The following is a 44567-nucleotide window of genomic DNA, read 5'->3' on the forward strand; positions in this document are numbered from 1 at the left end:
TATATAGTCTTTTTGTATGAAAATAATTTTTATTCAAATAATTGTTTATTTTATTATTTTAAAATGTTTTTATAATTAAATAATTAAAATATTATTATTTTTTTTGTTGAAAAAATAATATAACGATAAAGTTTTGAACAAAAGAGAAGTGATAATTCTTTTTAGTTAAGGATATTAAAATCTAATTGAAAGAATAAAAATTCTTTTGTATAAAATTTGAATTAAAATAGGAATAAATAGGAAATGTTTGTTTGCATTGAAAAAAGCTAATAATTACATGTGATTTTAATCATGTTAACAAATTTTAATATTAGATTTGGGCTAGGTAAATTTGTCCCAGAAAGTATTAAAATTTTTTTTAAAATGAAAAAAGTATTATTAGCTGGTGCAATTGCACTTTTTGGATTGTCTAATGCACAGATTGCAAAAGGAACAACTTATGTTTCTGGAACTGTATCATATTCTTCAGAGCAAGATAATAATGATAACACAAAAGAGAATAAGCTAAGCTTAGTGCCAACTGTTGGATATTTTGTTGGAACTAATTTAGCAGTAGGTTTAGGCGTTGGATATAATTCAGATATGAATAAAACTGAGCTTACTAATGGATACAATAAATTTACAAAGTCTGCATTTGTAGTGGAGCCTTTCGTAAGAAAATATTGGACATTGAGCGAAAAATTATATATCTTCGGACAACTTTCAGTTCCAATGCAGTTTGGAAATGTTAAAGGTGAAACTTCTACAAACAATGTAACTACTTCACAGAAAACTAACTTCAACTCTTTCGGAGTTTCTGTAAAACCAGGTCTTGATTATTTCTTAAACAAAAACTGGACAATTGAAGCTACAATTGGTGATTTTGGATATAACAATTCAAAATATGATGGTTCTAAAAGCGTAGACAATTATAAGTTTGGACTTAACTTAGCTTCTGTAGGATTAGGAGTTAAATATGTTTTTACTAAATAAAAACAATATATTTAAATAATATATAAAGAAGGCTATCTAATTAGATAGCCTCTTTTTTTGCAAATACTGTCTGATCCTAAACATGGCTTACACAAAACAGCAATGTTATGGAAGAGTTTATTATTATAATTGAATATATACAAAGGGTTGTTTTTTATACCTATATAAAATAAAAGACCCAATTCAAAGCTGAATTGGATCTTTTATTTTATATTTTGTTGAGATTAAAAAATTATTTCCCAAACATTCCGCCCATTCCTGGCATATTTGGCATTTTACTCATCATCTGCATCATTTGTTTTCCTTGAGGTCCTTGCATCATTTTCATCATTTTTCCCATTTGATCAAATTGCTTCATTAATTGATTAACATCTTCAATCTTTCTTCCGGCACCCTTGGCAATTCTTTGTTTTCTTTGAGTATTGATTATAGATGGCCTTCTTCTTTCGTCAGGTGTCATAGAATAAATAATAGCTTCAATATGCTTGAAAGCATCATCACTAATTTCTACATCTTTAATGGCTTTTCCAACTCCTGGAATCATCCCCATTAAGTCTTTCATATTACCCATTTTTTTAATTTGATTAATTTGCTTTAAGAAATCATCAAATCCAAATTCGTTTTTTGCAATTTTTTTATGAAGTTTTTTTGCTTCTTCTTCATCAAATTGCTCTTGGGCTCTTTCTACTAACGAAACAACATCACCCATCCCTAAGATTCTGTCTGCCATTCTTTCAGGGTAGAAGAGGTCCAAAGCTTCCATTTTCTCCCCTGTAGAAATAAACTTAATAGGTTTCTCAACTACAGAACGAATGGTTAAAGCAGCACCCCCTCGTGTATCACCATCCAATTTTGTAAGAACAACCCCATCAAAATTTAAAACATCATTAAATGCTTTTGCAGTATTAACAGCATCCTGACCTGTCATAGAATCTACCACAAATAAGGTTTCTTGAGGCTTGATAAAATAATGAACAGATTTAATCTCATCCATCATTTGTTGATCTATCGCCAAACGACCCGCGGTGTCAACTATTACAACATCATGGTTATTTTGTTTTGCAAAATTAATGGCGTTCTCTGCAATGGTAGAAGGGTTTGTAACTCCTTCTTCAGTATAAACAGGAACTCCAATTTGTCCCCCTAAAACTTTTAGCTGATCAATAGCTGCTGGACGGTAAATATCACATGCCACCAATAAAGGGGACTTATTTTTTTTAGTTTTTAAATAATTAGCAAGTTTTCCGGAGAATGTTGTTTTACCAGATCCCTGAAGACCTGCAATAAGAATTACAGATGGTTTCCCTGAAAGATTAATTCCTTCCTGAGATCCTCCCATTAAATCTACTAATTCATCGTGAACAATTTTGGTCATCAATTGTCCTGGAGTAAGAGACGTAAGAACGTTTTGCCCTAAGGCTTTATCTTGAACTCTTTTAGTAAGATCTTTTGCTACTTTATAATTAACATCAGCATCTACCAATGCCCTGCGTATTTCTTTTACCGTTTCTGCAACATTGATTTCTGTGATCTTTCCTCTTCCGGAAATATTATGAAGAGCTTTGTCTAATTTATCCTGTAAACTATTAAACATATCTATTGTAAATTATATAGGTTTGCAAAAATAAGGATTTTTTACTAATATATATTATATATAGGGTTGAGATTTGTTTTGTTTAAAAAATTATAATTTTATTTTTGCAGCATGAATTTCAGAGATATTTTCGTTATTGTATTTTTAATTACCCTATTAAATTGCACAGTATATATTATATTTAAAAAGTATTTTTATGGAAAACCTGATGCTGGGATGAAGTTTTTAGCTGTTAATATTCTGAAAGATATTATTTGGTTAATCATTTCTCTCTCAATTATTGATAAAACAAAGGATGGTTTTCTCTCTTTGGTGATCTGCTTTGTAGTGGCTTCTTTTCTTATATATTTACCTGTAATCAAACTCATTAACAAATCTTGATTTTATTGATGATAAAAATCAATTTTTAATATTGGTAATTTTTAATAAAATCGATATATTTGCACACGATTAAAAAAGAGATATGAACAGAAAAATTTCTTCATTATTTTTCGCATTTTTATTTATGTTTATTAGTAATCTAGCTATTGCTCAACATGAATCAGAAGGTGAAAAGTTAGCTGAAAAAGTAGAGCACAAAGAAGCGGAGAACAGCTTTAATGCTACCGAGATGATCATGGAACACATCGGTGATTCTAATGAATGGCATTTATGGACTACAAAAGATAATAATGGTGAAGAACACCATGTTTCTATCCCTTTACCTGTAATTATTAAAGATAATTTAGGTTGGCATACTTTTCTTTCAAGTAGTATAGCTCATGGACATGAACATGATGGATATACGTTAGAACATGGACAAGTAGTTTCTACAACGGGAGTAAAGAAAGCCGCTTTGTTTTCAATAATAAGTGGGGAACAAAAGTCAAATGAAGTTTTTTTCGATCTTTCAATTACTAAAAACACGGCTTCCATGTTTTTATCAGTTATTTTTATGATGATTGTCTTTATTGGAATGGCAAGAAGTTATAAAAATTCTCAACTTCCAACAGGAATTGGAAAAGTAATGGAGCCTGTAATCGTATTTATTAGAGATGAAGTGGCAATACCTAATATAGGGTCTGTTAAGTATAAAAGATATATGCCTTATTTATTAACTGCATTCTTTTTTATATGGTTTAATAACCTTTTTGGATTAGTTCCATTTTTCCCTGGAGGAGCAAACCTTACAGGTAATATTGCTATTACAGCGGTTTTAGCGATCATTACTTTATTGATTACATTATTTAGTGCTAATAAAGATTATTGGAAGCATATCTTTATGCCACCAGTTCCAATTTTATTATATCCTATTATGGTTCCAATTGAGATCATTGGAGTTTTTACAAAACCTTTCGCTTTGATGATGCGACTTTTTGCTAACGTGACGGCAGGACACATTATGATCTTAGCTATTATATCTTTGATCTTTATTTTTAAATCTCCATTTTTAGGATTTGCATCTGTACCGTTAGCTCTATTCGTTTCAGTATTGGAATTATTAGTGGCGGCGCTACAAGCATATATTTTTACTGTATTATCCGCATTATTTATAGGTATTGCGGTAGCAGAGCACGAACATGGTCATGAAGAGCATGCTCATTAATTAAAAATGAACAAATAATTTTAACTAAATATTTATTTTATTATGGATTTATCAACTGGAGCAGGATTAGTTTACGTAGGTATCGGTTTAGCAGTACTAGGAGTAGGTCTTGGTATTGGTAAAATCGGAGGACACGCAATGGATGCTATTGCTAGACAACCTGAGCAAGCAGGTAAGATTCAAGGAGCAATGCTTATTGCTGCTGGTCTTATTGAAGGTGCTGGTCTTATTGCAATCATCTTTGGTGCTTTCATCAAGTAATCATCCTCAAAAAAACATTCTTAGCAGTAACGCGGTTGGCTTAGCTGCTAAGAATTTTACAAACAATCCATAAAAATTAAACCTTAAAAAAGAATTTACAGATATGGGAATTATTGAACCTGGAATTGGACTTTTATTTTGGATGACCCTTACATTTGTTATCCTATTATTTCTTCTATCAAAATTTGCTTGGAAACCAATCGTAAATGCAGTTAATGATAGAGAAACCTCTATTGTTGATGCTTTAAACCAAGCTAAATTGGCTAAAAAAGAGATGGAAGATCTTAAAGCTGATAACGAAAGAATTATTCGTGAGGCTAAAATGGAAAGAGATGCTATTCTTAAAGAAGCTAGAGAAATTAAAGATAGAATCGTTGGGGATGCTAAAGATATTGCTAAAAATGAAGCAGATAAGTTGATCGAAGCAGCAAAACAAACCATAGAATCTGAGAAAAACGCTGCTATGGCAGATATTAAAACTCAAATTGGTGCTTTATCTGTAAATATTGCTGAATCTATCTTAAAACAAAGATTGGATAATAATGAAGCGCAAAATGAATTAGTTCAAAATTATTTAAATCAATCTAATCTTAACTAAGAATGCTTACATCAAAAGTAGCTAAAAGATACGCACAAGGTTTGCTTGATTTCACAAACGAATCAGGGCAAACTGCTACTGTATTTTCTGAGATGAAAGATGTGGTAAAACTGATGTCTGAATCTAAAGAGTTAAACAGGTTTTTCCTCACACCTTATATTGACACTAAAAAGAAAATTGAGGTAGCAAACGAAATATTTAAAGGATTATCCGTTTCTTCTCAAAATTTGATTCGATTAGTAATCAAGCAAGGACGTGAAAATCAATTGAAAAATATTGCACAAGAATATATTAATAAGGTAGAAGATATTAATGGGGTTCAGAGGATAACACTTACGTTGGCTACAGAACTTTCAAGAGATAATATCAATCAGATTCTAAGATCTACTCATTTGGTAAATGTGAACTCTAATTTTGACTTAAAAGTTAATATCAATTCAGATATTTTGGGAGGGTACATCCTAAGAGTTGGTGATCAACAAGTAGATGCATCTGTAAAAACTAAACTTAATCAAGTTAAAAAAGATTTTCAATTAAATTAAGAAAAACAACCATACAATGGCAGAAATAAATCCGGCAGAAGTATCTGCGATCTTAAAACAACAATTGGCCAACTTCGACACTCAATCAAATGTTGAAGAAGTAGGTACAGTTTTAACCATCGGTGATGGTATTGCTCGTGTATACGGGTTAGAAAATGTACAATATGGAGAGTTGGTGAAGTTTTCTAGTGATGTAGAAGGTATTGTACTTAACCTTGAAGAAGACAACGTAGGGGTTGCTTTACTAGGAGAAAGTAAATTAGTAAAAGAAGGAGATACAGTAAGAAGAACAAACCGAATTTCATCTATTAAAGTAGGAGAAGGGATGTTAGGTAGAGTAGTGGACACTCTTGGTAATCCTATCGATGGTAAAGGTCCTATTGCTGGGGATTTATACGAAATGCCATTGGAAAGAAAAGCTCCTGGAGTTATCTTCAGACAACCGGTAACTGAACCATTACAGTCTGGTATTGTTGCGATTGATGCGATGATTCCTGTTGGAAGAGGTCAGAGAGAGCTTATTATTGGTGATAGACAAACAGGTAAAACTACTGTTGCGATAGATACGATCATCAATCAGAAAGAATTTTTTGATGCAGGGAAGCCTGTATATTGTATATATGTTGCAATTGGTCAAAAAGCGTCTACTGTAGCACAAATTGTTAAAACACTTTCTGATAAAGGAGCTTTAGCATATACTGTAATCGTTGCTGCTAATGCATCAGATCCAGTTCCAATGCAAGTATATTCTGCTATGGCAGGAGCTTCTATTGGTGAGTTCTTTAGAGATACAGGGAGACCCGCTCTAATCGTTTATGATGATTTATCTAAACAAGCTGTTGCGTACCGTGAACTTTCTCTTTTATTGAGAAGGCCACCAGGTCGTGAGGCTTATCCTGGAGACGTATTCTATCTTCACTCAAGATTATTAGAAAGAGCAGCGAAAGTTATTGCTGATGATAATATAGCAAGTCAAATGAATGATTTACCGGAATCTTTAAAACCAATTGTAAAAGGTGGGGGATCATTGACAGCACTTCCAATTATTGAAACTCAAGCTGGTGACGTTTCTGCATATATTCCAACGAACGTAATCTCTATTACAGATGGGCAGATTTTCTTGGAATCTGATCTATTCAACTCAGGGGTTCGTCCTGCGATCAACGTAGGTATCTCTGTATCTAGAGTAGGAGGTAATGCACAGATCAAGTCAATGAAAAAAGTTTCTGGTACTCTTAAACTAGATCAGGCTCAATATAAAGAATTAGAAGCGTTTGCTAAATTTGGATCAGATCTTGATGCTTCTACTTTAGCGGTAATCTCTAAAGGAGAAAGAAATGTTGAGATCCTTAAGCAACCGGTTAATGCTCCACTTCCTGTCGACAGTCAGGTAGCAATCGTATATGCTGGAACAGAAAACTTAATGAGAAACGTTCCTATTAGAAAAATTAAAGAATTCCAACACGAATATATAGAGTTCCTAAGATCTAAGCATCCTGACACAATGGCCGCTATTAAAGCTGGGAAAATTGATGATTCTATCACAAGTGTTCTTAAGCAGGCTGCTAACGACTTAGCTTCAAAATATAATTAAAAAATTCAATGTTTAAGGTTTAGAATACATCGTTTTAGACCTTAAACTTTAGACCTTAAACCTTGAACCAAAATTAATGGCAAACTTAAAAGAAATACGAAGCAGAATTAGTTCAATATCATCTACGATGCAAATTACACGTGCTATGAAAATGGTTTCCGCAGCGAAACTAAAAAAAGCACAGGATGCTATTGTGATGTTAAGACCTTATTCTGAGAAATTACAAGAACTGATACAGAATGTAAATTCTAGCTCAGATCCTGATCAGATTTCTATTTATGCTCAAAAAAGAGAGGTAAAAAGAATTCTTTTTATCGCTGTTACTTCAAACAGAGGTTTGGCAGGTGCTTTTAACTCTTCCATTGTAAAGGAACTCAATATTCAGTTTCAGAATAATTCTAAATATGAAATTGAAGTACTTTCAATAGGTAAAAAGGCATATGATGCAATAAGAAAGAGTCGAAAAGTGTATGCTAATGAAAGTGGTGTTTATGATAATTTGAACTTTGAGGTTGTTGCTAATGTGGTAGAAGGGGTAATGAGTAGCTTCAGAGACGGTAAATTTGATGAAGTTTATTTGATCTATAATAAATTTGTCAATGCAGCGACTCAAGAAGTAACTACAGAGCAGCTTCTTCCTATATTAATGCCTGAAACTACAGAACCTCAGACCGAAACAGATTATATTTTTGAACCCAATAGAGAAGAAATCTTGGATAACTTAATCCCTAAGTCTATTAAAACGCAGGTATTTAAAGCAATCCTTGATTCAGTAGCATCTGAACATGGAGCTAGAATGACAGCAATGCACAAAGCAACTGACAATGCACAGGCTCTAAAAAATGATTTGGTAATTTTCTATAATAAAGCAAGACAGGCTGCTATTACAAACGAAATTTTAGAGATCGTTTCTGGAGCAGAAGCTTTAAAAAATTCTTAACAAATTATATTTTAACAAAATATTAAAAGCATCGAGCATTTCGATGCTTTTTTTGTTATCTTTATTTTACATATCTTTGTAGAAATAAATTTTATATAATCTCTAAATGGATTCGGACATAGTCAGGCTTTTGTTAGCCTTATTTCTTGTATTACTAAATGGTTTTTTCGTAGCCGCAGAATTTTCAATTGTTAAAGTTCGTTATTCACAAATCCAATTAAAAGCTGCAGAAGGCAATTCTATGGCAAAGCAAGCAGAGCATATTATCAAACATTTAGATGAATATCTCTCCGCGACACAATTAGGGATTACCTTAGCTTCTCTAGCTTTAGGATGGGTTGGAGAAAGTGCTCTTCATCATGTTGTAGAAAATATTTTTAAATCACTTAACATTAATCTTAGTGATGCTTCAATAACCTCGGTGTCAGTAGTAATAAGTTTTGTACTAATCACGATTATGCATATTGTATTTGGAGAGTTAATTCCTAAATCAATAGCGATTAGAAAATCAGAAGCAACGACTATGGCAACAGCTGTTCCATTAAGAGTTTTTTATACCATATTCAAACCATTTATATGGTTAATGAATTATATGTCAAACGCTTTTCTAAGAATAGTTAATATTCATCCTGCTTCTGAACAAGAAATTCATTCTACCGAAGAACTTCAGCTTTTGGTAAAACAAAGTGCTGATAGTGGAGAAATTGAAGAAGAAAATTATGAAATTATTAAAAACGCATTTGATTTCACTGATCATTCAGCAAAGCAAATCATGGTTCCTCGACAGAACATTACATCGATCGATTTTGAGGAAGAAATTAATGTGATTATTAATAAAATAATGGAAAGCGGATATTCCCGTATTCCTGTATATGTAAATTCAATAGATAATGTTATTGGGATTTTTTATACCAAAGAAATTATAAGAGAGTATGTAAAAAGAAAAGGAGAGCTTAATCATGATGATTTAAAAGATCTAATGAGAGGTGCTTTCTTTGTGGTAGGGAGTAAGAAAATATCTGATTTATTAAAAGTTTTTCAGCAAAAAAAACAACATATTGCGATTGTAATTGATGAATTTGGTGGAACAGAAGGGATTATTACTTTAGAAGATATATTAGAAGAATTGGTGGGAGAAATTCAGGATGAAGAGGATGATGAAGATAAAGTGGTGGATAAAATAGGAGAGAATATTTATTGGGTACAAGCTACACAACCTCTAGATGAAATCAATGAATTTTTGCCTAAAAAATTGCCTCTTTCAGAAGAAAGTGAATATAATACATTAGCAGGTCTTATCCTTCATGAATTGGAAGATATACCGGAGGAAAATCAGGAATTCGAGTTAGAAAATTATCACTTTAAGATTTTGAAAATGAATAATAAAAGTGTAGAACTGGTAGAAATGGTATATGAACAGTCTAATAATGTTAATGATCTAGCAGATAAGCTAGGAGAAGTTTAAAATACTTACGTATGATCGAATTTAATGATATAAGAGATTATGAAAATCCAAAACGACAATATGAAGAAGAAGTTCTTGTTTTGGAGGATACAGATGATATTTATAAGTTAATCCTACATAATGATGATATTCACACCTTTGATTATGTAATTGATTGTCTAATTGAAGTTTGCAAACATACATTGGAACAGGCTGAACAATGTACGATTTTGGTACATTACAAAGGAAAGTGTACAGTGAAAACAGGATCAATGGATATCTTGAAACCTATGCATGAAAAACTGCTTTCAAGGGAATTAACAAGTGAAATAGTATAAAAACTCCGGTAATTTACCGGAGTTTTTCTTTCCTGAAACTTTACCTATTTATTATTTTATTTGCATTAAAGTAAAATAGTATATTTGTAGAAATTATTAAAGAAACTACGAAGAATGCTTGTAATAGGAATTGCGGGAGGAACGGGATCCGGTAAAACTACGGTTGTTGATAAAGTACTTCAACAACTTGACATCGAAGGAATGAATATACTTTCTCAGGATAATTATTATCATGATAATCAAAATCTAACTTTATCCGAAAGAGAAGCTTTAAATTATGATCATCCAAAGTCTATAGATTTTGATTTACTTATTAAACATGTAAAAGCGTTAAAAAATAATGAGTCTATTGAACAGCCGATTTATAGCTTTGTTACTCATTCCAGAACAGGAGACCATGTTACTATAGAACCTAAAAACGTATTGGTAGTAGAGGGAATCTTAGTTCTTACGAATAAAGATTTATTGAAAGAATTTGATTTGAAAGTTTTTGTTCATGCAGATTCGGACGAAAGATTGATTAGAAGAATTAAAAGAGATACACAGGAAAGGGGGAGAGATCTGAACGAAGTTTTACATCGTTATCAGACCACTTTAAAACCTATGCATCAGGAATTTATTGAGCCTTCAAAAAATGAAGCGGATCTTATAATCCCTAATATGAGGCAAAATTCCGTGGCGATTGATTTTTTAACTACTGTGATTAAAAACTCATTGAGAAAACATTAAAATGCCTGCAAAAAAATTAATTAAAGATATCCAACCGAAATCTGAAAGGGTAAAATTTATTCAAAAGTATATAGTGAATAAGTATACAATTACTATCTGTTTATTTTTGGTTTGGATGGTTTTTTTTGATAAAACTTCATTTTTGGTTATTCACGAGCTTAATGGAGAGATAAGTAAATATGAGGACCAGTTGGAATATTATAAAGCTGAATATGAAAAAAATGATCGGTTTTATAAAAAGTTAATGAATAACAAATCTGAAAAGGAAAAATACGCAAGAGAAAATTATTTTATGAAGAAGCCGGATGAAGAAATTTTCATATTGGTTGTAGATAGTACAAATAGTGCTAAAAAATAATGAAATTCATTTTCAACAACTCATATAACTAATCTAAAGCTAATGCGAAATACAGAGACACTTTTAAACTGGGAAAAATTAGTAAAAAAACAACTCAAAACAGAAGACGATATTTACTCAATTCTTAAAAAAAATAATTTAGAAGGAATTGATGTAAAACCCTTTTATGACTCGATTCATAAAGCATTGATAAATTTACCCAAAGTGGAAGAAAGTACTCATTTGGTTTCTCATTACGATCCAAGTTTAGAAGAAGATGTATTTGCATTTATTTTAGACCATAATGTAGAGGATTTAGAACAAAAAACAATCTTTATCAATAATAAAGATCTTGCAGGTCACATAAGTCCGGAAGAAAATGACAATTACTTTTCATTAATTGATGTGTTTGATGAAAATGAAGGAAGTATTGACGATCAATTAGCTAAAGAATTATTAGCAAAAGATTTTAAAAGAAATATTTGTGTAGATATTTCTCTTCACCAAAATGCAGGAGCTGCAATCTATCAACAATTAGGAATTGCGTTGGCAAAAACAAAAGAGCTTGTTGAAGTATACGGTTCTGATATTTTAAATAAAATTATTTTCAGAATGGCTATTGGTGGAAATTATTTTTTTGAAATAGCTAAAATCAGGGCTTTTAAGCTTATTTTCAACCAACTTTCTAAAGAGTATGGACTAGATGATATTCCTTATATTTTTTCTGAAACTTCGCTGAGGAATAAAGCTGTTTCTGATCACGAAAATAATCTGATTCGTTCTACTTTAGAAATTGCAGCGGCTATGATAGGCGGATCTGATGCTGTTTTTAGTAATAATTATCTTATAGGTAAAAAAGGCACAAAAAATTCTGAAGAAATTTCTTTCAAGCAACAAATTGTATTAGCTTATGAAAGCATTCTTAATGTATTTGAAGATGCTTCCAATGGCAGTTATTATATTGAAGATATTACCCAACAGATAGCCGAAAAATCTTGGGCATTCTTTGTAGAAATAGAAGAGAAAGGAGGTTATCTACAACTTTTAAAGGAGGGAAGTATGCAGAGGAAAATTTATGATCATGCAATTGAGGAACAAAAATGGGTTCAAGAAGGAAAAATAAAGTTGATTGGCGTTAATTTATATCCGAAATTAGACATTACAATGTCAATTGATGATTTATATAATGAAAAAGAAATAAAAGCTGTTCGTTGGGCAGAAATGTTTGAGTAATGAAAGAAAAATTAATTGATTTATTCGAGTATACATTTACGTTTAATCTTGAGATGATCAAAATTATTTCCGAGAATAAGTCTCAGGTAGATGATAGGACAATCAATTTAATTAATCATACACTTAATGCTCAACAGATTTGGAATTCTAGAATTTTAAATGAGAAAGCTTTTGATGTGTGGCAAATAAATCTTTTTGAAAACTTAGTTGAAATTAATCATCGTAATTATATTAAAAGTATTGAAATTTTAAATAATCATGATTTAGAGAAAAAGATTGAATATCAAAATTCTAGAGGTGAAAAGTTTGAAAATACCATCTTTGAAATGCTTTTTCATGTAATTAATCATTCAACATATCATAGAGGCCAAATCAATTCATACCTGAAACAAAGTGGCATTACCCCAATAGTAACAGATTATATCTTTTATAAAAGATAATTTTTAAGTATTGAATAAAAATATTCTAACTCAAGAAGTTCAACAATATATCAATGCGAATCTAAATGCAGATTTACATTCTTTATTGTTAAAAAAATCTCCATTTAATGATGTTTCCATACAGGAAATTGTACAACAAATTAAAGGCAAGAAAGTAGCATCGAAAAAGTTTCCCTTTTTATTGAAAGAAGGAATTGTTTTTCCAGCTCAGCTTAATTTAGAACAATCCTCATCAGAAATAACCGCTATTTATAAATCTAATATGGTAAAAGGAGAAAGCTTTATTGATCTTACAAGTGGGTTGGGAATTGATGCTTATTATTTGTCACGAAACTTTAGTAAAGTTACTCTTGTCGAACAAAATATTGATCTTTTAGAAATTGTTGAAAATAATTGGAATATACTAGGAAAAGAAGCAAGGTTTGTTCATCAAAAGCTAGAAGATTTTTTAGATCAAAATAAAGATACTTTTGATACCATTTATCTCGATCCTGCGAGAAGAGATCACCATAAGAATAAAGTTTTTCTTTTAGAAGATTTATCTCCTAATATATTAGAAATTGAAGAGAAATTGCTTTCTTTTTCTAATGAGGTAATCATAAAACTTTCCCCATTAATTGATTTGAAATATCTTGTTTCTGCTTTGCCCCGTATTTTTAGAATAGATATTGTGGCTTTAAAAAATGAAGTAAAGGAAATCCTTATATTTTTATCTAAAAATAAGGTAAAAGAAATTGTTTGTCATTGTGTTAATTTAGAAAGTGGAGAACCTATTTTCACATTTAATGTTGGAGATGAAGAAAGTGTTCTCAAAGAATATTTTGAGCCTGAACAATTTATCTATATTCCTAATAATTCCATATTAAAGGCCGGAACTTTTAATCTCATTTCAGAAAAATTTGGATTAAAAAAATTACATCCTAATACCCATCTTTATACATCTATGCATAAGATTGAAGATTTTCCGGGAAGAGTTTTGAAAACTCAAATTATTGAATCTAAGCAAATTAAAAAAAATAGCCAGTATAATATTATTTCAAAAAATTATCCTTTAAAACCAGAGGAGATAAAAAAGAAATATGGTTTAAAAGATGGAGGAGAGAGATATCTTATTTTTACACAATCCAAAAAAGGAAAAATAATATTAAAATCAATATAAAACTGTTGCCGAAAAAATTATGATTTCTTAATTTTGGGCAATCAAAAATTTAAACATGAGAAAGTTAATTATATGTTTAGCTGTTGCCTCGCTAGTGGTAAGTTGTAAAAAAATACAAGCAGGAGGTAGTAAAAATAATATTAAATTAGAAGAAGGAGTGGAAAGATATTCTGACGATCCGCAAGGGGTTGAGGGACACGGTCACGAAGCAACAATGGAACATACAGAGGAAGCATCTCCTGATAAGAAAGAGACTATGGCTCCAAAAGCTGATAGTACAGCTGCTGCAAAACCAACCGATACACAAAAGCCAAAAGCTGAGCACTAATTATCGGAATATAATATAAAAAATGTCCTGGAGAATGCAGGACATTTTTTATGCAAGTTATTTATAATCAATACGTAATTATCCCTTAGGAAAAACATAATTTTTGTTTGTTCCTGCTAGGCATTTTTTTTACTTTTAGCAAAACAAAATTTACAATGCAAGAGACATTAAATTACATTAACGAAAACAAACAACGTTTCGTAGATGAATTATTTGAGTTACTGAGAATTCCTTCTATTTCTGCTGATCCTGCTTACAAAGACGAAGTACTAAAATGTGCAGATGTTTGTGCAGAGCATCTTAAAAACGCAGGTGCTGATAATGTGGAAGTTTGTAAAACGAAAGGATACCCTATTGTTTTTGGTGAGAAAATGGTAGACACAAATTTGCCCACAGTTCTTGTGTATGGACACTATGATGTTCAACCTGCCGATCCATTAGATTTATGGAAAAAACCTCCTTTTGAACCTTATATTGAGAAAACTGAACTGCATCCTGAAGGAGCTATCTTTGCAAGAGGTTCCGCAGACGATAAAGGACAATTTTTCATGCATTTAAAAGCATTTGAAGCCATGATGAAGACGAATACTCTTCCATGTAATGTTAAATTTATTTTAGAGGGAGAAGAAGAAGTAGGTTCGGTAAGTTTAGGGGACTTTGTTAATGAAAATAAAGAAAAATTATCTTGCGATTGTATTTTAATTTCCGACACCCATATTTATAGCAATGAACAGCCTACTGTTACAACGGGATTAAGAGGATTAAGTTATGTAGAAGTGGAAGTGGAAGGTCCCAACAGAGATTTACATTCCGGACTTTATGGTGGTGCTGTTCCTAATCCTATTCATGTACTTTCTAGAATGATTGCCAAATTAATTAATGAAGACGGTTATATTACGATAGATGGATTTTATGATAATGTTGATATTGTTTCTGAGGCAGATCGAGCAGAAATGAATAAACTAAAAGATAATCCTGAAGAATTTAAAAAATCTATTGGATTGAATGGTGTAGAAGGAGAGAAAGGATATACAACACTGGAGAGAACATCTATTCGCCCTACTTTAGACTGTAATGGAATTTGGGGAGGATATACAGGTGAAGGAGCAAAAACAGTAATTCCTTCTAAAGCTTTTGCTAAGATTTCAATGCGTTTGGTACCTTATCAGACTCCTGAAGAAATTACCGAAAAGTTCACAAAATATTTTGAAAAAATCGCTCCCGCAAATGTTAAAATAAAAGTAACTCCACATCATGGAGGAATGCCTTATGTATTGCCGACTGAAACAAAAGAATTTTTAGCAGCTAAGCAAGCCATGGAAACAGCGTTTGGAAAAGAGGTATTGCCTTATAGAGGAGGAGGAAGTATTCCGATTACCTCTATGTTTGAAAAGGTATTAGGTGCTAAATCTGTGTTGATGGGCTTCGGTCTTGATTCTGATGCTATTCATTCACCAAATGAACATTACGGACTATTTAATTTTTATAAAGGAATTGAAAGTATTCCACTATTCTTTGAAAATTATACAAAATAGTAATATAATACTAAAAATAAGAAGTTTTAAAACTGATAAATCTTAATGATAAATAAAACGCTTCAATTGAAGCGTTTTATTTATTTTTATAGGACAAAATTAATGGAATGTTAAAAAATAAAGTAGCTTATATAACAGGAGGAACAAAAGGAATAGGTTTTGGAATTACAAAAGTATTACTTGAAAATGGTATTTCGGTTGCATTTTCAGGAAGAAGAAAAGACGATGTTGAAAAAGCTGAACAGGAACTTAAACAGTATTCTGAAAATGTTTTAGGTATTGTTTCAGATGTGAGAAGCCTTGATAATGAATATAGCGCAATACAACATACAGTTGAAAAGTTTGGACGGTTGGATTTTGTTATTGCCAATGCAGGATTAGGTATTTTTAAGCCGGTGGATGAGCTCAGTGCAGAAGATTGGAATGATATGATTGAAACAAACTTAACCGGTGTTTTTTATACTTTAAAAGCTTCTGTAGAGGAACTTAAGAAAACCGAAGGATATTATATTACCATTTCTAGTTTGGCGGGAGCCAATTTCTTTGAAAAAGGGGCAGGATATAATGCATCAAAATTTGGAGTCGTAGGATTTACTCAAGCAGCTATGATTGATTTAAGAAAGTATAATATTAAATCTACCGTGATCATGCCAGGCTCGGTCGCAACGCACTTTAATGGAAATATTCCATCAGAAAAGGACAATTGGAAGATCCAACCTGAAGATATGGGAAACTTAGTAGTGGATATTTTGAAAATTAATCCTAGAGTTTTACCTAGTAAAATAGAATTTCGAGCAACAAAACCAGGTATTTAGAGGCTTCTAATGCATTGAATAATAAATTAATAAGTATTATGCATGCATAATATATTTTTTATCTATATTAGCGAAATTAATTAAATCAAAATCTCTTCTTAAAATTTTCATAGTTTTAGATGCGAAAGAGAGAATAAAATAGTACACATGAAAATATTAGTTTGTATCAGTAGTGTTCCGGATACTACTTCCAAAATTAACTTTACGGCAGATAAATCTGCTTTCGACAAGAATGGCATTCAGTGGGTAATCAATCCTTTAGATGAATTTGCATTAACAAAGGCTGTTAAATTGCAGGAGTCTCAAGGTGCGACTGTTACTGTAATTAATGTAGGGGATGTAGCTACGGAACCCGTAATTAGAAAAGCGTTGGCAATTGGTGCAAATGATGCAGTAAGAGTAAATATGGATCCAAAAGATAGTTATTCTACGGCTAAAGAAATTGCTGCTGTTGCTCAAAACGGGGGATATGATTTGATTCTTTGTGGTAAAGAATCAATTGACTATAACGGAGGTTCTGTGCCGGGAATGGTGGCTCAGTTGTTGAACCAACCTTTTGTAAATGCTTCTGTAGGATTAGAGGTAAACGGAAGTGAGGCTACTGCTATAAGAGAAATTGAAGGAGGAAAAGAAACAATTTCTGTGAAGTTACCTGCGGTAATTGCTGGTCAGAAAGGGTTAGTAGACGAAAAAGAGCTTATCATTCCGAATATGAGAGGAATTATGTCTGCAAGAACAAAACCTCTGCAGGTAGTAGAATCAGCATCTTCCGAAGTGAAAGTACAAGGAGTTTCTTATGACAGTGTTCCTCCAAGAGCTGCTGTGAAACTAGTTTCTGCAGATAATTTAGATGAATTGGTAAGATTACTTCATGAAGAAGCGAAAGTGATCTAAAATACTTCAAGGGTTAAAAACTTATTTTTAGAAGATATTTCTATATTTTAGTTTCAATCCTAAACCTTTTAACAATAATTTTAAAATTAAAAAAATGGCAGTATTCGTATACGCAGAAAATATAAATGGAGTTTACAAAAAAGCAGGATTTGAAGCTGTTTCTTATGCTAAAGCTGTTGCAGATCAAGCTGGAGATACCGTTACGGCAATTTCTGTAAACCCTACTGATTCTTCAGATTTATTGTACAAATATGGAGCATCAAATGTGATTAATATCAAAGATGAAGGACTTAAAAGTTTTTCAGCTAAGGCATTTGCTCAGGCAATTAATGAGGTAATGGATGGAAATATTATTGTTTTCCCTCATACTACAGATGCTTCTTCTATTGCTCCAATGTTGGCAGTAATGAAAAACTATTCTTTAATTACTAATGTTTTAGCTGCTCCAGAAGGAATTTCTCCTTTACAAGTTAAAAGAAAAGCTTTTTCCGGAAAAGGATTTATGCATGCTAAAGCTGAAGGAAATGGTGTTATATTAACTGTTTCTCAAAATGCATTTGGGGTTAAAGAGAATGCAGTATCAGGTTCAGAAGATGTTAAAAATCTTTCGATAGCTAATGAAGATACTAAAGTAATTTCTCATGAGCAAAGCTCAGGTAAATTAGATCTTAAAGAAGCAGAAGTAGTAGTATCAGCAGGTAGAGGAATGAAAGGTCCTGAAAACTGGGGAATGGTAGAAGAATTAGCCAATGTTTTAGGAGCTGCTACAGCTTGCTCTAAGCCAGTTTCAGATATAGGATGGAGACCACATACTGAGCACGTAGGACAGACAGGGAAAGCAATTTCTCCCAACTTATATGTTGCAGTAGGTATTTCAGGAGCAATTCAGCATTTAGCAGGGGTAAACTCATCTAAAACAATCGTTGTAATTAATAATGACCCTGAAGCTCCTTTCTTCAAATCAGCTGATTATGGAGTAGTCGGAGATGCTTTTCAGATTATTCCTGCATTAACAGAGAAAATTAAAGCTTTAAAAGGATAAAGCAATAGATTATGAATACTCAATTCTCGTTTGGATACTAATTTATGTAAATAAATATTTGATACAGAGTAAATTGGTAATTGAGCATTCACAATTTTTCACATATAATTATAAAGCTCGGCACTTCCGAGCTTTTATTTTTGTCGAAAAGTAAAATTAACTATTAAAAATTAATCTATCTTTGTAGCTATGGACTATAAGCAGCTAATTATTCGCGGAATATCGTATAGCCAGACACAGTCAGGGGCATACGCATTATTATTGGAACATGAAGAATCACACATAAAGTTACCTGTTGTTATTGGCAATTTTGAAGCTCAATCTATTTCTCTTGGTTTGGAGAAGGATATCCATCCACCAAGGCCTCTCACACACGATCTATTTACCAAATTTATAGTTTCTACTAATTATGAACTCGTCTCTGTAATTATTTATCAAATTGTAGATGGAGTTTTCTTTTCAAATATCAACTTTAAAAATAAGGCGAATGAAGAGGAGCTTATCCTGGATGCAAGAACTTCTGATGCAGTAGCAATGGCAGTAAGGTTTGATGCTCCCATTTTTACGACTCAACAAGTTTTGAATGAAGCAGGAATTCTTTTAGAGCTTGAAGATGTGGCAAAAGAAGAAGAATCTTTTTCAGAAACAGCTCCAACTGGAGAAAATTTAAAGTCTATTGAAATGGAGGAACTTCAAAAATTACTAGATGAAGCTGTAAAAGAAGAGGATTATGATACCGCTTTAGAAATTCAAGAAGAAATAAAAAGGAGGAAAAAAAAAATTGATTAATAGAGATATTTAATAACTATGAATTTAAAATTACGCCTTACCATACTTAGTTTTCTACAATTCTTTGTTTGGGGGGCATGGCTAATTACAATGGCCAATTTTTGGTTTGGAACAAAACATTGGGATGGAACTCAATTTGGAGCCGTTTTTGGAACAATGGGTATAGCTTCTATTTTTATGCCCACTATTACAGGAATTATTGCCGATCGATGGGTAAATGCTGAGCGAATTTTCTCATTACTACATATTCTTTATGGGATAATCCTTTTTATTCTTCCGCATAGCGCAGATCCCAATTCTTTCTTTACTACTATGCTTCTTGCTATGTGTTGTTATATGCCGACTATAGCCTTGGCTAATTCTATATCTTATACTATTCTAAAAAATAGTGATCTAGATGTGGTGAAAGATTTTCCTCCTATCCGAGTATGGGGAACAATTGGTTTTATTGTAGCGATGTGGATTACCAATCTAACAGGGAGTAAAGCAACAGAAGGTCAATTTTATATAGGCGGAGCAGTGGCTATATGTTTGGGGATTTATGCATTGACTTTACCTAAATGCCCACCTCAAAAATTAATAAATAAAAATGCTCCACTTACAGAACAATTGGGTTTAAATGCTTTTAAACTATTTGGAAGTTATAAAATGGCTTTGTTTTTTTTGTTTTCAATGCTTTTGGGGGCAGCATTACAATTAACTAACGCTTATGGAGATGTATTCTTAAGTGAATTTGAACATTTTCCTAAATATGCAAATTCTTTTGTAGTGCAGCGATCAACAATTATAATGTCTATTTCCCAAGTTTCGGAAACTTTATTTATTTTAGCAATCCCATTCTTTCTAAAAAAGTTTGGTATTAAGAAAGTAATGCTCATGTCAATGATTGCATGGGTATTAAGATTTGGATTCTTTGCATATGGTGTTCCTGATGGGTTTGGTTTATCTTTGATCATCCTTTCGTGTATTGTGTATGGGATGGCCTTTGATTTTTTCAATATTTCCGGGTCACTTTTTGTAGAGACAACAACAGATAAAAAAATTCGTTCTTCGGCACAAGGTCTATTCATGATGATGACAAATGGTTTCGGAGCAGTTTTCGGTAGCTATATTGCGGGTTGGGCAATAGATAAATTTTTTACACACAAATTTATAAAGGCGTCAGATTTGTCTGCTTATTTAGAAACATCAACTAATGATCCTGCATTTTTAGAAGTTCTTAAAAAAGGGTTTAATTCAGCAATAAATGCAGATGGAACATTATCCTCAATAGTTATGGTAAAAGATTGGCATCAGATATGGTTGTCCTTTGCTGCTTATGCATTGATTCTTGCTATTCTTTTTGCAATTCTGTTTAAGCACAAACATAATCCTGAAGAAGTTTCTTCTATAAAACATTAATCTATTTATCGATTTTTATATTTTCAAATGCATTTTTTTATAAAAGTGCATTTTTTATATCCGATACTTTTGACGTCTTTCATTCATCGGAAAAAGAATATTTTATGTGCTTTTTAACTCAAATATCCTATATAAGAACAGATTAAGGAGGAAAATAAGTTTTAAAAGAATGGACCGTGTTTTTTAAGTAAGCAAATAATTTTAATTTTTGTTATTGAAATAGTAATTTTATTGTTAAATTTTTAATGTAAATAGAGTGTATGAGCTCAAAATGTGTTTTTAATACGGCATGTTTTTAAATCTGATTTTTTTTGTATTTTGGTACTTTAAGAAATATGAGAAATATTCAGCTATTAGGATTATTATTGGTTGTGATTGGTAGTTTTTTACCATTGGTACACATTCCTATTATAGGAAACTGGAATTATTGGAAATTAGATCATAATTTGGCTATTATGTGTTGGGCTTTTTCAGTAGGTGCATTGTTTGGAATCGTCAATAGAAATGTAACACTCTCGAAAATCTGTGCTGTATTATTGATCTTTTTATTCCTTTTTACTTTAGTTGCTATAAAAGTTCAATCTTTACAATATTTTAGTTTTTTACCATTCCAGTCATGGAAAGAAACTTTTGTAGGCATAGTGAAATTAAAATGGGGTTGGGCTATTGAGTTCTTAGGAGCAATTTTAATTTTTTTTTCTCCCAAAAAAAGAAAATTGAAATATCATAATAGATCATTTTCTTAAAGATGATAGAATAATTAAAATATATAAAATAAAATATACAACATGAAAGAAGTTTTCATCGTTTCCGCAGTAAGAACTCCAATGGGAAGTTTTATGGGAAGTTTATCGACAGTTCCAGCTACAAAGTTGGGAGCAGTTGCAGTAAAAGGAGCATTGGATAAAATTAATCTTGACCCTAAAGAGGTTCAAGAAATTTATATGGGAAACGTTTTGCAAGCAGGTGAGGGGCAGGCTCCTGCGCGTCAGGTGGCTTTGGGCGCAGGTCTTTCAATTGAAACTCCCTCTACTACTATAAATAAAGTTTGTGCTTCGGGAATGAAAGCTGTAACAATGGCAGCACAGGCTATTAAGGCAGGTGATGCTGATATCATAGTAGCAGGTGGAATGGAAAATATGTCATTGGTTCCTCATTATTATAATGCAAGAGTAGCTACAAAACTTGGAGATATAAAGATGAATGATGGAATGATGTTGGATGGTCTTACGGATGTATATAATAAAGTTCATATGGGTGTGTGTGCCGAAAAGTGTGCAACAGACTATAATATATCTAGAGAAGAACAGGATAATTTTGCTATTGAATCATATAAAAGATCAGCAAATGCTTGGAAAGAAGGGAAGTTTAATAATGAAGTGGTACCAGTTGAAATTCCTCAAAGAAAAGGAGATCCTATCATTTTTGCTGAAGATGAAGAATATAAAGCCGTGAATTTTGACAGAATTGGTAGCCTTCCGACTGTATTTAAAAAAGAGCAGGGAACGGTAACAGCAGCGAATGCCTCTACATTAAATGACGGTGCTTCAGCGTTAATTCTTGTTTCTAAAGAAAAAATGGAAGAGCTAGGACTTACTCCTTTAGCTAAAATTATCTCTTATGCAGATGCTGCGCATGAGCCTGAAAACTTTACGACGGCTCCGGCAAAGGCGTTACCAATTGCCCTTAAAAAAGCAGGTATGGAATTATCAGCGATAGATTTTTTCGAATTTAATGAAGCATTTTCGGTGGTAGGTTTAGCGAATAATAAGATTTTAGGGTTAGATGCATCTAAAGTTAATGTAAATGGAGGAGCAGTGGCGCTAGGACATCCACTAGGAAGCTCTGGTTCAAGAATCATTGTAACCTTACTGAATATTTTAAAACAAAACAAAGCAAAATATGGAGCAGCTGCTATATGTAATGGCGGCGGTGGAGCTTCTGCTATTATTATTGAAAATATATAAGCTCTAATATTCTTATAGAGAATATTTTACCATTAAGAAATCGATAATTTTTTTAAAAAATCTATTCATTTCTTAATGGTTTTTTTATTTTTGCGATACTAATTTTATTTATAATGTCTGAAACTGAGAAACAACAGCCTAAAAACATCAAAAATAATCCCAAGATTATGAAAGCTTGGGCCGTATATGATTGGGCAAATTCTGTATATTCTTTAGTAATAACATCTACTATTTTTCCTATTTATTATTCTATTCTTACGACTATGTACGAGAAGAAAGAATATGTACCTGAGACAAAACAATGGATTGATGTGCCTGTACGATATATGATTAAGATTTTTGGAAAAGAATATCAGCCTGATGCGGTGTATGGATATTCTTTAACTATATCCTTTTTTATTGTCGTTTTATTATCTCCATTTTTATCTTCATTAGCGGATACTATTGGAAATAAAAAATCATTTTTACAATTTTTCTGTTACCTTGGAGCAACTTCTTGTATGGGGTTAGCTATGTTTACAGGCATGCATAATGTTTTCTTGGGACTTCTCTTCAGTATTATGGCTAGTGTGGGTTTCTGGGGAAGTTTGGTATTCTACAACTCATTTTTGCCGGATATTGCCAGCCAAGATAAACAAGATGCCCTCTCTGCCAAAGGATATGTATATGGTTATATAGGTTCAGTTATTTTAGTGATTATATGCCTGTTATTAATTCAAGTTTTTGCAAAAGGTGAAAAACAGCAGCTTTTGTTTACGAGAATAAGCTTTTTATTAACAGGAGCATGGTGGTTTGGATTTTCTCAATATACATTTAAACATTTACCACAATTTGGAGATGTGAGAGAAGAGCTTCCTAAAGAACTCGTATTATTAAACTATAAAAATATTTTTAAGAAGCATGAAGAGCAAGGTGGTTTTTTTGAAGTGTTAAAAGATAATATCAATTTCTATAAAGATATTGCAAAAGAAAGCTTTAAAGAATTATTTAAAGTGGGAAGTTATCTTTTTAAAGACAAAAATCTGAAATTTTTTCTTTCAAGTTTTTTCTTTTATAGTGTGGGAATGCAAACCATTTTTCTAATGGCTACTTTATTTGGAAAGAGTGAGATTAATCTGGCTCAGGATAAATTGATAGGAACGCTTTTAGTGATTCAAATTGAGGCGATTATTGGAGCTATAATATTCTCTCGACTTTCTAAAAGAATAGGAAATAAGAATGTAATTTCTATAGCAATCCTATTATGGATAGTGGCTTGTCTTTGGGCTTACTTTTTGAATAAAGAGAATCCTACTGTAGAATATCAATTTTATGGAGTTGCTGCAGTGGTCGGATTAGTAATGGGAGGATTACAAGCTATGTCTAGATCTACTTATTCCAAATTACTTCCGGAAGGCTCTATGGAGAACACTACCTATTTTAGTTTTTATGATGTATTAGAAAAGATAGCCATTATCATAGGGACGTTTATTTTTGCAACATTAATTGAACGTTTCAATAATATGCGTATTGCTGCACTTTCGATGACATTGTTCTTTGGAATTGGTCTTATTTTGATAAGATTTTTAAGAGTTAAAATTTTAAAGAACAAAGAAACTCTATAAACATAGAGCACCACAATCTTTTGATTAGATTGGCTTTATGTGAAACAGTTATATTTTTTAGCCCATTAACAGGATATTGATTTAAATTTTTAATCAATATCCTGTTTTTTTATCAATATGACGTTATAATCTTAAAAAGCGTGGTGATTATTCACTTATTGTTGATATTTTTTGTTTATTTGCCATTCGAATCAATAATAAAAAATATCAACTATGACAAAAAAAATCTTAATTTTCAGTGTCTTTTTATGCTCTGTTTGGGGCTTTTCGCAACAGCTAAAACCCGTTGCCCAAAAGGTTTCAAATTATCATAAAGAGAAAAAAACTTTTCAAAAATTTGAACTGTTTGAAGTAGATAATACTTCTAAAAAATTAGCTGAATACAAAAAAACAGCAACCGATATTTCAGTTCTAAAATTAAAAAAAGAAGAACTAAAAAAACTAGTACATGAAAAACCTGAATTTCTAGAAGTATCTTTTCCTTTTAGAGGTGATCAGAAAATTACAGTGGAGTTGTACAGAAATCAAATTTTCACGAATGACTTTAAAGTAACAACAGGAAAGGGAGAAGCTATAAATTATACTCCTGGAGTTTATTATCAGGGAATCGTAAAAGGAGATAATGAGTCTATTGTAGGATTTAGCTTTTTTGATGATGATGTAGTTGCAATAGCTTCTACACCCCATCTTGGCAATCTTGTAGTAGGAAAAGTAAAAGATGCAGAGGATTTTGTAAGTTATTCAGAATCCACATTAACGGGTAAGAATCCTAATATTTGTGGAGCCAATGACTTGAAAGAAAATCAAGCTCAGAAAATATCCTATGATCCACAAGCAAAAGAGATGGCTGGTAGAGCATCAAATAATTGTGTAAGAATATTTTATGAACTTACTTACAGAACATATCAGAATAATAATTATAATACAACAACTGCTACAAATTGGATGACAGCCATCCATAATAATGTGGTAACTCTTTATAATAATGACGCGATTAGTGTTTCTATGAGTGGGATTCATATATGGAGTAATCAAGATCCTTATTATGGTAACCTTGATAACTTCAGAAGCCAGAGAACTTCATTTAATGGTGATTTAGCCCATTTAGTAGATATGGGATCAGCTGGTGTTGCTTATTTAAATGGACTTTGTTCAAATGTTAAATATGGATATTCAGGTGTTTTTAAAAACTATTCAAATGTTCCTACCTATTCTTGGACAGTAGGAGTAGTAACGCATGAAATAGGACATAATTTAGGATCTCCTCACACCCATGATTGTTCTTGGAATGGAAATAATACAGCGATTGATGCTTGCGGATCTTATGCCGGATATGGAGGAGGATGTAATGCGTCAATTCCTTCAGGAGGGGGAACAATTATGAGTTATTGCCATATGAGCCAGGCAGGTATTAATTTTAGTAATGGTTTTGGAAATCAACCAGGAACATTAATCAGAAATACGATCGCTTCAAAGCAATGTCTTGGAAGTGGTTGTACCACAACTCCACCTACTGGTGGTGGCGGCGGAGAAGAAGGAGGTTGTACAGGTACTGTTAGTAGTATGGGGATAGGTAATATTACGCACAACTCTGCAGATGTATATTTTAATGGAACAGGATCAAATACTTGGAAGTATAGATTAATTACATTGGACGGAATTATCATTAAAGATGGAATTACAAGTAGTACACAATTTAATATTTCTAATCTTCAATCGGGTACATACTATAAATTATTTATAACACCTGAGTGTAAAAATGAATATCAAAAATCTCAAGTATTTTTAACTAATAATGGTTATTCACAAGGAATGCCAATGAATATGAAAAATAATGATATAAAATCTCAAGGGAATAATGTGAAAATATATCCGAATCCTGCTAAAGATGTAATTGTTATTTCTTCTATGGAGCGTTTAAAATCATATAAAATATATGATGAATCAGGGAGATTGGTACTTTCTTCATCAGTATTAAGTGGAAATAATATCAAGGTGGATCTTTCTTCAATAAATACTGGAAGCTATATTATCTCTATTGAAACTGAAAGAGAAACAATAAATGAAAAATTAATTAAAAGATAACATATAAATAAATATTAGATTCGAAAAATTAAAATAAGGTTTGGGTTATTTAATCCAGGCCTTATTTGTGTTATGATGCATGGAATAATTAAATTAATATGCTATAATAAAAAATATGTTTATTAAATATATTTTTTTTGTCTTGTGTATGTTTTTTTTACTAAATTTAAATAGTACTAAAAAACATAAAATGAGTAGAAAAATTATTTTTTTTAGCATGTTTCTGTGCTTGATTCAGGTTTTTTCACAACATTTGAATCCAATTTCTAAAAAAATATCAGAAAGCCATAAAGCAGGGGCTTCTTTTAAATCATACTCATTGTTTGAGTCTAATCCCCGTTCTTTACAACTTCCTATCTATCAAAAAGCGGCTACTGATATCAGTGTAATGAATATTGATTATGCTGTATTGCAAGAAATTCTAAAAGATAAGCCTGAGTCTTTAGAGATATCTTTTCCGTTTAATGGGAATAAAAATATAACTATTGAATTACTTAAAAATAATATTTTCACAGATCATTTTAGAGTACAGACCAATGAAGGAAAAATATTATCCTATAATCCGGGAGTTTATTATCAAGGGATTGTAAAAGGAGATTTTAACTCTATTGTTGCTTTCAGTTTTTTTGAAAATGATGTAGTAGGTATAGCTTCTACTCCGGAATTGGGAAACATTGTGGTGGGAAAAGTAAAAAATTCAGATGATTTTGTAAGTTATTCCGAATCAAAATTAACCGGAAAAAATCCTTTTATTTGTGGTGTTGATGAATTTAAAACACAAGATAAATTAAATGGATCTCCTGATCTTAAAAGCGTAAATAAAAATGTGGCAATGAGCCAAAACTGTGTAAGGGTATATTATGAGATTTGTTTTGCTGCTTACCAAAATAACAATTCCGATATCACAACAGTAACGAATTGGTTGACCGCTATTCATAATAATATTGCAACACTTTATTATAATGATGATATTAAAACGGCTTTAAGTGAAATATTTGTATGGGTAACGCAAGATCCTTATACAGGAACTCCCAATGATAATTTAAATAATTTTAGAAATACAAGACTCACGTTTAATGGAGATTTAGCACATCTTATTAATTCTCCTTCAACAACGAGTGTAGCCTATCTCAATTCTCTTTGTACAGAGTATCGATATGCATATTCTGGTGTTTCTCAAACCTATTCCAATGTTCCAGTGTATTCTTGGACGGTAGGGGCTATGGCTCATGAAATGGGGCATGGATTAGGGTCTCCTCATACTCATGCATGTGCTTGGAATGGAAATAATACTGCTATTGATGGATGCGGAGCACAAGCAGGTTATAATGAAGGATGCAGTGGTGTAATTCCTTCCTCGGGAACTATTATGAGTTATTGTCATCTTATTCCTGGAGTAGGTATTAACTTTAGTTATGGTTTTGGGCCTCAACCAGCACAATTGATTAGAAATACAATTGACACCAAAGCGTGTTTAGGTACGGATTGTACGACCTCTTGTGGAATGCCAATTACAGATATTAGCTTTGTTAATATTACACAAAACTCTGCAGGTGTAGTTATTAATGATGTTATATCTTCTTCTTGGAAGTATAAACTTACCACAATAGACGGAACTTTAGTGTCAGTAGGAAATACCAATTCACCCAATTTTAATATGACTAATCTTCAACCTGGAACTTATTATAGATTATATTTGGGAACTTCTTGTTCCTTGGCAGATGCATATCTTATATCTAGAATATTTTTGACAGATGCTGATTGGTGTAATAGTATACCACTCAAAGACTCAGGAGGAGATTTTGGTAATTATGGAAATAATGAAATACTCATAAAAACTTTTTATCCAACTTCAGGATCGTCCCTCACTTTAATGTTCCCTGATTTTGCATTAGAAAAAGATTACGATTTTATGTATATTTATAACGGGCCATCCACATCATCTCCTTTATTTTCAAATGGAAATGAGGTTACGGGAAATGCTATACCTGGTCCTTATACTTCAACGCATTCTACAGGAGCTATTACGATTAAGTTTGTTTCTGATACGGATGTTACGGATGCAGGATGGAAAGCTAATTTTTCATGCAACTTCCTGGCAATTGAAGAAGGTGATGTAAAAGATAAAATGGTAAATATTTATCCAAATCCAGCAAAAAATACCATTACAGTTTCTTCGGTAGAAATTGTAAAATCATATACAATATATGACGAATCCGGAAGACTAATCAAAGGTGATGTACCTTATAAAGGAAATAAATTTGATGTAGATATTTCCTCATTTGCAGCGGGAAATTATATAATGACCATAAGAATGAAAAATCAAACAATTAATAAAAAACTTATTATACAATAGGATTTTAATAATAAATTTTGTTGTAAAACGTATTAATTTATTTAACATAAAACATTTCGGCTTGAATTTTGCTTAGATTCCGCGGAATAATTTTTAAATTTGTAAAAAGATTTATTATCAAGATGACCAACCCACTATTTTATGCAAAAATAATTCTGTTTGGAGAATATGGGATGATTGAAGATTCTCAAGGGCTTGTTGTTCCTTATAGCTTCTATAAGGGAACTTTGAAATTTTCTGAAACAGGTTCTGAATTTGAAAAAAAATCCAATATTCATCTTCAGAAATATGCTGAATATTTAGAAAAATTAGTTCTTATGAATGATTTTGTTCTGGATATTGAGCGCTTTAAAACAGATATTTTAAATGGACTCTTTTTTGATTCTAATATACCTCAAGGATATGGAGTGGGAAGTTCAGGCGCCTTAGTAGCGGCTATTTTTGAAAAATATTCTATAAAAAAACATAATCCTGAAAATATTTCGAAAGATAATTTGAAGAATCTAAAGAATGTTTTTGGTGAAATGGAAAGTTATTTTCACGGGAAAAGTTCAGGAATGGATCCTTTGATTTGTTACATGAATTTACCTATTCTTATTGAAAATAAAGAGAACATGGACAAAGTTGCTATCCCTAAAGGAGAAGAAGGAAAAGGAGCGATTTTCCTGATAGACTCAGGTATAACAGGAGAAACAGGTCCTATGATCCAAATTTTCTTTGAAAAAATGAAAACGGAAGGTTTCCGTAAAACATTGAAAGAAGAATTTATCCGTTACAATAATGCATGTATTGATACTTTTTTAAAAAAAGATATGAATCCGTTCTTTAGAAATTTAAAAAAACTTTCGCATTGGGCATATGAACATTTTCGTCCTATGATCCCGGAAAGTATTTTTAATATTTGGAAAAAAGGATTGGACTCTAATGCTTACTATTTAAAACTGTGTGGAAGCGGCGGCGGTGGATATATTTTAGGTTTTACTAAAGATTATGAAAAAGCTGAAAAAATGCTTGATGGATTCCATAAAGAAGTAATCTATAGATTCTAAATAGTGTTGTGGATGAATTCTGAAAAAGAAATTTTACAACAAAACTTTATTAAAAAATCTTTATTATATAGATTTTCACAGTTTCTAGGAGTTCTTCTAGGAGCTCGTTTTTTTATAGCAGTATTACTTACCTTTGCTCTTTATGTCTCTACTTTTTTCCTTTTTAACCAAGAAGAGTCATTCAGAAATTTTGTTTTTGACTTCAAAGTACATGGTATTATTTTCTGTACGGTTTTAACCATTCTTGCAGGAGGTATTATTAATCAATTTTACGATTTAGAAAAAGATCATATCGTAAAACCATTCAGAACAAGAATACAAAAATTCATTAAGCAAAAGTACTTTTTATATGCCTATTTAATTTTATGTGTTGTTTCATTGGGGGTGGCCTGGATGATCTCTCATAGAGTTTTTGTTTTTTTTGTCGTTTATCAATTTTTTATGTGGTTTTATAGCCATAAATTAAGTCGGATTATAATTCTTAATAATTTTACTTTCGTAAGCCTCACTTTGTACCCATTTTTTGGAATGATGGTATATTATCAGACATTCTCAGGGAAAATATTTCTTATGGCTATTTTTCTATTCCTGATTCTTTTATGCATTGATATAGTGAAAGACATTCTTACAAAAAATGTAGATAAAGCTTTTGGATATAACACAATCCCTAATTATTTTAAAAGTAGAAATACTAAAATTATTATCATCGCTTTATTAATAGTGACGATGCTTGTATCTATGAAAATTATTTATAAAATGGGAATTTCAGGGTTCATGGCTTACTATTTTATTTTAGGATTATTTATTATTATTTTCTGTATATATTTACTTTTAGACTATTCTAGAAAAAGTAAATTAGTTACTTTAAATATTCTTCGTTTATGGGTATTCATTGGTATTATCGCCATGCTTTTAAATGGAATAGAAAACAGATTTATAGATTAAAATAATTTAGCTTAATTCCTTACCTTTGCAACAATAAATTTAATTAAAAAGAATGCCCATTTTTAATGATACTAAAGTTGCATTTGCCGACAAATCTGATGCACAATTAAGAAAAGCGTATTGGATGTTTAAAATGATTGAACAACCTACCCTTACCAAACTTGGAACCTCAGTTCTTAACTTTACTGTTCATAATAATTTTCCATTTGTTAGCGGAATTGTGAAAAAAACGTTATTTGAACAATTTTGTGGTGGAGAGACACGCGAAGAAAGCATGAAAGTTGTAAAACAGTTATTTAAGAGAGGAGTAGGAAGTATATTTGATTACTCTATTGAAGGAAAAGAAGATGAAGAAACTTTTGATGCTGTTTGTAAAGAAATCAAAGATATTGTAAGGTTTTCTGTTGGAAATCCTGCAATTCCTTTTATTGTATTTAAGCCTACTGCTTTTGGAAGAATTGATTTATATGAATTAGTAGGTAAGCAAGCAGAGCTTACTTCTAGCCAAAAGCAAGAATGGGATAATGTTGTAAAACGATTTGATGAAGTATGTAAACTATGTCATGAAAGTAATAAAAAAGTAATGATAGATGCGGAGGAAACATGGATGCAGGATGCAGCTGATAGTCTATGTGAAGAAATGATGGAGAAATATAATACGGAGACACCTATTGTTTGGAATACCATTCAGATGTATAGAAAAGGAAGGCTGGAGTATATGGAAGAACACCTTCAAAGAGCCATAGAAAAAGGGTATTATATTGGGTATAAAATTGTAAGAGGCGCTTATATGGAAAAAGAAAGGGCAAGAGCAGTTGAAAAAGGCTATCCCGATCCCATTCAACCCAATAAGGAAGCATCTGATAAAAATTATAATGCCGGAATTGATTTTGTAATGAACCATTTAGATAAAGTCTCTGCTTTTTTTGGTACTCATAATGAAATTTCTTCTGAATTGGTCATGGATAAAATGAAGGCTAAAGGATTGAATAACGATGATTCACATATTTATTTTGGACAGTTATTTGGAATGAGTGATAATATCACCTTCTTTTTATCGGATAAAGGTTATAATGCTGCTAAATATCTGCCGTATGGGCCTGTAAAAGATGTAGTGCCTTATCTTACAAGAAGAGCTCAAGAAAATACTTCGGTCGCTGGGCAAACCGGACGAGAATTGGGACTTATTAAAAGAGAATTAGAAAGAAGAAAGTAATATAATACATAATAATTACTATTAAATCCTTGCAAAATTTTTGTAGGGATTTTTTAGTTAAATAATTAAAATCGATTTATCTCAAGCATATAATAAATAGATATTTTATATGTGTAAAGCTTGTTATTTTAGTATTATTTTGCTAACTTTAGTATAAATCATTTTGATGCATAGTTATAATTACGAAGGTTATAAAGGAATATAATATTATCAACCTTATAAAACACAACCTTAGTTTTTTTCTTCAAATATTGTTTGCCTGGTTAATTGTTTAATCAGGCAATTTTATGGCTCAAAACTTTCAAATTTTCCATTTTCATAAAATATAACAATTCGTTTTATCTTACTTTCTTGATTATCAGTTTTTTGAGTTTTATTTTCACGAGGAAAATTTTCTAATGGCTGAGAATCGCATATTTTTTCTTCTTCTTTACTTGGGGATGGGATAGACGATTCTCGTGGATTTTGTTTTATAGGTTCATAATGGGGTTCTTCTATTTCAAAATCATTATTATTTTTCATCATAGCAAAAAGATCGGGCAGAGGAGTCGCTTTAGGTTTTTCTTCCTCTTCAAATGGTTCAATAGAATCATCGATTATTTCCAAATCGGATTTAAGCATTTCTCCATCACCTGTCACAAGCCAATCCCATAAAATTTCTGGAAATCGGGATTTAATTTTTATGATAAATTCTAAAGAGGGTTTATTTCTACCAGATGTAATATGAGAAATGGAGGAACGCTGCACATCAATCTCATCAGCAAATTCTGATGATGTTAGTCGTGAGTACTCTATTACTTTTGAAATTCTATCATTTAGACTCATACAATAAGCTTTTAATTGAATTACAAATGTAAATAATATAATTTACAAATGCAAATTAAAGAAATGGAAAGAATATAACTTTGTAAATATACAAATGTAAATAGGTAATTAACTGATATTTAATTATTTATATATTCACTTCAAAAATCCAAGTTTTTTTATTTAACATTTTTTCCATAATTAACTCACTAGATCTCTTTTCTCTTTAAAATAGAGAAGAAGGTAAAATTTGAAAATTGAATAGATATAAACTACCATCAATAAACACTAAAAGGCTATATTTTGGCCAAAAAGACATAAGTATGTGATTATCTATCTAAAAATATAAAAAAACGACTAATTTAAGAGATAAATACCCTTGTATAAAGGAAGCATACTCAATACTTATATCAAATAGGGATCGGATTTGTATTAAAGTCAGTATTGGTGGGATAGACTAAAATTAAGAGACAAATTTTCAATTATCAACAAGTTTACATTTGTATATTTATTAATTTATTTGTTTTTCCACATCTATTTGTGTTTAATATATTAATACTCAAATGTTGAAAAAATAAGGTTTTGCCTATTAAAGTATATTTAATATTATTATTGAGATGAAATACATAAATTCCTGATTATTATATATTTAGTAATATCCATTTGAATTTTTCGCAATCCACAATTTTATCCACAGACATTATGGCATTTTACATTGTTTAACTAAGTTACAAATGTTAATTATGTTATTTATATAAAAATTTTTAAATTTGACTCTTGTAAATTATTTATAATGAACTTTGAACATATTTATTCCCAGAATCCAGATTTTCCTAATCGCTATATTTCTCCTGAAAAACTATTTTCTTATCTACAGAGAAATCTCAGTGATTGTATTGAAGAGATTGGTCGTTCATATTTGGATAAGCCTATTTACAAATTGACAATAGGTAAAGGAAGGATTAAAGTTCTGGCTTGGTCACAAATGCATGGAAATGAAGCTAACGCAACTCATGCCATACTAGATTTATTAGTAAGCTTAGATAAAGCTCCTATATTAAAAAAGGAACTATTTGATAAAATCAGTTTAGATTTTATTTTTATGCTAAACCCAGATGGTTCTGAAAAATGGACTCGTTTAAATGCTATGGATATTGATCTTAATCGCGATTTTCATAATGAGGCAAGTCCCGAAATAAAAATTCTTAAAAAAATAGTCGCTACAAAGAAATATAATTATGCGTTGAATCTTCATGAGCAAAGAACTATTTTTACTACCGATGGTGTTCACCCAGCCACATTATCTTTCCTAGCTCCTTCTGAAAATATAGAGAGGAGCATTACAGATAACAGAAAAAAATGTATGGCAGTCATTGCCTATATTTATCAGAATATAAAAGATATGATTCCCCATCAGATTGGGAGATACTCTGATGAATTTTATCCAACTTCCACGGGTGATAATTTTATAAAGAGCGGTATGCCTACCATTTTATTTGAAGGAGGGCATTTTGTTGGAGATTATATGAGAAAGGAAACAAGAAAATATTATACGATTGCGCTTTACTATGCTTTAAAAGGAATGAGTGAGTTAAATCTTGGGATTAATAATTGGGAAATTTACCTTGAAATTCCCCAAAATCAAGAGACTCATTACGATGTTGTTTATAGAAATGTAAAACTAAATACGACCTATGAGTGTATTCTTGATGTCGCAGTTCAGTATAAAGAAATAAAAGAAGATGGGAAAGATGAAATTTCGTTTATTCCGTATGTAATGGAAGTCGGAGATATAAAAAAAAGAAAAGGTTGGTTAGAAATTGACTGCACCGGAAAGAAGATAATTTCTGCTACTAAATATCCCAAACTAGATGCGATCATGGAGTTTAAAATAGAATAAAAATACAAGCGGAATAAATCATTCCGCTTGTATTTTTCTATAATTTTATCATGTATTAATTCACTACCTGTATACCATTGGCAACAAATCGTATTTCTTCTTTAGGTTGATTAATAGCATCAATTTCGGATTGAGGTTTTTTAGCGTCTTCGGCATAATGTTTTTGTTCATCAATCGAGATGATTTTTCTTTCAGCGCTTCCATCTAATACTACGTTTTTACCTTTTAAAGCAGTAGGAACAAAGAACGCATAATCCTTCATTTTTACAAAAAATTGAGAATTATCCTCTGTTTGAATGGTCAGCCAACAACCTTTTTTCTCACAAACATCAGTTACTTTTCCTTTGATGGCTACATTTTCAATTTTTTTGTTTTCTTTTTTAAGTTTCTTATTGAGCTTATCTACACTAATGGCATCGGATAGAGATTTGTTAGCAATACCTGCTCCATAGGTATCGCCTATTAATGCATTTCCTTCTGGAGGAGATACTTTTTTATTAGATGTTTCCTGGGCAAAAGCTAGTGACGATACACTTACACTTAACGCAAATAATATGATTCTAAATTTCATTTATTAATCTTTTTCTCAAAAATACTAATAAAATTTGAATCAAAATGTGTAAAAAATTAAGAAGAAACATATTTTCTCTTAAAGTTTACTCAATATTTAAAAACAAGCACATATTTATTTATATTTGATATAAATACTAGACATTTGATTATGCAAAAAAAACTAAAACTTTGGGACGCCATCATGCTCGTAATGGGCTCAATGATTGGTAGTGGAATATTTATTGTAAGTTCAGATATGATGAGAAATCTGGGCTCCGGATTTTGGCTTATCGTTGTTTGGGTTATTACAGGAATAATGACTGTGGCGGCTGCAATAAGTTATGGGGAACTTTCTGCATTATTTCCTAAAGCAGGAGGTCAGTATACTTATATAAAAGAAATTTTCGGTAAAAAAATGGGTTTTTTGTATGGCTGGGGTTTATTCACTATTATCCAAACAGGAACAATCGCAGCAGTTGCAATGGCTTTTGGTAAATTTACAGCATATTTAATCCCGGCATTAAATGATGCGGCTCCTATTTTTCAAAGCGGAGAGTTTAAAATCACTTGGATGCAGGTTCTTGCTATTCTTATTATCCTTTTGCTTACTTACATTAATACAAGAGGGGTACAAAGTGGAAAATTACTGCAAAATATTTTCACAGGCTCTAAAATTATTGCTTTATTAGGCTTAATTGCTGCTGGTTTTATTTTTGTAGATATCTCTCATTTATCCGAAAACTTTAGCTTTGGGTTTGATTCTTTTAATAATCTTAAAAAAGATGGTCTTGGAAATTTCCTTAAAGAAGGTTGGGAACCTATTGGAGGAATGACTCTTATGGGAGGAATTGCAGCGGCAATGGTCGGCTCTTTATTTAGTTCGGTGGCCTGGGAAAGTGTAACTTTTGTATCGGGAGAAATTGAAAATCCAAAGAAAAATGTGGTTAAATCAATGATTTATGGAACATCTGCTGTAATGATTCTTTATATAGCTGTTAATTATGTATACCTAAATGCATTAGATAGAAATTCTATCGCCTTTGCTGAAAATGATAGAGTAGCGGTAGCAGCTTCTCATTACATTTTCGGAAGTATAGGAACAAGCATTATTGCTTTATTGGTAATGGTTTCTACTTTTGGTTGTAATAATGGGTTAATTCTAGCCGGGGCAAGGGTTTTCCAAACCATGGCAAAAGATGGAATGTTCTTTAAGCAAGCAGAAAAAAATAATAAAAACGAAGTTCCTGCCAATGCTTTGTGGATGCAAGGGGTATGGGCATCACTTTTATGTTTAAGTGGTCAATATGGTAATTTGCTAGATATGATTTCTTTTGTAATTGTTCTATTTTATATGATTACAGTATTTGGTGTTATCTACCTAAGGGTTAAACAACCTCACTTAGAAAGGTCTTATAAAGCTTGGATGTATCCTATAACTCCTATAATTTATTTAATATTAGGAGCTGGTTTTTGTATTTTACTGTTGATTTATAAACAACAATATACTTGGCCGGGTTTTGTAATGGTCTTGTTAGGACTACCTGTTTATTACTTTATCAATAAGAATAAAAATACTGAATAATAATTTTAATTTTTAAATAATTAAATTTAGAATATTATTTTTTTAGAACTTAAATAGCGGCTTCAAAAGAAGTCGTTATTTTTTTATATCCAAATTTTTATTCCCTGAAAAAATGTTTAATTTGCTTTCTTTTTCACTAAGTGGAGATAGATTATGAATATGAAGTAAATAAAGTTTATATGGACATACCCAATTACAGAATGCCTTTTATTCCATCCGCATTAATGTCCGAAGGAAGTAGTATTGATACTTGTGACATAGGAGAAAGTATTGCACACAATATTATGTTGCTAATTACTACTAAAAAAGGTGAAAATAGATCTGATGAAAATTACGGAAACGATGTTTGGAATCTTGAATTTGATAATGGAGTTACAAGTGCCGCTTGGGAAAGTACCTTTATTTCTAGTTTAGAAAAACAGATACAAGAATATGAGCCTAGAATTGTTCAAGCAGAAATTGATGCACACGTTCAAATTGTAGAACACAGTTATGATACTAAAGAACATACGGAAATCAAAAAAAAAGTAAAGATTGCTATTAATGCTAAAATGGAATCTACAGGAGAACGTTTCAGCTTTACTACTGAAATATTCTTAAGCCCAATGTCTATTGATTAATACTTTTAACACACTTATGAACCTAAACCAAAATATTTATTCTAAAGAATCAATAAAGGCAAGAATGCTTCAAAATGCAACCAAAATATGGGGATTAAAAAGTCCCCAATCTTTGGATCCTTTTGTCAAGCTATTAATTGATGCATTCAGTACAGAAATGTTTAAGGCGAATAATGAAATCGAAACGGTGAATGCCCGAATTTTAGAAAAGTTAGCTAAGCTTTTAACGCCTTCTACCTATACATATCCTTTTCCCGCCCATGGGATTGCCTTTACACAACCTTACGAATCATTTGAAATTGTATTGGAACATACAGAATTTTTCTTTAGAAAACATATAATATCCACTATAAAATCAGAATCTGATACACAAATTAATATACCTTTTACACCTGTAGGGAATATTAAAATAAATAAACTTCAAACAGGTCTTATGATTGTGGGAAATACATGCTATAGTATTGATGAAAAATTAAATAAAATTCCCATATCAAGGTTTCAGGTAAAACCGGAGGATTACAGAAAAATTACACTAGGAATTGATACAACGAAATATATAAATGAGAATTTTCCAGATTCTATAAGCCTATACTGCTTCAACCCAGCTTTTGAACATTTGGATTTTGTATATAAACTTTTGCCTTATCTTAAAGTTACAAGTGATGGAAAACCTTTATCAGTAAGAGAAGGATTGACTTATCTAAAGAATAATGAGTGGCAAGGTTATGAACAAATATTTCATGAACAATCTATACAAACAAAAATTATAGAAGAGATAAAAGGTATTTATTGTGATAAATTCATAGAGATTACAGGTATTGCTGAAGGTTTAATTACCGAAGAAGGAAAACTTCCTCATAACCTTACATTTCTTGAAGATCGAGTAGAGATTACAAAATGTATTGAAGAAAAAAAATATCTATGGCTGACTTTAGAGTTTCCTCCTCAGTTTTCAGCGGAAATGTTAGATAACTTTTTATTTGTGCTGAACGCTTTTCCAGTGTATAATAGAGGCTGGAAAAAAACAGAGTATAGTTTGGATATTATGGGAAATAATATCCCCTTAATAACAGACAATGCCGAACATTTCTTATATGTAGAGGAAGTACAAGATGGTGAAGGCAGGAAATATACCGAAATTCCTTTTACTCCTACAGATAATCTTAAAAAAGGATTATATACTGTAAGAAAAGGAGCAATGGAGCGATTTACCAATAGAAATGCCGTTGATATGATTGCAAATGTGCTAGAGCTGACTAGGGATGAAGTTGCAGCGTTCTCTCTTTTAAATAGAGATAATGTGAGGGGAGTTCTAAGTGAATTATCCGATAAAATGAAAGCAATAGCACAAAAGGTTGCTAATGTCCAGAAAAATAGTAGACAGGAAATTAATTATGTGATTATGGAGCCCATTGAAAAAACGGACCATACTTTTGCCTCATATTGGGTTACTCATTGCACTCTTGCCAATCATATGCGTGCCGGAACGGAACTGTCTAATCAATTGAACTCACAAACAATTAATTTATTAACAGAAACCATTGGAGGAACTGAAGAGCAAAAAGGAACAGATGCTGTGCTAGCTTATCGATATGCTATGACAACAAGAGATAAAATTATTTCTCTTGAAGATGTAAAAAACTACTGTAGAATGGTTCTAAAGGATGAACTTAAGGAAATACATGTGAAAAGAGGAACAATGATTAGCCATAAGCCAAAGGAAGGTTTTGTAAGGACTGTCGAGGTGGAAATTATTCCTAAGAACTATTCATTCTATGGAAAAGTGTATTGGGAAAATAGGGCCAATATTCTTAAAAAGCAAATCATTTCAAAAGCAATCGATGGTATTGAATATCGTGTTAAAATCCTAAATGAAGAGATAGACTTGCTAAAAAATTAAATATTAGAAATTTTATAAGATTAATAGTTTACTATTAACATTGAAATAAGTAACAATTCATACTATTTTTTAGCGCATAAAATTCCATAAAATTCCGTAATTTTGCACATCGTGATTTTCAGGTATAATCACACTGAATTATGAGCAAATCAACAGAATATATAGAAGTGTACGGTGCTCGCGAGCATAATCTTAAGAATATTAATGTAAAAATTCCACGGAATGAATTAGTCGTTATTACAGGACTTTCGGGAAGCGGAAAATCATCATTGGCATTTGATACCATTTTTGCTGAAGGTCAGCGTCGTTATATCGAAACGTTTTCTGCCTATGCACGGCAGTTTCTAGGTGGTTTGGAACGTCCGGATGTGGATAAAATTGAAGGTCTTTCTCCTGTAATTGCTATTGAGCAAAAAACAACCAATAAAAACCCGCGTTCGACTGTAGGAACGGTGACCGAATTATATGATTTTTTACGCCTCTTGTATGCGAGAGTTTCGGACGCTTATTCTTTGACCACTGGAAAAAAATTAGTAAGCTATACTGAAGAACAGATCCTTGAAACGATTAAAGAAAATTATAAAGGTGAAAAGATCATGTTGTTGGCCCCGGTTGTACGTTCTAGAAAAGGACACTATCATGAGCTTTTCGTTCAAATGGCTAAAAAAGGATATGGACAGGCTAGAATTGATGGAGAACTACAAGATATTGAGTATGATTTAAAACTTGATCGCTATAAAACCCATGATATTGATATTGTAATTGATCGTTGGATTATTGGAGAAAGCGCTTCTGAGGGGAGAATGGAAAAATCTTTGCGTACAGCAATGGAGATGGGAGAAGGGATTATTGGAATTCAGAAATTAGCACGCACAGATATTGAGTATTTTTCAAAGAATTTGATGGATGCAGAAACAGGCCATTCATTAGCTTTACCTGAACCTAATACCTTTTCATTCAATTCACCCAAAGGAAGTTGCCATGGTTGTAAAGGATTAGGAACTATTAAGAAAATTAATACCGATTACTTCGTCGAAAACCCTAAACTATCAATTAATCAAGGGGGATTATTGCCTTTGGAGGACATAAAGTCTAATAAATGGGTGATTTCTCAAATTAAAAGTATTCTTGAAATCTTTGGTTTAGGATTGACAACTCCTTTTCAGGATATTCCGGAGGAGGCTTTAGATTATATTTATAACGGTTGTCATAAAGATTTTAATAAGGACTTAAAGTATGCGGGAATTACCAAAAAAATTAAAATAAATTTTGATGGTTTGATTTCTTTTATGGAAGAAATTATTGACGAAAGAGAGTCATATGAAGCTATTTTACTAGAGAGACATTTTACTACAGAAGAAATATGTCCTGAATGCAAAGGAACACGCCTTCAAGCATCTAGTTTAAGCTTTAAAATAGATGGAAAAAATATTGCTGAAATCAATGGATTGAGTTTAGTAGATTTGAAAGAATGGCTACAGCATGTTAGAGATAAATTTTCCGAAAAAAATAAAATTATTGCTCATGAAATTTTAAAAGAAATTGAGACCCGGCTTCAGTTTTTATTAGATGTAGGATTAGATTATTTAAGCTTGAGTAGAAGCTCAAAAACCCTTTCGGGAGGTGAGTCTCAAAGAATCCGGTTGGCAACACAAATTGGATCCCAATTGGTTAATGTTTTGTACATATTAGATGAACCAAGTATTGGATTACATCAGAGGGACAATGAAAGATTGATTCATTCATTAAAACATCTTCGGGATATTGGGAATTCTGTATTGGTAGTAGAGCATGATAAAGATATGATTCTGGAAGCGGACGAAGTACTTGACATCGGCCCAAGAGCAGGAAAATTTGGAGGGGAGATTTTATGGCAGGGAAAGCCTAAGGATTTATTGAAAGCAGATACTATTACAGCGCAATATATTAATGGGAAAAGAAAAATTGAAGTTCCCGCAGAAAGAAGAGCAGGCAATGGTAAAAATATAATTTTGAAAGGAGCGACCGGAAACAATCTTAAAAATGTAACATTGAATATTCCTTTAGGAAAATTAGTTGTTGTTTCTGGGATTTCTGGGAGTGGGAAATCATCTCTAATTAATGGAACTTTATATCCCATTCTTAACAAGCATTTTTATAGAGCTGTTCAGGAGCCTTTGCCCTACAAAAAAATAGAAGGTCTTGAAAATATTGATAAAATAGTAGATGTAGATCAAACACCAATTGGTAGAACCCCTCGTTCAAATCCTGCTACTTATACAGGGATGTTTACGGATATTAGAAACCTTTTTGCCGAATTGCCGGAAAGTAAAATAAGAGGCTATAAACCGGGGAGGTTTTCTTTCAATGTCAAAGGAGGTCGATGTGAAACTTGCCAGGGTGGTGGTTTGAAAGTTATTGAAATGAATTTCTTACCCGACGTATACGTTCATTGCGAAACTTGCAATGGAAAGCGTTTTAATAGAGAAACATTAGAAGTCCGTTATAAAGGAAAGTCTATTTCAGATGTATTGGATATGACGATTGATGAGGCCGTTGAATTTTTCCAACCCATTCCTAAGATTTTTGCGAAAGTAAAAACATTACAAGATGTTGGTTTAGGGTATATTACTTTAGGTCAACAATCTACGACTCTTTCGGGAGGCGAAGCTCAACGTATTAAATTAGCGACTGAATTAGCAAAAAGACAAACGGGAAATACGTTATATATTCTTGATGAACCCACAACGGGTTTACATTTTGAGGACGTTAAAATTTTGATGGAGGCTATTAATCAATTGGTGGAGCTAGGGAATTCGTTTATTATTATTGAACATAATATGGATGTAATAAAATTAGCAGATCATATTATCGATGTGGGGCCAGAAGGAGGAAAGCATGGAGGACAGATTGTAGCGCAAGGTACCCCCGAAGAAATTGTAAAATCCAAGAAAAGTTTGACAGGAAAGTTCTTGAAAAGAGAACTATAAAAACATAATTGATTAAACATTTACACTTTATACCGGCTTTTAAGTCGGTACTTTTATTTAATAAGCTCATATCTGTTAAATATCATGTTTTTAAAGGAAAGTATTTTTTCTCAGGAAAAAAGTGATATATATTAATCAATAATGTTTTTGTTATTAAATAAATTTATTTTTTTAATAAATCTAGTTTTTATCATATAGCGACATGAATAAAATAGAGAAAACTTTAATAAATCTATATTTATATACCTTTGCATAGTACAAATTTCCATAGGTTGTATGAGGATTAGATTACCTAATTCTTATTTCATTAATGCTAATTTTTAAAATCTAAAATAATATGAAAAAGAACATTCTATTGTTCGGTCTTTTTGTCGTTTCGACTGCGATTTCTTGTAATGCTAATTCTGATTCAGAAATACTCAATGAATCGACTCATTCTTCTATGAATAGAGCGGCATCGGTAGATAATTCATCAGATCTGATTTATAATAATCCTAATCCAATTTCCTTAAATTTTACAGCTGCTTCAAAGAAGGCTTTGAATGTACCCATTGATGAGCTTACTTCTTTACAAGAAGTACAGATTTTATATTTTAGAGATAGAGAAATAGGATTTAATGCCATATTACCTGTCGCAGCAAACTATAAAGCAGGGTTTACACCTGCCAGAGGTATTGTGTTAGGAAAAGCGTATTATTTTCCTTATAAAACAAATCCTAATCCTAACAACTTTTTGGCTACTGTAGGAAATGTAGAAGTAAAGTTGTTACCTACAGATAATGATCCTCAATATGTCCTTACGGGAGAAATGAACGGATGCTCTCTTATAGTAACGAAATCATCTAATGAAAGTAATTTTAGAGTTTGGCATTTTCCAAGTCCGGATAGTTATAAAACGGCCTATAATGAATTTAAAAAGAAGTTTAAAGGACAAATTTTTGGAGAAATAAAATACGCAGACTATGGAGGAGATGTATCGAAAGGAGAAATAGATGGGGTTAATTATCTCTACTATAATAGTAGTATAAACAAATGGGAACTTACATGCATTCCAACCAAGAGAATTATAGAAACAAACCCTCAAAAATTAGCACTATGGATGGGAAACTGGGCCGGAAAATCGAATGTACCTAGATTTAAAAGAATTCTAAATTTTTTACAACCCATAGAATAGTATCAGAACTTTAAATGTAGATATTTCAGTCCAGACATATAAGTCTGGATTTTATTTTTAAATTAATTTCTTAATTTATTGTAAAATATTAAATATTTTTCATATATTAGTGAAATATTTTTCGGTCAAAAGAATTAAAAGTTTCTATTCTAAATCTTCAATAAGCGTCTGAATGTTTGTGCCAACAAAATAGAAATTAGTTTTTTGAAACTTCACACATCTAAAAAGACCATTAAAATAATTTAATTTTTGTAACAAACATTTAAACTACAAACTATGAATAGATTTGAAGACGCATATCTTATGGATAAAAATAAGAATGTAAAAAATGATCAAGATTTAATTTGGGATAACCCAAATCCAATTTCTTTGAACTTTAAAGTTGCTTCTGAGAAAGCATTAGCAACACCAATTATGAGTCTTACCTCTTTAGAGGAGGTCCAAATTTTATATTTTAGAGATCTCCCATTTAATGCGATATTGCCGGTAGCTAAATTTAAGCGCGGCTTTACTCCTGCTAAAGGCATTCATTTGGGAAAGGCGTATTACTTTCCATATCTCACCAATCCTGATCCTTCTAACTTTTGGGGAACTGTTGGAAATGTGGAGGTAAAGATATCTCCATCATCGAATGATCCTCAATATGTTCTTACTGGAGAAATGAATGGGTGTGCTTTGATAGTAACGAAGCCTGAGGGTGATGATGCTACTTTTAGAGTTTGGCATTTCCCAAGTCCAGGTAGTTATAGAATTGCATATGAAGAGTTTAAGAAGAAGTTTAAAGGTCAGATTTATGGGGAAATAAAATATTCGGATTATGGAGGAGATGAACTGAAAGGAGAAATAGATGCTGTTAATTACTTATACTATAATCCTCATACGGGGCTATGGGAACTTTCGTGTATTCCAATCCGTAGAATTATAGAAAGAGATCCTGCAAAATTGGCATTATGGAATGGAAACTGGATTGGTACGTCTGAGGTCCCTAGGTTTAAAAAGGATCTTAACTTTTTTCATCCCATAGAATAATTCTATAATAAATTTTGATATTGATTGTAAGCCAAACGTAAAGTTTGGCTTTTTTTATTTCTAATATTAAATTTTTAAATATTTTTAATTGATATGAATTTGATAATCAGGATTTTAATGGATCAGGCGCAAAAGTTGGGGGCTATGCAAAAAGTTTGGATAATCTGAATAAGAAAAAGGTTCTGTCTTTTACCCCTCTTAGTTGCAATCTAAAGTTTTTGATTTTCGCATTAAAAGACTCTGCT

At 31.6% G+C, this 44567-nt stretch carries 40 protein-coding genes; 36 read left to right on the forward strand and 4 right to left on the reverse strand.

Annotation, left to right across the window (positions count from 1 at the left end):
• Positions 1-363: 363 nt before the first annotated feature.
• Complete coding sequence (locus CHRY9293_RS13850; RefSeq protein WP_162033525.1) at positions 364-972, forward strand: outer membrane beta-barrel protein; 609 nt, start codon at positions 364-366, stop codon at positions 970-972.
• Between the two features lie 232 nt (positions 973-1204).
• Here the strand turns inward: CHRY9293_RS13850 and ffh are convergent, their stop codons facing one another.
• Both ffh and CHRY9293_RS13860 read right to left on the reverse strand, forming a co-directional pair.
• Entirely contained in the window at positions 1205-2566 is a 1362-nt protein-coding gene (gene ffh / locus CHRY9293_RS13855; RefSeq protein ID WP_162033526.1) for a signal recognition particle protein, read from the reverse strand.
• Between the two features lie 194 nt (positions 2567-2760).
• The gene (locus tag CHRY9293_RS13860; RefSeq protein ID WP_162033527.1) at positions 2761-2934 is read right to left on the reverse strand and encodes a hypothetical protein; all 174 of its coding nucleotides are present in this window, start codon (positions 2932-2934) and stop codon (positions 2761-2763) included.
• Positions 2935-3029: 95 nt separating this feature from the next.
• Between CHRY9293_RS13860 and atpB the strand changes: the two genes are divergently transcribed.
• The 28 genes from atpB to CHRY9293_RS14000 all read left to right on the forward strand — a co-directional run bounded on the left by atpB (position 3030) and on the right by CHRY9293_RS14000 (position 31792).
• Positions 3030-4151 carry a F0F1 ATP synthase subunit A gene (gene atpB / locus CHRY9293_RS13865; protein ID WP_162033528.1) on the forward strand — a complete coding sequence of 374 codons (1122 nt, stop codon included), beginning with the start codon at positions 3030-3032 and terminating at the stop codon, positions 4149-4151.
• Positions 4152-4193: 42 nt separating this feature from the next.
• The gene (locus CHRY9293_RS13870; protein ID WP_122547485.1) at positions 4194-4412 is read left to right on the forward strand and encodes an ATP synthase F0 subunit C; all 219 of its coding nucleotides are present in this window, start codon (positions 4194-4196) and stop codon (positions 4410-4412) included.
• A 103-nt stretch (positions 4413-4515) separates the two neighbouring features.
• Positions 4516-5010, forward strand: a complete 495-nt coding sequence (locus tag CHRY9293_RS13875; RefSeq protein WP_122547484.1) for a F0F1 ATP synthase subunit B — start codon at positions 4516-4518, stop codon at positions 5008-5010.
• A 2-nt stretch (positions 5011-5012) separates the two neighbouring features.
• Positions 5013-5552, forward strand: coding sequence for an ATP synthase F1 subunit delta (gene atpH / locus CHRY9293_RS13880; protein ID WP_162033529.1), 540 nt, complete (start codon positions 5013-5015; stop codon positions 5550-5552).
• Positions 5553-5568: 16 nt separating this feature from the next.
• Entirely contained in the window at positions 5569-7146 is a 1578-nt protein-coding gene (atpA, locus tag CHRY9293_RS13885; RefSeq protein WP_122547482.1) for a F0F1 ATP synthase subunit alpha, read from the forward strand.
• 76 nt (positions 7147-7222) lie between these two features.
• Positions 7223-8086, forward strand: a complete 864-nt coding sequence (gene atpG, locus CHRY9293_RS13890) for an ATP synthase F1 subunit gamma (RefSeq protein WP_122547481.1) — start codon at positions 7223-7225, stop codon at positions 8084-8086.
• A 106-nt stretch (positions 8087-8192) separates the two neighbouring features.
• Complete coding sequence (locus tag CHRY9293_RS13895; RefSeq protein ID WP_162033530.1) at positions 8193-9551, forward strand: hemolysin family protein; 1359 nt, start codon at positions 8193-8195, stop codon at positions 9549-9551.
• Positions 9552-9562: 11 nt separating this feature from the next.
• Positions 9563-9868 (forward strand): ATP-dependent Clp protease adaptor ClpS, encoded by a 306-nt coding sequence (locus CHRY9293_RS13900; RefSeq protein WP_122636600.1) that lies wholly within the window; start codon positions 9563-9565, stop codon positions 9866-9868.
• Positions 9869-9982: 114 nt separating this feature from the next.
• On the forward strand, positions 9983-10597 hold the full coding sequence (gene udk / locus CHRY9293_RS13905) for a uridine kinase (RefSeq protein WP_162033531.1): 615 nt from the start codon (positions 9983-9985) through the stop codon (positions 10595-10597).
• Between the two features lies 1 nt (position 10598).
• Positions 10599-10955, forward strand: a complete 357-nt coding sequence (locus CHRY9293_RS13910; RefSeq protein ID WP_162033532.1) for an FtsB family cell division protein — start codon at positions 10599-10601, stop codon at positions 10953-10955.
• Positions 10956-10997: 42 nt separating this feature from the next.
• Positions 10998-12167 carry a methylmalonyl-CoA mutase family protein gene (locus CHRY9293_RS13915; RefSeq protein ID WP_162033533.1) on the forward strand — a complete coding sequence of 390 codons (1170 nt, stop codon included), beginning with the start codon at positions 10998-11000 and terminating at the stop codon, positions 12165-12167.
• Complete coding sequence (locus CHRY9293_RS13920) at positions 12167-12607, forward strand: DinB family protein (RefSeq protein ID WP_162033534.1); 441 nt, start codon at positions 12167-12169, stop codon at positions 12605-12607. Before CHRY9293_RS13915 ends, CHRY9293_RS13920 begins: the two co-directional genes overlap by 1 nt.
• A gap of 10 nt (positions 12608-12617) precedes the next feature.
• Complete coding sequence (locus tag CHRY9293_RS13925; RefSeq protein ID WP_162033535.1) at positions 12618-13766, forward strand: class I SAM-dependent methyltransferase; 1149 nt, start codon at positions 12618-12620, stop codon at positions 13764-13766.
• Between the two features lie 55 nt (positions 13767-13821).
• Positions 13822-14094, forward strand: a complete 273-nt coding sequence (locus CHRY9293_RS13930; RefSeq protein WP_162033536.1) for a hypothetical protein — start codon at positions 13822-13824, stop codon at positions 14092-14094.
• A gap of 155 nt (positions 14095-14249) precedes the next feature.
• A complete protein-coding gene (locus CHRY9293_RS13935) occupies positions 14250-15629 on the forward strand; it encodes a dipeptidase (RefSeq protein WP_162033537.1) in 1380 nt (459 codons plus the stop codon).
• Between the two features lie 107 nt (positions 15630-15736).
• Complete coding sequence (locus CHRY9293_RS13940; RefSeq protein WP_185153221.1) at positions 15737-16444, forward strand: SDR family oxidoreductase; 708 nt, start codon at positions 15737-15739, stop codon at positions 16442-16444.
• A gap of 147 nt (positions 16445-16591) precedes the next feature.
• Positions 16592-17338 carry an electron transfer flavoprotein subunit beta/FixA family protein gene (locus CHRY9293_RS13945; protein ID WP_162033538.1) on the forward strand — a complete coding sequence of 249 codons (747 nt, stop codon included), beginning with the start codon at positions 16592-16594 and terminating at the stop codon, positions 17336-17338.
• Positions 17339-17432: 94 nt separating this feature from the next.
• Positions 17433-18380 (forward strand): electron transfer flavoprotein subunit alpha/FixB family protein, encoded by a 948-nt coding sequence (locus CHRY9293_RS13950; protein WP_162033539.1) that lies wholly within the window; start codon positions 17433-17435, stop codon positions 18378-18380.
• Positions 18381-18569: 189 nt separating this feature from the next.
• Positions 18570-19169 (forward strand): bifunctional nuclease family protein, encoded by a 600-nt coding sequence (locus CHRY9293_RS13955; protein ID WP_122547468.1) that lies wholly within the window; start codon positions 18570-18572, stop codon positions 19167-19169.
• Positions 19170-19187: 18 nt separating this feature from the next.
• Positions 19188-20570 (forward strand): nucleoside permease, encoded by a 1383-nt coding sequence (locus CHRY9293_RS13960; protein WP_162033540.1) that lies wholly within the window; start codon positions 19188-19190, stop codon positions 20568-20570.
• Between the two features lie 335 nt (positions 20571-20905).
• Positions 20906-21316 (forward strand): hypothetical protein, encoded by a 411-nt coding sequence (locus tag CHRY9293_RS13965; RefSeq protein WP_162033541.1) that lies wholly within the window; start codon positions 20906-20908, stop codon positions 21314-21316.
• A gap of 42 nt (positions 21317-21358) precedes the next feature.
• A complete protein-coding gene (locus CHRY9293_RS13970; RefSeq protein ID WP_162033542.1) occupies positions 21359-22537 on the forward strand; it encodes an acetyl-CoA C-acyltransferase in 1179 nt (392 codons plus the stop codon).
• A gap of 113 nt (positions 22538-22650) precedes the next feature.
• Positions 22651-24141 carry an MFS transporter gene (locus tag CHRY9293_RS13975; RefSeq protein WP_122636589.1) on the forward strand — a complete coding sequence of 497 codons (1491 nt, stop codon included), beginning with the start codon at positions 22651-22653 and terminating at the stop codon, positions 24139-24141.
• Positions 24142-24354: 213 nt separating this feature from the next.
• Complete coding sequence (locus CHRY9293_RS13980) at positions 24355-26226, forward strand: zinc-dependent metalloprotease (RefSeq protein WP_162033543.1); 1872 nt, start codon at positions 24355-24357, stop codon at positions 26224-26226.
• Between the two features lie 190 nt (positions 26227-26416).
• The gene (locus CHRY9293_RS13985) at positions 26417-28582 is read left to right on the forward strand and encodes a M12 family metallo-peptidase (RefSeq protein WP_162033544.1); all 2166 of its coding nucleotides are present in this window, start codon (positions 26417-26419) and stop codon (positions 28580-28582) included.
• Between the two features lie 122 nt (positions 28583-28704).
• Positions 28705-29631 (forward strand): mevalonate kinase family protein, encoded by a 927-nt coding sequence (locus tag CHRY9293_RS13990; RefSeq protein ID WP_122547461.1) that lies wholly within the window; start codon positions 28705-28707, stop codon positions 29629-29631.
• A gap of 12 nt (positions 29632-29643) precedes the next feature.
• Positions 29644-30576 carry a UbiA family prenyltransferase gene (locus tag CHRY9293_RS13995; protein ID WP_162033545.1) on the forward strand — a complete coding sequence of 311 codons (933 nt, stop codon included), beginning with the start codon at positions 29644-29646 and terminating at the stop codon, positions 30574-30576.
• A gap of 52 nt (positions 30577-30628) precedes the next feature.
• Complete coding sequence (locus CHRY9293_RS14000; RefSeq protein WP_162033546.1) at positions 30629-31792, forward strand: proline dehydrogenase family protein; 1164 nt, start codon at positions 30629-30631, stop codon at positions 31790-31792.
• A gap of 285 nt (positions 31793-32077) precedes the next feature.
• Here CHRY9293_RS14000 and CHRY9293_RS14005 read toward each other — a convergent pair whose 3' ends face one another.
• Complete coding sequence (locus CHRY9293_RS14005; protein ID WP_162033547.1) at positions 32078-32617, reverse strand: helix-turn-helix transcriptional regulator; 540 nt, start codon at positions 32615-32617, stop codon at positions 32078-32080.
• 772 nt (positions 32618-33389) lie between these two features.
• Here CHRY9293_RS14005 and CHRY9293_RS14010 point away from each other — a divergent pair.
• Complete coding sequence (locus CHRY9293_RS14010) at positions 33390-34496, forward strand: M14 family zinc carboxypeptidase (protein WP_162033548.1); 1107 nt, start codon at positions 33390-33392, stop codon at positions 34494-34496.
• A 55-nt stretch (positions 34497-34551) separates the two neighbouring features.
• Here CHRY9293_RS14010 and CHRY9293_RS14015 read toward each other — a convergent pair whose 3' ends face one another.
• Positions 34552-35067, reverse strand: coding sequence for a DUF4920 domain-containing protein (locus CHRY9293_RS14015; protein ID WP_122547456.1), 516 nt, complete (start codon positions 35065-35067; stop codon positions 34552-34554).
• Between the two features lie 150 nt (positions 35068-35217).
• On the opposite strand from CHRY9293_RS14015, the gene CHRY9293_RS14020 reads away from it, so the two are divergent.
• The 6 genes from CHRY9293_RS14020 to CHRY9293_RS14045 all read left to right on the forward strand — a co-directional run bounded on the left by CHRY9293_RS14020 (position 35218) and on the right by CHRY9293_RS14045 (position 44322).
• Entirely contained in the window at positions 35218-36630 is a 1413-nt protein-coding gene (locus CHRY9293_RS14020) for an APC family permease (protein ID WP_162033549.1), read from the forward strand.
• Positions 36631-36809: 179 nt separating this feature from the next.
• On the forward strand, positions 36810-37250 hold the full coding sequence (locus CHRY9293_RS14025; protein WP_162033550.1) for a GPW/gp25 family protein: 441 nt from the start codon (positions 36810-36812) through the stop codon (positions 37248-37250).
• Between the two features lie 16 nt (positions 37251-37266).
• Positions 37267-39150 (forward strand): type VI secretion system baseplate subunit TssF, encoded by a 1884-nt coding sequence (locus tag CHRY9293_RS14030; RefSeq protein ID WP_162033551.1) that lies wholly within the window; start codon positions 37267-37269, stop codon positions 39148-39150.
• Between the two features lie 140 nt (positions 39151-39290).
• A complete protein-coding gene (gene uvrA / locus CHRY9293_RS14035; protein ID WP_162033552.1) occupies positions 39291-42119 on the forward strand; it encodes an excinuclease ABC subunit UvrA in 2829 nt (942 codons plus the stop codon).
• Between the two features lie 337 nt (positions 42120-42456).
• Positions 42457-43293: a hypothetical protein gene (locus CHRY9293_RS14040; protein WP_162033553.1), complete on the forward strand. Its 837-nt coding sequence runs from the start codon at positions 42457-42459 to the stop codon at positions 43291-43293.
• A 276-nt stretch (positions 43294-43569) separates the two neighbouring features.
• Positions 43570-44322 (forward strand): hypothetical protein, encoded by a 753-nt coding sequence (locus CHRY9293_RS14045; protein ID WP_162033554.1) that lies wholly within the window; start codon positions 43570-43572, stop codon positions 44320-44322.
• Positions 44323-44567: the final 245 nt, after the last annotated feature.

This window comes from Chryseobacterium potabilaquae, assembly GCF_902728265.1.
GTDB classification, from domain to species: Bacteria; Bacteroidota; Bacteroidia; order Flavobacteriales; family Weeksellaceae; genus Chryseobacterium; species Chryseobacterium potabilaquae.

What these genes read in the sequence shown, in the direction of transcription:
- CHRY9293_RS13985 (WP_162033544.1), top strand. Translation starts at nt 26,417, where the DNA reads ATGAGTAGAAAAATTATTTTTTTTAGCATGTTTCTGTGCTTGATTCAG.
- CHRY9293_RS13860 (WP_162033527.1), bottom strand. Translation starts at nt 2,934, where the DNA reads ATGAGTTTGATTACAGGTAAATATATAAGAAAAGAAGCCACTACAAAG.
- uvrA (WP_162033552.1), top strand. Translation starts at nt 39,291, where the DNA reads ATGAGCAAATCAACAGAATATATAGAAGTGTACGGTGCTCGCGAGCAT.
- CHRY9293_RS14040 (WP_162033553.1), top strand. Translation starts at nt 42,457, where the DNA reads ATGAAAAAGAACATTCTATTGTTCGGTCTTTTTGTCGTTTCGACTGCG.
- CHRY9293_RS13950 (WP_162033539.1), top strand. Translation starts at nt 17,433, where the DNA reads ATGGCAGTATTCGTATACGCAGAAAATATAAATGGAGTTTACAAAAAA.
- CHRY9293_RS13895 (WP_162033530.1), top strand. Translation starts at nt 8,193, where the DNA reads ATGGATTCGGACATAGTCAGGCTTTTGTTAGCCTTATTTCTTGTATTA.
- CHRY9293_RS14045 (WP_162033554.1), top strand. Translation starts at nt 43,570, where the DNA reads ATGAATAGATTTGAAGACGCATATCTTATGGATAAAAATAAGAATGTA.
- CHRY9293_RS13920 (WP_162033534.1), top strand. Translation starts at nt 12,167, where the DNA reads ATGAAAGAAAAATTAATTGATTTATTCGAGTATACATTTACGTTTAAT.
- udk (WP_162033531.1), top strand. Translation starts at nt 9,983, where the DNA reads ATGCTTGTAATAGGAATTGCGGGAGGAACGGGATCCGGTAAAACTACG.
- CHRY9293_RS13870 (WP_122547485.1), top strand. Translation starts at nt 4,194, where the DNA reads ATGGATTTATCAACTGGAGCAGGATTAGTTTACGTAGGTATCGGTTTA.
- CHRY9293_RS13930 (WP_162033536.1), top strand. Translation starts at nt 13,822, where the DNA reads ATGAGAAAGTTAATTATATGTTTAGCTGTTGCCTCGCTAGTGGTAAGT.
- atpH (WP_162033529.1), top strand. Translation starts at nt 5,013, where the DNA reads ATGCTTACATCAAAAGTAGCTAAAAGATACGCACAAGGTTTGCTTGAT.
- CHRY9293_RS13995 (WP_162033545.1), top strand. Translation starts at nt 29,644, where the DNA reads ATGAATTCTGAAAAAGAAATTTTACAACAAAACTTTATTAAAAAATCT.
- CHRY9293_RS13875 (WP_122547484.1), top strand. Translation starts at nt 4,516, where the DNA reads ATGGGAATTATTGAACCTGGAATTGGACTTTTATTTTGGATGACCCTT.
- CHRY9293_RS14010 (WP_162033548.1), top strand. Translation starts at nt 33,390, where the DNA reads ATGAACTTTGAACATATTTATTCCCAGAATCCAGATTTTCCTAATCGC.
- CHRY9293_RS13975 (WP_122636589.1), top strand. Translation starts at nt 22,651, where the DNA reads ATGTCTGAAACTGAGAAACAACAGCCTAAAAACATCAAAAATAATCCC.
- CHRY9293_RS13940 (WP_185153221.1), top strand. Translation starts at nt 15,737, where the DNA reads ATGTTAAAAAATAAAGTAGCTTATATAACAGGAGGAACAAAAGGAATA.
- CHRY9293_RS14005 (WP_162033547.1), bottom strand. Translation starts at nt 32,617, where the DNA reads ATGAGTCTAAATGATAGAATTTCAAAAGTAATAGAGTACTCACGACTA.
- CHRY9293_RS14030 (WP_162033551.1), top strand. Translation starts at nt 37,267, where the DNA reads ATGAACCTAAACCAAAATATTTATTCTAAAGAATCAATAAAGGCAAGA.
- atpB (WP_162033528.1), top strand. Translation starts at nt 3,030, where the DNA reads ATGAACAGAAAAATTTCTTCATTATTTTTCGCATTTTTATTTATGTTT.
- CHRY9293_RS13935 (WP_162033537.1), top strand. Translation starts at nt 14,250, where the DNA reads ATGCAAGAGACATTAAATTACATTAACGAAAACAAACAACGTTTCGTA.
- CHRY9293_RS13990 (WP_122547461.1), top strand. Translation starts at nt 28,705, where the DNA reads ATGACCAACCCACTATTTTATGCAAAAATAATTCTGTTTGGAGAATAT.
- CHRY9293_RS13910 (WP_162033532.1), top strand. Translation starts at nt 10,599, where the DNA reads ATGCCTGCAAAAAAATTAATTAAAGATATCCAACCGAAATCTGAAAGG.
- atpG (WP_122547481.1), top strand. Translation starts at nt 7,223, where the DNA reads ATGGCAAACTTAAAAGAAATACGAAGCAGAATTAGTTCAATATCATCT.
- CHRY9293_RS13960 (WP_162033540.1), top strand. Translation starts at nt 19,188, where the DNA reads ATGAATTTAAAATTACGCCTTACCATACTTAGTTTTCTACAATTCTTT.
- CHRY9293_RS13955 (WP_122547468.1), top strand. Translation starts at nt 18,570, where the DNA reads ATGGACTATAAGCAGCTAATTATTCGCGGAATATCGTATAGCCAGACA.
- atpA (WP_122547482.1), top strand. Translation starts at nt 5,569, where the DNA reads ATGGCAGAAATAAATCCGGCAGAAGTATCTGCGATCTTAAAACAACAA.
- CHRY9293_RS14020 (WP_162033549.1), top strand. Translation starts at nt 35,218, where the DNA reads ATGCAAAAAAAACTAAAACTTTGGGACGCCATCATGCTCGTAATGGGC.
- CHRY9293_RS13900 (WP_122636600.1), top strand. Translation starts at nt 9,563, where the DNA reads ATGATCGAATTTAATGATATAAGAGATTATGAAAATCCAAAACGACAA.
- CHRY9293_RS14000 (WP_162033546.1), top strand. Translation starts at nt 30,629, where the DNA reads ATGCCCATTTTTAATGATACTAAAGTTGCATTTGCCGACAAATCTGAT.
- ffh (WP_162033526.1), bottom strand. Translation starts at nt 2,566, where the DNA reads ATGTTTAATAGTTTACAGGATAAATTAGACAAAGCTCTTCATAATATT.
- CHRY9293_RS13850 (WP_162033525.1), top strand. Translation starts at nt 364, where the DNA reads ATGAAAAAAGTATTATTAGCTGGTGCAATTGCACTTTTTGGATTGTCT.
- CHRY9293_RS13970 (WP_162033542.1), top strand. Translation starts at nt 21,359, where the DNA reads ATGAAAGAAGTTTTCATCGTTTCCGCAGTAAGAACTCCAATGGGAAGT.
- CHRY9293_RS13965 (WP_162033541.1), top strand. Translation starts at nt 20,906, where the DNA reads ATGAGAAATATTCAGCTATTAGGATTATTATTGGTTGTGATTGGTAGT.
- CHRY9293_RS14025 (WP_162033550.1), top strand. Translation starts at nt 36,810, where the DNA reads ATGGACATACCCAATTACAGAATGCCTTTTATTCCATCCGCATTAATG.
- CHRY9293_RS14015 (WP_122547456.1), bottom strand. Translation starts at nt 35,067, where the DNA reads ATGAAATTTAGAATCATATTATTTGCGTTAAGTGTAAGTGTATCGTCA.
- CHRY9293_RS13915 (WP_162033533.1), top strand. Translation starts at nt 10,998, where the DNA reads ATGCGAAATACAGAGACACTTTTAAACTGGGAAAAATTAGTAAAAAAA.
- CHRY9293_RS13980 (WP_162033543.1), top strand. Translation starts at nt 24,355, where the DNA reads ATGACAAAAAAAATCTTAATTTTCAGTGTCTTTTTATGCTCTGTTTGG.
- CHRY9293_RS13945 (WP_162033538.1), top strand. Translation starts at nt 16,592, where the DNA reads ATGAAAATATTAGTTTGTATCAGTAGTGTTCCGGATACTACTTCCAAA.